The sequence below is a fragment of the Variovorax boronicumulans genome, assembly GCF_030812215.1.
Lineage (GTDB): Bacteria > Pseudomonadota > Gammaproteobacteria > Burkholderiales > Burkholderiaceae_C > Variovorax > Variovorax boronicumulans_C.
In genome coordinates this window covers 1,012,486-1,066,937 of record NZ_JAUSSG010000001.1, presented here as the reverse complement: position 1 = coordinate 1,066,937, position 54,452 = coordinate 1,012,486, and the positions used below count along the sequence as shown (strand labels likewise).

General features: G+C 67.6%; 58 protein-coding genes (2 of these 58 only partly in view). 27 read left to right on the top strand and 31 right to left on the bottom strand.

Annotated features, from left to right (window positions below):
• The 8 genes from J2W23_RS05035 to ntrC form a co-directional block, all read left to right on the top strand.
• Positions 1–746, top strand: the 3' portion of a protein-coding gene (locus tag J2W23_RS05035; protein WP_307647883.1) for a polysaccharide deacetylase family protein. It extends 61 nt beyond the left edge of the window; 746 of the gene's 807 nt are visible here — the last part of the coding sequence; the start codon falls outside the window, past its left edge; it ends in the stop codon at positions 744–746.
• Positions 747–756: 10 nt separating this feature from the next.
• A complete protein-coding gene (locus tag J2W23_RS05030; protein ID WP_176658740.1) occupies positions 757–1,731 on the top strand; it encodes a sterol desaturase family protein in 975 nt (324 codons plus the stop codon).
• A gap of 53 nt (positions 1,732–1,784) precedes the next feature.
• Positions 1,785–2,672: an EI24 domain-containing protein gene (locus tag J2W23_RS05025; protein ID WP_176658739.1), complete on the top strand. Its 888-nt coding sequence runs from the start codon at positions 1,785–1,787 to the stop codon at positions 2,670–2,672.
• Positions 2,669–3,469 carry a competence/damage-inducible protein A gene (locus J2W23_RS05020; RefSeq protein WP_176658738.1) on the top strand — a complete coding sequence of 267 codons (801 nt, stop codon included), beginning with the start codon at positions 2,669–2,671 and terminating at the stop codon, positions 3,467–3,469. Before J2W23_RS05025 ends, J2W23_RS05020 begins: the two co-directional genes overlap by 4 nt.
• A gap of 146 nt (positions 3,470–3,615) precedes the next feature.
• Positions 3,616–5,031, top strand: a complete 1,416-nt coding sequence (glnA, locus tag J2W23_RS05015) for a type I glutamate--ammonia ligase (RefSeq protein WP_042582369.1) — start codon at positions 3,616–3,618, stop codon at positions 5,029–5,031.
• Positions 5,032–5,266: 235 nt separating this feature from the next.
• A complete protein-coding gene (locus J2W23_RS05010) occupies positions 5,267–5,785 on the top strand; it encodes a hypothetical protein (protein ID WP_307647882.1) in 519 nt (172 codons plus the stop codon).
• Between the two features lie 7 nt (positions 5,786–5,792).
• Entirely contained in the window at positions 5,793–6,872 is a 1,080-nt protein-coding gene (glnL, locus tag J2W23_RS05005; RefSeq protein WP_307647881.1) for a nitrogen regulation protein NR(II), read from the top strand.
• 24 nt (positions 6,873–6,896) lie between these two features.
• Positions 6,897–8,423 (top strand): nitrogen regulation protein NR(I), encoded by a 1,527-nt coding sequence (gene ntrC, locus J2W23_RS05000; RefSeq protein WP_307647880.1) that lies wholly within the window; start codon positions 6,897–6,899, stop codon positions 8,421–8,423.
• Between the two features lie 33 nt (positions 8,424–8,456).
• Here ntrC and J2W23_RS04995 read toward each other — a convergent pair whose 3' ends face one another.
• The 10 genes from J2W23_RS04995 to deoC form a co-directional block, all read right to left on the bottom strand.
• Positions 8,457–8,987 (bottom strand): hypothetical protein, encoded by a 531-nt coding sequence (locus J2W23_RS04995; protein WP_307647879.1) that lies wholly within the window; start codon positions 8,985–8,987, stop codon positions 8,457–8,459.
• A gap of 12 nt (positions 8,988–8,999) precedes the next feature.
• On the bottom strand, positions 9,000–9,785 hold the full coding sequence (gene xth / locus J2W23_RS04990; RefSeq protein WP_307647878.1) for an exodeoxyribonuclease III: 786 nt from the start codon (positions 9,783–9,785) through the stop codon (positions 9,000–9,002).
• Between the two features lie 437 nt (positions 9,786–10,222).
• Entirely contained in the window at positions 10,223–11,275 is a 1,053-nt protein-coding gene (locus J2W23_RS04985) for an ABC transporter permease (RefSeq protein WP_307647877.1), read from the bottom strand.
• Positions 11,272–12,858, bottom strand: a complete 1,587-nt coding sequence (locus J2W23_RS04980; protein ID WP_307647876.1) for a sugar ABC transporter ATP-binding protein — start codon at positions 12,856–12,858, stop codon at positions 11,272–11,274. The genes J2W23_RS04985 and J2W23_RS04980 overlap by 4 nt, the downstream gene beginning before the upstream one ends.
• 36 nt (positions 12,859–12,894) lie before the next feature.
• A complete protein-coding gene (locus tag J2W23_RS04975) occupies positions 12,895–13,899 on the bottom strand; it encodes a substrate-binding domain-containing protein (RefSeq protein WP_307647875.1) in 1,005 nt (334 codons plus the stop codon).
• Positions 13,900–13,911: 12 nt separating this feature from the next.
• Positions 13,912–14,964, bottom strand: a complete 1,053-nt coding sequence (locus J2W23_RS04970; protein ID WP_307647874.1) for an ABC transporter permease — start codon at positions 14,962–14,964, stop codon at positions 13,912–13,914.
• An 11-nt stretch (positions 14,965–14,975) separates the two neighbouring features.
• Positions 14,976–15,929, bottom strand: a complete 954-nt coding sequence (locus tag J2W23_RS04965; RefSeq protein ID WP_307647873.1) for a ribokinase — start codon at positions 15,927–15,929, stop codon at positions 14,976–14,978.
• A 4-nt stretch (positions 15,930–15,933) separates the two neighbouring features.
• Positions 15,934–16,386 carry an RbsD/FucU family protein gene (locus J2W23_RS04960; RefSeq protein ID WP_307647872.1) on the bottom strand — a complete coding sequence of 151 codons (453 nt, stop codon included), beginning with the start codon at positions 16,384–16,386 and terminating at the stop codon, positions 15,934–15,936.
• Positions 16,387–16,508: 122 nt separating this feature from the next.
• Positions 16,509–18,911, bottom strand: coding sequence for an aldehyde dehydrogenase family protein (locus J2W23_RS04955; RefSeq protein ID WP_307648070.1), 2,403 nt, complete (start codon positions 18,909–18,911; stop codon positions 16,509–16,511).
• Between the two features lie 34 nt (positions 18,912–18,945).
• Complete coding sequence (deoC, locus tag J2W23_RS04950) at positions 18,946–20,025, bottom strand: deoxyribose-phosphate aldolase (protein ID WP_307647871.1); 1,080 nt, start codon at positions 20,023–20,025, stop codon at positions 18,946–18,948.
• A gap of 258 nt (positions 20,026–20,283) precedes the next feature.
• Between deoC and J2W23_RS04945 the strand changes: the two genes are divergently transcribed.
• A complete protein-coding gene (locus J2W23_RS04945; RefSeq protein WP_307647870.1) occupies positions 20,284–21,072 on the top strand; it encodes a DeoR/GlpR family DNA-binding transcription regulator in 789 nt (262 codons plus the stop codon).
• A gap of 117 nt (positions 21,073–21,189) precedes the next feature.
• Here J2W23_RS04945 and J2W23_RS04940 read toward each other — a convergent pair whose 3' ends face one another.
• From J2W23_RS04940 to J2W23_RS04900, 9 genes are read right to left on the bottom strand one after another with little or no spacing between them, the layout of a single operon-like run.
• A complete protein-coding gene (locus tag J2W23_RS04940) occupies positions 21,190–22,146 on the bottom strand; it encodes an SMP-30/gluconolactonase/LRE family protein (protein ID WP_307647869.1) in 957 nt (318 codons plus the stop codon).
• Positions 22,147–22,203: 57 nt separating this feature from the next.
• Positions 22,204–23,091, bottom strand: coding sequence for an amidohydrolase family protein (locus J2W23_RS04935; RefSeq protein ID WP_307648069.1), 888 nt, complete (start codon positions 23,089–23,091; stop codon positions 22,204–22,206).
• Between the two features lie 15 nt (positions 23,092–23,106).
• Positions 23,107–24,063, bottom strand: a complete 957-nt coding sequence (locus J2W23_RS04930) for a Bug family tripartite tricarboxylate transporter substrate binding protein (RefSeq protein ID WP_307647868.1) — start codon at positions 24,061–24,063, stop codon at positions 23,107–23,109.
• 17 nt (positions 24,064–24,080) lie between these two features.
• Complete coding sequence (locus tag J2W23_RS04925; protein WP_373423875.1) at positions 24,081–25,061, bottom strand: Bug family tripartite tricarboxylate transporter substrate binding protein; 981 nt, start codon at positions 25,059–25,061, stop codon at positions 24,081–24,083.
• 42 nt (positions 25,062–25,103) lie between these two features.
• A complete protein-coding gene (locus J2W23_RS04920; protein ID WP_307647867.1) occupies positions 25,104–26,030 on the bottom strand; it encodes an NAD(P)-dependent oxidoreductase in 927 nt (308 codons plus the stop codon).
• On the bottom strand, positions 26,027–26,716 hold the full coding sequence (locus tag J2W23_RS04915) for an RraA family protein (protein WP_307647866.1): 690 nt from the start codon (positions 26,714–26,716) through the stop codon (positions 26,027–26,029). Before J2W23_RS04915 ends, J2W23_RS04920 begins: the two co-directional genes overlap by 4 nt.
• 40 nt (positions 26,717–26,756) lie before the next feature.
• Positions 26,757–27,746, bottom strand: a complete 990-nt coding sequence (locus tag J2W23_RS04910; protein WP_307647865.1) for a Bug family tripartite tricarboxylate transporter substrate binding protein — start codon at positions 27,744–27,746, stop codon at positions 26,757–26,759.
• On the bottom strand, positions 27,743–28,663 hold the full coding sequence (locus J2W23_RS04905; RefSeq protein WP_307647864.1) for an amidohydrolase family protein: 921 nt from the start codon (positions 28,661–28,663) through the stop codon (positions 27,743–27,745). The genes J2W23_RS04910 and J2W23_RS04905 overlap by 4 nt, the downstream gene beginning before the upstream one ends.
• Before the next feature lie 6 nt (positions 28,664–28,669).
• Positions 28,670–29,599 (bottom strand): Bug family tripartite tricarboxylate transporter substrate binding protein, encoded by a 930-nt coding sequence (locus J2W23_RS04900; protein WP_307648067.1) that lies wholly within the window; start codon positions 29,597–29,599, stop codon positions 28,670–28,672.
• 228 nt (positions 29,600–29,827) lie between these two features.
• Here J2W23_RS04900 and J2W23_RS04895 point away from each other — a divergent pair, with 228 nt between their 5' ends.
• The 3 genes from J2W23_RS04895 (at position 29,828) to J2W23_RS04885 (ending at position 32,276) form a co-directional block, all read left to right on the top strand.
• Entirely contained in the window at positions 29,828–30,607 is a 780-nt protein-coding gene (locus tag J2W23_RS04895; RefSeq protein ID WP_373423891.1) for an IclR family transcriptional regulator, read from the top strand.
• 249 nt (positions 30,608–30,856) lie between these two features.
• Entirely contained in the window at positions 30,857–31,561 is a 705-nt protein-coding gene (locus tag J2W23_RS04890; RefSeq protein WP_176659005.1) for an AP2 domain-containing protein, read from the top strand.
• 37 nt (positions 31,562–31,598) lie between these two features.
• On the top strand, positions 31,599–32,276 hold the full coding sequence (locus J2W23_RS04885) for an alpha/beta hydrolase family protein (RefSeq protein ID WP_307647863.1): 678 nt from the start codon (positions 31,599–31,601) through the stop codon (positions 32,274–32,276).
• Between the two features lie 4 nt (positions 32,277–32,280).
• Here the strand turns inward: J2W23_RS04885 and J2W23_RS04880 are convergent, their stop codons facing one another.
• Entirely contained in the window at positions 32,281–33,447 is a 1,167-nt protein-coding gene (locus tag J2W23_RS04880) for a mandelate racemase/muconate lactonizing enzyme family protein (RefSeq protein WP_307647862.1), read from the bottom strand.
• Positions 33,448–33,583: 136 nt separating this feature from the next.
• Between J2W23_RS04880 and J2W23_RS04875 the strand changes: the two genes are divergently transcribed.
• From J2W23_RS04875 to J2W23_RS04865, 3 genes are all read left to right on the top strand, one after another.
• Complete coding sequence (locus tag J2W23_RS04875; protein ID WP_307647861.1) at positions 33,584–34,516, top strand: LysR family transcriptional regulator; 933 nt, start codon at positions 33,584–33,586, stop codon at positions 34,514–34,516.
• Between the two features lie 129 nt (positions 34,517–34,645).
• Positions 34,646–34,840, top strand: coding sequence for a hypothetical protein (locus J2W23_RS04870; protein ID WP_176658628.1), 195 nt, complete (start codon positions 34,646–34,648; stop codon positions 34,838–34,840).
• Positions 34,841–34,863: 23 nt separating this feature from the next.
• The gene (locus J2W23_RS04865) at positions 34,864–35,868 is read left to right on the top strand and encodes a lysylphosphatidylglycerol synthase domain-containing protein (RefSeq protein ID WP_307647860.1); all 1,005 of its coding nucleotides are present in this window, start codon (positions 34,864–34,866) and stop codon (positions 35,866–35,868) included.
• On the opposite strand, the gene J2W23_RS04860 is transcribed toward J2W23_RS04865, so the two are convergent.
• The 4 genes from J2W23_RS04860 to J2W23_RS04845 all read right to left on the bottom strand — a co-directional run bounded on the left by J2W23_RS04860 (position 35,855) and on the right by J2W23_RS04845 (position 38,753).
• Positions 35,855–36,094, bottom strand: coding sequence for a hypothetical protein (locus J2W23_RS04860; RefSeq protein ID WP_176658626.1), 240 nt, complete (start codon positions 36,092–36,094; stop codon positions 35,855–35,857). The two genes, J2W23_RS04865 and J2W23_RS04860, sit on opposite strands and share 14 nt — an antisense overlap.
• A gap of 160 nt (positions 36,095–36,254) precedes the next feature.
• Positions 36,255–37,379: a phosphatidate phosphatase App1 family protein gene (locus J2W23_RS04855; protein WP_307647859.1), complete on the bottom strand. Its 1,125-nt coding sequence runs from the start codon at positions 37,377–37,379 to the stop codon at positions 36,255–36,257.
• Positions 37,376–37,897 carry a dihydrofolate reductase gene (locus J2W23_RS04850; RefSeq protein ID WP_307647858.1) on the bottom strand — a complete coding sequence of 174 codons (522 nt, stop codon included), beginning with the start codon at positions 37,895–37,897 and terminating at the stop codon, positions 37,376–37,378. Before J2W23_RS04850 ends, J2W23_RS04855 begins: the two co-directional genes overlap by 4 nt.
• 13 nt (positions 37,898–37,910) lie before the next feature.
• Positions 37,911–38,753 (bottom strand): thymidylate synthase, encoded by an 843-nt coding sequence (locus tag J2W23_RS04845; RefSeq protein ID WP_013540263.1) that lies wholly within the window; start codon positions 38,751–38,753, stop codon positions 37,911–37,913.
• A gap of 63 nt (positions 38,754–38,816) precedes the next feature.
• On the opposite strand from J2W23_RS04845, the gene nthA reads away from it, so the two are divergent.
• The 3 genes from nthA to J2W23_RS04830 are packed head-to-tail and all read left to right on the top strand — an operon-like array spanning position 38,817 to position 40,518.
• Positions 38,817–39,485 carry a nitrile hydratase subunit alpha gene (gene nthA / locus J2W23_RS04840; RefSeq protein WP_307647857.1) on the top strand — a complete coding sequence of 223 codons (669 nt, stop codon included), beginning with the start codon at positions 38,817–38,819 and terminating at the stop codon, positions 39,483–39,485.
• Positions 39,482–40,147, top strand: coding sequence for a nitrile hydratase subunit beta (gene nthB / locus J2W23_RS04835; protein ID WP_307647856.1), 666 nt, complete (start codon positions 39,482–39,484; stop codon positions 40,145–40,147). The genes nthA and nthB overlap by 4 nt, the downstream gene beginning before the upstream one ends.
• Positions 40,144–40,518, top strand: a complete 375-nt coding sequence (locus J2W23_RS04830; protein WP_176658622.1) for a nitrile hydratase accessory protein — start codon at positions 40,144–40,146, stop codon at positions 40,516–40,518. Before nthB ends, J2W23_RS04830 begins: the two co-directional genes overlap by 4 nt.
• Here J2W23_RS04830 and J2W23_RS04825 read toward each other — a convergent pair.
• The gene (locus tag J2W23_RS04825; protein WP_307647855.1) at positions 40,515–41,951 is read right to left on the bottom strand and encodes an FAD-binding oxidoreductase; all 1,437 of its coding nucleotides are present in this window, start codon (positions 41,949–41,951) and stop codon (positions 40,515–40,517) included. The two genes, J2W23_RS04830 and J2W23_RS04825, sit on opposite strands and share 4 nt — an antisense overlap.
• Positions 41,948–42,367, bottom strand: a complete 420-nt coding sequence (locus J2W23_RS04820) for a DUF2069 domain-containing protein (protein ID WP_307647854.1) — start codon at positions 42,365–42,367, stop codon at positions 41,948–41,950. The genes J2W23_RS04825 and J2W23_RS04820 overlap by 4 nt, the downstream gene beginning before the upstream one ends.
• Before the next feature lie 107 nt (positions 42,368–42,474).
• On the opposite strand from J2W23_RS04820, the gene J2W23_RS04815 reads away from it, so the two are divergent.
• Positions 42,475–43,686: a YihY family inner membrane protein gene (locus J2W23_RS04815; RefSeq protein ID WP_307647853.1), complete on the top strand. Its 1,212-nt coding sequence runs from the start codon at positions 42,475–42,477 to the stop codon at positions 43,684–43,686.
• Here J2W23_RS04815 and J2W23_RS04810 read toward each other — a convergent pair.
• Positions 43,683–44,021 (bottom strand): Mpo1-like protein, encoded by a 339-nt coding sequence (locus J2W23_RS04810; RefSeq protein WP_307647852.1) that lies wholly within the window; start codon positions 44,019–44,021, stop codon positions 43,683–43,685. The two genes, J2W23_RS04815 and J2W23_RS04810, sit on opposite strands and share 4 nt — an antisense overlap.
• Positions 44,022–44,133: 112 nt before the next feature.
• Here J2W23_RS04810 and J2W23_RS04805 point away from each other — a divergent pair, with 112 nt between their 5' ends.
• The 3 genes from J2W23_RS04805 to J2W23_RS04795 are packed head-to-tail and all read left to right on the top strand — an operon-like array spanning position 44,134 to position 46,258.
• Positions 44,134–44,526, top strand: a complete 393-nt coding sequence (locus J2W23_RS04805; RefSeq protein ID WP_176658617.1) for a thioredoxin family protein — start codon at positions 44,134–44,136, stop codon at positions 44,524–44,526.
• A gap of 15 nt (positions 44,527–44,541) precedes the next feature.
• Positions 44,542–45,204, top strand: a complete 663-nt coding sequence (locus J2W23_RS04800) for an NAD-dependent epimerase/dehydratase family protein (protein WP_307647851.1) — start codon at positions 44,542–44,544, stop codon at positions 45,202–45,204.
• Between the two features lie 55 nt (positions 45,205–45,259).
• Positions 45,260–46,258, top strand: coding sequence for a Bug family tripartite tricarboxylate transporter substrate binding protein (locus J2W23_RS04795; RefSeq protein ID WP_176658615.1), 999 nt, complete (start codon positions 45,260–45,262; stop codon positions 46,256–46,258).
• A 19-nt stretch (positions 46,259–46,277) separates the two neighbouring features.
• Here J2W23_RS04795 and J2W23_RS04790 read toward each other — a convergent pair whose 3' ends face one another.
• Positions 46,278–47,093 carry an alpha/beta fold hydrolase gene (locus tag J2W23_RS04790; RefSeq protein WP_307647850.1) on the bottom strand — a complete coding sequence of 272 codons (816 nt, stop codon included), beginning with the start codon at positions 47,091–47,093 and terminating at the stop codon, positions 46,278–46,280.
• Position 47,094: 1 nt separating this feature from the next.
• Positions 47,095–48,405 carry an O-acetylhomoserine aminocarboxypropyltransferase gene (locus J2W23_RS04785; protein ID WP_307647849.1) on the bottom strand — a complete coding sequence of 437 codons (1,311 nt, stop codon included), beginning with the start codon at positions 48,403–48,405 and terminating at the stop codon, positions 47,095–47,097.
• Between the two features lie 143 nt (positions 48,406–48,548).
• Here J2W23_RS04785 and J2W23_RS04780 point away from each other — a divergent pair, with 143 nt between their 5' ends.
• Complete coding sequence (locus J2W23_RS04780; protein WP_013540276.1) at positions 48,549–49,004, top strand: CBS domain-containing protein; 456 nt, start codon at positions 48,549–48,551, stop codon at positions 49,002–49,004.
• A 135-nt stretch (positions 49,005–49,139) separates the two neighbouring features.
• Here the strand turns inward: J2W23_RS04780 and J2W23_RS04775 are convergent, their stop codons facing one another.
• Positions 49,140–50,117: a Bug family tripartite tricarboxylate transporter substrate binding protein gene (locus J2W23_RS04775; RefSeq protein ID WP_176658612.1), complete on the bottom strand. Its 978-nt coding sequence runs from the start codon at positions 50,115–50,117 to the stop codon at positions 49,140–49,142.
• 8 nt (positions 50,118–50,125) lie between these two features.
• Positions 50,126–51,226 (bottom strand): adenosine deaminase family protein, encoded by a 1,101-nt coding sequence (locus J2W23_RS04770; protein WP_307647848.1) that lies wholly within the window; start codon positions 51,224–51,226, stop codon positions 50,126–50,128.
• Positions 51,227–51,321: 95 nt separating this feature from the next.
• Here J2W23_RS04770 and J2W23_RS04765 point away from each other — a divergent pair, with 95 nt between their 5' ends.
• The 4 genes from J2W23_RS04765 to J2W23_RS04750 form a co-directional block, all read left to right on the top strand.
• A complete protein-coding gene (locus tag J2W23_RS04765; protein ID WP_307647847.1) occupies positions 51,322–52,293 on the top strand; it encodes a LysR family transcriptional regulator in 972 nt (323 codons plus the stop codon).
• Between the two features lie 12 nt (positions 52,294–52,305).
• On the top strand, positions 52,306–52,656 hold the full coding sequence (locus J2W23_RS04760) for a hypothetical protein (RefSeq protein ID WP_307647846.1): 351 nt from the start codon (positions 52,306–52,308) through the stop codon (positions 52,654–52,656).
• A 128-nt stretch (positions 52,657–52,784) separates the two neighbouring features.
• Positions 52,785–53,426: an aspartyl/asparaginyl beta-hydroxylase domain-containing protein gene (locus J2W23_RS04755; protein ID WP_307647845.1), complete on the top strand. Its 642-nt coding sequence runs from the start codon at positions 52,785–52,787 to the stop codon at positions 53,424–53,426.
• Positions 53,404–54,452 carry the 5' portion of a hypothetical protein gene (locus J2W23_RS04750; protein ID WP_176658607.1) on the top strand. 739 nt of this gene lie beyond the right edge of the window, so the window shows 1,049 of its 1,788 coding nt (coding positions 1–1,049); it begins with the start codon at positions 53,404–53,406; the stop codon falls past the right edge of the window. The genes J2W23_RS04755 and J2W23_RS04750 overlap by 23 nt, the downstream gene beginning before the upstream one ends.

Genomic DNA, 54,452 nt, shown 5'->3' with positions numbered 1-54,452 from the left:
TCCCCGCCGCCTGGGCGCAGGGCGGCGCGTGCGAAAAGCCGGTCTACCTGACCTTCGACACCGGCCACATGGGCATCGCCCCGCTGGTGGCCGAGGTGCTCAAGCGCCAGGACGTGCGCGTCACCTTCTTTGCCGCCGCCGAACGCACCGTCACCGACGGCGACAGCCTTGACAACCACTGGGCGCCGTGGTGGAAGGCGAGGGCGGCCGAGGGCAACGAGTTCGCCTCGCACACCTACGACCACACCTACTGGCGCGCCGACCTGAAGGGCACCACGCCGACCTTCCGCGTGAAGCCTTCGGCGGGTGCGTTCGCCGGCCGCGAGTTCACCTGGACCGCCGCCGAGTACTGCGCCAACATCAGCAAGGCCTCCGATCGCCTGGCGCTCATCACCGGCAAGAAGCCGCTGCCGCTGTACCGTGCGCCGGGCGGCAAGACCTCGCCCAAGCTGCTGGCTGCGGCCAAGGCCTGTGGCTACGAGCACGTGGGCTGGGCGCCCGCTGGCTTCCTCGGCGACGAGCTGCCGAGCGAGAAATTCAGCAACGAAAAACTGCTGACGCAGGCGCTGGACACCATCCGCCCTGGCGACATCCTGCTCGCGCACCTGGGCATCTGGTCGCGCAAGGACCCGTGGGCGCCGGCCAATCTCGAGCCGCTGATCGTCGGCCTGAAGGCCAAGGGCTTCTGCTTCCAGACCCTGCGCCAGCACCCGGATTACCGCGCCTGGATCGCATCCCATCCCTGAGGCGGCTCTCGTGATCGACTGGTTGACGGACCTTTTCTCCGCCCTGCAGGGCTGGTTCTTCGAGACGGCGGTGCAGCCGCTGGTGTACGCCGTCGGCCTGGGCGGCTGGACCGAGGACGCCTTCGACGCCACCGGCTGGCTGCTGGTCGGGTTCATCCAGATCGTCGTGCTGCTCGCTGTGATCGGACCGCTGCAGCGCTGGCGCGCGGTGGAGCCGGTGGTCGACCGCCACGCGATCCGCATCGACGTGCTCTACACGTTGATCCACCGGCTTGGGTTGTTCCGCCTGGCTCTGTTTTTCACACTGCAGCCCTTCTTTGACGATGCGCTGGGGAGCCTGCGCACGGCGGGTTGGGGCACCTTTCACCTCGACGAAGTCTGGCCCGGCGTGACCGACGTGCCGGTGGTGGCCTTTGCCATCTACCTCGTGGTGCTCGACTTCGTGGGCTACTGGATCCACCGCGGCCAGCACCAGTTCAACTGGTGGTGGGGCCTGCATTCGCTGCACCACTCGCAGCGCCAGATGACGATGTGGAGCGACGACCGCAACCACCTGCTCGACGACATCGTTCACGACGCGATCATCGTCGTCGTGGCGCAGCTGATCGGCGTGGCGCCGGGGCAGTTCATCGCATTCGTCGCCTTCACGCAGCTCAGCGAAAGCCTGCAGCACGCGAACCTGAAGCTCAGCTTCGGCGCCATCGGCGAGCGGCTCTGGATCAGCCCGCGCTTCCACCGGCTGCACCACAGCATCGGCCTTGGCCATGAGTCGAACGGCAAGAGCACGCTGGGTGGCCACAATTTCGGCGTGCTGCTGCCGTGGTGGGACATGCTGTTCCGCACCGCGAACTTCGAGGACCGCTACGACCCGACCGGTATCCGCGATCAGGTCGAGCCGGACGAAAGCGGCCGCACGCGCGACTACGGCCGTGGCTTCTGGGCGCAGCAGTGGCTGGGCCTCAAACGCATGGTCGGCCGCGGCTGAATCGCTGCCGGAATCGCCCCGGGCCCGATCCCAGGCGTTATCCTCGCTGCCTCATGCGCCTGCTCCTCGACTCCTTCTGGCGCGCGGTCGCCTACTGCATGCTGCCGCGCGTGATCGTGCTGTCGCTGCTGCCACTGGGCCTGATGGTGCTGCTGGCCGCGGGGCTCGGCTATTTCTATTGGGACTCGGCCGTCACCTGGACGCGCAGCGCGCTCGACGCCTGGCCGTTGCTCGCGAGTTTCTGGGCCTGGATCGGGCGGCTTTTTTCGGGCGACGTGACCTTCGTGCTGGCCTCGCTGGTGGTGGTTTTCGCCGCCACGCCGCTGATCGTGGTGGTGTCGCTCCTGATCGTGGCGGGCCTGATGTCCCCGGCGCTCACCAAGCTCGTGGGCGAGCGCCGCTTTCCGTCGCTGGAACAGAAGAAGGGCGCCTCGTTCCTCGGCAGCGTGGCCCGTTCGCTCGGCGTGACCCTCCTCGCGCTGCTGGCACTGGTGGTCTCGATGCCGCTCTGGCTCATTCCGCCGCTGGTGCTGATTCTTCCGCCGCTCATCTGGGGCTGGCTCACCTACCGCGTCATGAGCTTCGATGCGCTCGCCGAGCACGCGAGCCCCGAGGAGCGCGCCACGCTGCTGCGCGCGCATCGGCTGCCACTCCTGTGCATCGGCGTGCTGTGCGGTTACCTCGGTGCCGCACCGAGCATCGTCTGGGCTTCGGGATTGCTGTTCGCCGCCGCCTTCTTCGTGCTGGTGCCGATCGCCATCTGGATCTACACATTGGTCTTCGCCTTCTCGGCACTCTGGTTCGCACACTATTGCCTCGATGCCCTGGCCCAGCTGCGCACGCAGCGCGCCGCGGCGCTGGCCTCAGCCGGAGGCGGCACGCCCGCCCTCGAGGCGGCCGAAGCCAACCAGGCCGCTCTTTCTCAATGGGGTTCACCATGACACGCGCATTCGGTCTCATCGTCGTCGGCGACGAGATCCTCTCCGGCAAGCGCGCCGACAAGCACATGCCCAAGGTCATCGAGCTGCTTGCCGCACGCGGCCTGCAGCTGGGCTGGGCGGAATACGTGGGCGACGAGCCCACGCGCATCACCGCCGCGCTCATGCGCGCATTCGCCTCGGGCGACATCGTGTTCTCGACCGGCGGCATCGGCGCCACGCCCGACGACCACACCCGCCAGTGCGCCGCCAAGGCGCTGCGCGTGCCGCTCGCGCTGCACCCCGAAGCCGAGGTGCTGATCCGCGAACGCATGCAGGACACGGCCAAGGAGCAGGGCGTGCCCTACGAGCCCGACCGGCCCGACAACATCCACCGCCTCAACATGGGCGTATTTCCGCAGGGCGCGACGATCATCCGGAACCCCTACAACAAGATCCCGGGCTTCAGCGTCGACCATGTGCATTTCGTGCCGGGCTTCCCGGTCATGGCCTGGCCGATGATCGAATCGGTGCTCGACAGCCGTTATGCCGAGCTTTTCACCCGCAACGCCATCGCCGAGAAGTCCGTGATCGTTTTCGGTGCGATGGAAGCCACCCTCACGCCCCTGATGCAGGCCATCGAGGAGACCCACGCGGGCATCAAGGTGTTCAGCCTGCCCAGCGTCGATCACCCTCAATACGGCCGTCACATCGAGTTGGGCGTCAAAGGCGACCCCGGCCGGCTCGATGCGGCCTATACCCAGCTGATCGAAGGGTTGCACACTTTCGATGCCAAGCTTGGCCCAGAATTGGTGCGTTAAAAGTCAATGCACCATATTGGTGATTCTTCGCCCGTATTTAAGCGGTGCATCTGTTCATAAAGCCTCATTCCGTGAGGCGACAATGGCACAGAAACTGCATCCTTCGTTCCCGTATTCCTAACCACCATCCAACTCAGGAGAAACTGATGGCAAAGACCGTCGCCGATGTACTCAAGCTCGTCAAGGAAAACGAGGTCAAGTTCATCGACTTCCGCTTCACCGACACCCGTGGCAAAGAGCAGCACGTCACCGTGCCGGTCTCGGCTTTCGATGAAGACAAATTCACCTCGGGCCACGCGTTCGACGGCTCGTCCATCGCTGGTTGGAAGGGGATCGAAGCTTCGGACATGCAGCTCATGCCCGACCCGAACACCGCCAACATCGACCCCTTCTTCGAAGAAACGACGCTGATCCTGACCTGCGACGTGATCGACCCGGCAGACGGCAAGGCCTACGAGCGCGATCCGCGTTCGCTCGCCAAGCGCGCCGAGGCGTACATGAAGGCTTCGGGCCTGGGCGACACCGCCTTCTTCGGTCCGGAACCCGAATTCTTCGTGTTCGACGGCGTTCGCTGGAAGAACGACATGTCGGGCTGCTTCGTGAAGATCGACTCCGAAGAAGCCTCGTGGAACACCGACAAGGAATACGAGCACGGCAACACCGGCCACCGTCCGGCGGTCAAGGGCGGCTACTTCCCGGTTCCCCCGGTCGACAGCTTCCAGGACATGCGCTCGGAAATGTGCCTGGTGCTCGAATCGCTCGGCATCCCGGTCGAAGTGCATCACCATGAAGTGGCCAACGCCGGCCAGATGGAACTGGGTACCAAGTTCAGCACGCTCGTGCAGCGCGCCGACTGGGTCCAGCTGCAGAAGTACGTGATCCACAACGTGGCCCACGCCTACGGCAAGACCGCCACCTTCATGCCCAAGCCCATCGTCGGCGACAACGGCTCGGGCATGCACGTGCACCAGTCGGTCTGGAAGGACGGCAAGAACCTGTTCGCCGGCGACGGCTACGCAGGCCTGTCCGACTTCGCGCTGCACTACATCGGCGGCATCATCAAGCACGCCCGTGCCCTGAACGCCATCACGAACCCCGGCACCAACAGCTACAAGCGCCTGGTGCCCGGCTTCGAAGCCCCGGTGAAGCTGGCCTACTCGGCCAAGAACCGCTCGGCCTCGATCCGCATCCCGTTCGTGGCCAACCCGAAGGGCCGCCGCGTCGAAGCGCGCTTCCCCGATCCGCTGATGAACCCGTACCTGGGCTTCGCGGCGCTGCTGATGGCCGGTCTCGACGGCGTGGAAAACAAGATCCACCCGGGCGAAGCCGCCAGCAAGGACCTGTACCACCTGCCGCCGGAAGAAGACGCGCTGATCCCGACCGTGTGCCACAGCCTCGACCAGGCCCTGGAATACCTGGACAAGGACCGTGCGTTCCTGACCAAGGGCGGCGTGTTCACCGACGCGTACATCGATGCGTACATCGAGCTGAAGATGCAGGAAGTCACCCGCTTCCGCATGGCGACGCACCCGGTCGAATTCGACATGTACTACTCGCTGTAATTGGCTCGCCCCCAGGCTGCGCGCACTTCGTGTCGCTTCGCCAACCCCTACCGGGGGCGACACCGGAGGCCCGGCAAAGCCGGTTCCTCGGTGTCCCGCGAAAGGGACGGTGTAAGCCTGATGGGTTATGAAAGGACGGCCTCGGCCGTCCTTTTTCCTTGGGCCGGAACATCTTGTCACCGGTGGCCTCGAATTGCATGAAAATGCGCCTTTGTCGCGCCACCCACCGATTCACATGAAGACTGCTTCTCTCATTATCCTGGCCGGTTCATTGTTGGCCTTCGCCCTGCCAGCGTCCTCGCAGGAGCGTGTATGGCGCTGCGGCAATGAATACACCAACAACTCCACCATCGCCCAGCAAAAGGGCTGCAAGGTCATGGAGGGCGGCAACGTCACCGTCGTCCAGGGTGGTGGCGGCACGACGAAGTCGTCGGGCGGCTCGGGCAGTTCGGGTTCGTCCGCGGCGCGCGCACCGGCCGGCAGCCCGCGCGTCGAAGGCGTCGACCAGCGCGCCCGGGACGGCGAAGCCCGTTCGGTGCTCGAGTCCGAGCTCAAGAAGGCCGAGGCCCGCCAGGCCGAGCTGCAGAAGGAATACAACAACGGCGAGCCCGAAAAGCAGGGCAGCGAAGGCCGCAACTACCAGAAGTACCTCGACCGCGTGGCCGAAATGAAGGCCGAACTCGCGCGCAACGAGAGCGACATCGCAGGCATCCGCCGGGAAATCGGCCGGCTGCCCGGCAACAAGCCCCAGTAAGCAACGCATGGCATTCGGGAAGAAGGCGGTCGGCGCCAACGTGCGCTTTCAATCCTTCGACCTGCTGTCCACGCTGATCGCCGTGGTCAACAGCGACGGCTCCGTGCTGTTCGCCAATGCGGGCCTCGAAGACGCATTGGGCACCTCGCGGCGGACGCTCGAAGGCTCGCAGTTCGGCGCGTGTTTCCACGAGCCGCAGGTGCTGCGCACCGCCATCGACGGCGCCAGCAGCAACGACTTCGCCACGCTGCGCTACGAAGCGTTCCTGCGCCGCGTCAATCACGAGCTGATGCCGGTGCAGGTCACGCTGGCGCATGGCGACAAGAAGGGCGAACTCATCATCGAGATGTCGCCGCTCGAGCACCAGGTGCGGCAAGACCGAGAAGAGCGTCTCATCGACCAGGCGCAGGCGAACAAGGAGCTCATCCGCAACCTCGCGCACGAGATCAAGAACCCGCTCGGCGGCATCCGCGGCGCGGCGCAACTGCTGCAGATGGAGGTCGAGTCGCGCGACCTCATCGAATACACCCAGGTCATCATCCATGAGGCCGACCGGCTGCAGACGCTGGTCGACAGGCTGTTGGCACCGCATCGCCGTCCGCACGTGGTGGGTGACGTCAACATCCACGAAGTCTGCGAACGCGTGCGCTCGGTGATCCTTGCGGAGTTTCCGCGCGACCTGCACATCGAGCGCGACTTCGACGTGTCGATCCCCGAGTTCCGCGGCGACCGCGAGCAGCTCATCCAGGCCACCCTCAACATCGTGCACAACGCCGCGCAGGCCCTCGCGGAGCGCCGCGCGGCAGGCGATGCGCAGATCACTTTCAAGACCCGCATCGCCCGCCAGGTGATATTCAACAAGCAGTGGTATCGATTGGCATTGGAATTGCATGTCATCGACAATGGACCGGGTGTGCCGGACACGATCAAGGACCGCATCTTCTATCCGCTCGTATCGGGCAGGGAAGGCGGAACAGGGCTGGGGTTGACGCTTGCGCAAACTTTTGTGCAACAGCATCACGGCGTGATCGAGTGCGACAGCGTCCCGGGCCGGACCGATTTCAAGATACTGATACCGCTGCCCTAGCGCAGCACGGCAACAAGGAGATGCATGAAGCCGATCTGGATAGTTGATGACGACCAATCGATCCGCTTCGTGCTCGAGAAGGCCTTGCTGCGCGAAGACTTGCCCACGCGCAGTTTCACGAATACGCGCGAGGTGCTCGCGGCCCTGGAGCAAGCCGACGACGACGAACAGCAGGGCCCCCAGGTCCTGGTGAGCGACATCCGCATGCCCGGCGGCTCCGGACTCGACCTGCTCGACAAGATCAAGGCCAAGCACCCCGGCCTGCCGGTCATCATCATGACGGCGTTCTCCGACCTCGACAGCGCCGTCTCGGCCTTCCAGGGCGGCGCCTTCGAATACCTGCCCAAGCCCTTCGACCTGCCGCGCGCAGTCGAACTCATCCGCCGCGCGGTCGACGAAAGCCAGCGCGAGGAAGTCTCCGAAGAGCGCATGGTCGCCGCGCCCGAAATGCTCGGCCAAGCCCCCGCGATGCAGGACGTGTTCCGCGCCATCGGGCGGCTGTCGCAAAGCAACGTCACGGTGCTCATCACCGGTGAATCGGGTTCGGGCAAGGAATTGGTGGCGCGCGCGCTGCATAAGCACTCGCCGCGCGCCAACGGCCCTTTCGTGGCCATCAACACCGCGGCCATTCCCAAGGACTTGCTGGAGAGCGAACTCTTCGGCCACGAGCGCGGCGCCTTCACCGGTGCGCAGACCATGCGGCGCGGCCGCTTCGAGCAGGCCGAGGGCGGCACGCTCTTCCTCGACGAAATCGGCGACATGCCGTTCGACCTGCAAACGCGTCTTCTGCGCGTGCTGAGCGACGGTCATTTCTACCGCGTGGGCGGCCACAACTCGGTCAAGGCCAACGTGCGCGTGATCGCGGCGACCCACCAGGACCTGGAACAGCGCGTGAAGCTCGGCGGCTTCCGCGAAGACTTGTTCCACCGCCTCAACGTGATCCGCCTGCGCCTGCCGGCACTGCGCGAGCGCGGCGAGGATGTGCCAGCGCTCACGCGCCACTTCCTGCAGGTGAGCGCGCGTCAGCTGGGCGTGGAGCCCAAGCGCATCTCCGATGCGGCGCTGGCGAAGCTCGCGGCCTTCAGCTTCCCGGGCAACGTGCGCCAGCTCGAGAACATCTGCCATTGGCTGACCGTGATGGCGCCCGCGCAGCTGATCGAAGCGAAGGACCTGCCGCCCGAAGTGATGGCGGCTGCCGCCGAAGGGCATGTGACCGAGGCGCTGGTGCCGGCGACGACTACTGCGCATCCCCTGGCCGCGCCCTTGCCGGCCATCACCGAGCGCGAATCCGTATCGGCGACGACTGCATCCGAAGCCACGGAAGCCCCGGCCGGCGTGAGCAGCTGGGAAAGCGGCCTGGAGCTCGAAGCCCAAGCCTTGCTGGCGGCCGGCCGCACGGACGTCTGGGATGTGCTCTCGCGCCGCTTCGAGTCGCGCCTGATCCTCACGGCGCTGGGCAGCACCCGCGGCCGGCGCATCGAAGCCGCCCAGAAGCTGGGCATCGGGCGCAACACCATCACCCGGAAGATCCAGGAACTCGGCATCGAGTGAGCGCGGGCCCGAGGCATCGCGCCTCGGGGACTGCTACCGGCTTCGCTGGCCCAGCGTCAGCGAGTCGAGCTGGAACTTTCCGCTCTTGTCCCAGAGCCAGGTATCGACATAGGTATGCCCGCCCAGCTTGCCCGGCGAAGGCAGCGGGGACGTCGCCTTGATGAGCTCGGCAATCATCGGCGGCACCTCCGGCGCATGGCTCGGCACGCGGCTGAAGCTCACGTTGGTTACCTTGCCATCCGCATCGATGTCCGTCTCGACCACCACCACGGCGTAGACCAGCGGCGGAATCTTTCCCTTGTAGATCCGGTTGGCGTACGCCTTGTAGATGTGGCGCGCGCCCGTCTTGCGGTAGGTGCGCACGGCGGGTGTCTGTGCTGTGATCAGCCGCACCGTCGGCACGTCGCTCTTGCCCGGCGGCCCCGCTTCGTCTGTCGGCGTCGTGGCGCTCTTGCCGTCTTCCGTCTTCTCGGCGGGCTTGAGGATCGAGCAGGCGCCCAGCGTCAGCGCGATGGCGAAGATTCCAAGGGTGCGGCCGGTCCGCAGAAGCAGGTGCTTGGTCATTGCGGGCTGGGCTCAGGCGTCCGGGGCCAGGTCGAGCACCACGGGCGCGTGATCGCTCGGCTTCTCCCACTTGCGCGGCACGCGATCGATGACGCAGCCCTTCACGCGCGGCACCAGCGGCTCGCTCACGAGCACGTGGTCGATGCGCAGGCCCCGGTTCTTCTGGTAGCCGAGCATGCGGTAGTCCCACCACGAGTAGCTTTTCTCGGGTTGCTCGAACATGCGGAAGCTGTCGGTCAGGCCCAGGCCGAGCAGCGCCTTGAAATGGTTGCGCTCCTCGGTCGTGTGATGGATCGTTTCCTTCAGCCCCACCGGGTCGAAGCTGTCGCGGTCTTCGGGCGTGATGTTGAAGTCGCCCAGCAGCACCAGGTTCGGGTGCGCCACGAGCTCCTGGCGCAGCCATTCGCGCAGCGCGTCCAGCCACTTCAGCTTGTATTCGAACTTGTCGGTGCCCGGCGCCTGGCCGTTCACGAAGTAGCCGTTGACCACGCGCAGCGGTCCCGTCGGCGTCTCGACGGTGGCGGCGATCACGCGCGACTGGTCGTCCGTGAAACCGCCGATGTTCTTCACCACGTCGCGCACCGGCGCGAGGCTCAGGATGGCGACGCCGTTGTAGGTCTTCTGGCCGAACACTGCGGCCTCGTAGCCGGCCGACTTGAGCACCTCGAGCGGGAACTTGTCGTCGGACATCTTGAGCTCCTGCAGGCAGAGCACGTCGACCGGGTTGGCGATCAGCCAGTCGAGCACGTGCTGCAGGCGGGCCGTGAGGGAGTTGACGTTCCAGGTGGCAATTTTCATGACTTTGCTAAGTTGTTGTATTCGAACAGTTTTTTGCCTTTTCATGGCGTAATTTTGGGTCTGTGCCCGCTGGCCTACCCGTTCCATGAATCGCTGCGGCTTGGCCCCTTGGGCACCGATCGGCCAGCTTCACGGCCTTGGTACGCAGGAAGCCACGCTTCGAGCCGGCGACGTTCTCATCCTGCGCGCCACGAACCAGCCTGCGCCAATCGGTCAGACGCGGTCGCGCGCATGGCGTTCATTCTCATCGACGCGGCCTGAGACGTGGACCCGGGGAACCCTGAAGCAGTTCAGGCCGTTGAAATCGCAGCGTTGCAGCGTTGATTCCGAACGGCTGCGTTCGCATGATCGGTGGCTTCATGGGCGGTGGCACGCCACCGCGCCTGGTCGACGAACTGGCGCAGGGCCCTTTGGCACCCTGCTGGCGGGCGGGAACCTCAGCCCTGCTTGCGCATGGCGAAGCAGGCGCCGGCCACCAGGATGAACGCCCCGATGATCACCTTCTGCCAGGTACTCGGCACGCCCGCCAGGATCAGCACGTTGTTGATCAGCGTGACCAGCACCACGCCCAGCAGCGTGCCGCCGACGGTGCCGCTGCCGCCGGTGATGCGCGCGCCGCCCAGGATCACGGCGGCGATCACGTCCAGCTCGTTGCCCACCAGGTCGAAGGGATTCGCCAGGCGCGTGCTCGAGACGTGCACGATGCCCGCCAGCCCCGACAGGAAGCCCGCGTAGGCGAACACGAAGATGTGCACCGTGCGCAGGTTGTAGCCCAGCCGCTCGGCAATCGCGAGGCTGCCGCCGATGGCGTACACCGCGCGGCCGATGAGCGTGCGGTTCAGCAGCCACCACGTCAGCACTGCCGCGCCGGCCAGCACCAGCACCGTGGCGGGCAGCACCACGTGCAGGCCCTGCGCGGTGTCGAAGCGCCAGAGCGCCAGCTTGCCGAACGCGTCCATCGGCGCGGGCACGTTCATGAAGAACACCGTCCCGACGAACGTCAGCAGGATGCCGCGGTACAGGTACTGCGTGCCGATGGTCACGATCAGCGACGGCGCCTTGAGCCAATGCACCAGCAGGCCATTGAACACGCCCAGCACCGCGCCGCTCACCGCGCCTGCCGCCAGCAGCAAGGCGATGGGCGCTTCGGGAAAGTGGTTCAGCACCAGCTTCGTGATGCTGTACATCGTGAGCGCGGCAATGGCGGCGAACGACACATCGATGCCGCCGGCGGCCAGCACGATCAGCACGCCCAGCGCGAACAGCCCGAGCACCGTGCAGGCCCGCACGATGTCGAACAGCACCGGCAGCTGGAAGAAGCCCGGGTTGATGGCGCCGACCGCCAGGCACACCAGCACGATCAGCGCGAGCGTGAAGACCGAGGGGCGCTGCGCGAGCCAGCCGCGCCAGGAGGCCGGTGCCTTGGGGGCCGCTTGCGCAGCCGGGGTCGGCGCGGTCGTGGAATGCGCTTGCATGGTGGAGGCCGTCATGAGAATGCGGGGGAAGCAGAAGTGGGGGAGTCGGAAACCAGTGCGTGGTAGAGCTCGCTCTCGGCCAGGCCCTGTGCGTCGAAGTCGTTGGCGATGCGGCCCTTGCGCATCAGCAGGATGCGGTCGCAGTTCTGCAGCAGCTCCTGCAGGTCGTCGCTGACCAGGATCACGCCCAGGCCCTGCTCGGCCAGCCGCTGCACGATGCGGTAGATGGTGTCCTTGGAGCCCACGTCCACGCCCACGGTGGGGCCGTGCAGTATCAGTACGCGCGGGTCGATGGCGAGCCAGCGGCCGATGAGCACGCGCTGCTGGTTGCCGCCCGAGAGCGATTGCACCGGGCGGTCCACGTCGGGCGTGGCGATCTGCAAATCGCCCACGGTGCGTTCGGCCAGCGCCTGGCATTGCTTCGCATCGAGTGCGCCGAAGCGGCCGCGCAGGCGGCCGAGCACGGCCGTGACGATGTTGTCGCGAATCGGCTTGTCGAGAAACAGCCCCTCGCTCAGCCGGTCTTCCGGCACGTAGCCGATGCCCTGGCGGATGCCGTCGCTCGGCGTCTTCAGCGTGACCTGCCGGCCGTCGAGCGCGATGCGCCCGCGGTCGGCGGCCTGCACGCCGGCCAGGGCCAGCGCCAGCTCGTTGCGGCCCGAGTCGAGCAGCCCGGTGATGCCCAGGATCTCGCCCTTGTGCAGCGTGAAATCCACGTCGCTGAACTGCGCGCCGCGGCCGAGCGCCTCGACCTTCAGCAGCGTGTCGCCGCCGTGCGTCCGGTGGCGGTAGCGCGCGCCGTCGAGCTGCTTGCCCGTCATCCAGTGCGCGAGCTCGGCCTTGGTGAAGTCGCGGATCGGCCCCTGCGCCACCTTCGTGCCGTCGCGGAACACGATGGCCTGGCCGCCCATGGCCATGCACTCGTCCAGCTTGTGGCTCACGAACAGCACGGCCACGCCCTGCGCGCGCAGGTGCTCGACCACATGCACGAGGTTGTCGACTTCCTTCTGCGTGAGCGAGGTGGTGGGCTCGTCCATGATGACCATGCGCGCGCGCGTGGCCACGGCGCGCGCAATCGCCACCAGCTGCCGCGTGGCGATGGGCAGCTCGTCGACGCGGCGCGCAAGAAAGGCCGCGTCGGTCGGCAGCTTCACCGTTTCGAGGGCGCGCACGGCCGTGGCGGCCACCGCCTTGCGGTCGAAGCGCCGCGCGAGCTTGCCGCCGGTGGCGACCAGCTGCTCGCTGAGCGCGACGTTCTCGGCCACGCTCATGTTCGGCAGCAGCGACAGGTCTTGGTAGACCGTCTCGATGCCCAGCGTGAGCGCCTCCAGCGGCGACAGCGATTCGTGTGGATGGCCATCGATCACGATGCGCCCCTGGCTCGGCGGCTGCGCGCCCGAGATGATCTTGATGAGCGTGCTCTTGCCGCAGCCGTTCTCGCCGAGCAGGTGGTAGATCTCGCCGGCTTCGATCGTGAGGTCGATGCCGCGCAGCGCGTGCACGCCCGCGAAGCGCTTGTGCACGTCCTGCACTTCGAGGAAGACACGGCGCCCGGTGCCGGGCACCGGGCTTTGCGTGGAAGGTGCGGAAGGGGTCATGTGCTCAAGGCTTTCGCGACGATCGGAAGGCAAGGATCAGAAGGCGTACTTCTTGTAGTTCTGCTTGTCGACCTCGACCCAGGCCTGCCCCGTGACGATGATGCCCACGCCCGGACCCTTCTTGACCGCGACCTTGTTGTAGCCCTGCACGCCCATGTCGGTGCCGTCGGTGATGGTCTTGCCGTCCAGCAGCATCTTGGCCGCCTTGTTCATGACGATGCCGGCGTCCTTCGGATCCCAGAAGGCGATGCCGCCGACCGCGCCCGACTCGAGGAACTTGGCCGCCTCGCTCGGCAGACCCGTGCCGTACACGCAGACCTTGCCCTGCAGGCCGGCTTCTTCCACCGCGCGGCCGATGCCCAGCACGTCGAGCGACGACGAGCCCTGGAAGCCCTTCAGGTCGGGGTGCTTGCGCAGCATTTCCTTGGCCTTGCCGTAGGCTTTTTCCGCGTCGTTGAGCGACTCGTTCTTGGCATCGACCAGCTGCATCTTGGGGTACTTCTTCGCGTTGTTCGCGCCGCCGTCGGCCCACTGCACCTGCGACTGGCTGCCCAGCGAGCCGACCAGCGAGGTCCACTTGCCCTGCTGGCCCATGCAGGCGGCCAGGCGTTCGTTGATGCGCGCGCCATAGGCCGTGTTGTCGAAAGCCTCGATGTCGACCATGGTGTTCTTCTGGTTGTCGGCCTCGTGCGTCACCACCTTGATGCCGCGCTCCATCGCGCGCTTGAGCACCGGCTCGAGCGTGGGCGGGTCCATCGAGACCACGGCGATCGCATCGACCTTCTTGGCCACCAGGTCTTCGATCAGGCGCTGCTGCTGCGCGGCGTCCGATTGGGCCGGGCCGATCTGGCGGGTGGCGACACCCGGCGTGCTGGCGCCGAATTCCTTCACGCCCACTTCCATGCGGTTGAACCAGCTGATGCCGGTGATCTTCACCACGGTGACGATGTCCTGCGGCTTGCCCTGCGCATGCAGCGCGGAGGCGAAGGCCACGGTGCCCAGTGCCAGCACGGTGCAGGCGATCTTTGTTTTCTTCAGCATGTCTTTTGTCTCCTAGCCCTCGGTGGTTCTTCGCGTCGCGCCAGGAGGGGACTGGTGCGGCGGTGCGCTGGAGCGCGTAATCGAAACGAAGCTGCGCAGGTCGGCAAGGCTCAACCGTGCCGATGCCAGGAAGAACAGCAGCAAGAGGCCCCAGGCGCAATCGCGGAAGAAGTTGGAGATGCCCAGCAGGTTGAAGGTGCTGGACAGGAGCTGCAGCGCCACGGCCGAGAAGAACAGGCACACCATGCGCCCGTAGCCGCCCTGTGGACGCACGCCCGCCATCACCGTGATGAGGATGGCGATGAGCAGGTAGGAGTTGCCGTAGTCCGACTTCACGCTGGCCGTGCGGGCCGCGATGATCACGCCCGCCACCGCCGCGAGCACGCCGCACAGCGCGTAGGTGGCCACCAGCATGCGGTTCTGCGAAATGCCCGCGTAGCGCGCCGCCTTGGCATTGGTGCCCAGGAGGAAGAGACGGATGCCGAAGGGACTCTGCTTGAGCAGCCAGCCCACGCCCAGCAGCATCGCCACGAAGATGACGAACGGAATCGGCACGCCCAGCACCATCTCGTTGCCGATGGCCGAGAGCGGCTCGGCATCGCCCACGCGCAGGCTGGAGCCGCCGGTGAGCACCACGGCGAAGCCGGTGTAGAGCAGCTGCGTGCCCAGCGTGCAGAGAATGGGCGTGAGCCCGGCGCGCGCGATCAGCAGCCCGTTGAGCAGCCCGCCCGCCAGGCCCACCGCCAGCGCGATCACGGCGAACCATGCCGTGTAGATCCAGGGCGAGGCGTCGGGCGCCGCGAGCATCGGCGCCACCGTGGCGGCAACCACGCCGGCCAGGTTGGCCAGCGCAACGCCCGACAGGTCGATGCCGCCGTTGCCCGAGATCATCGACAGCGCCACGCCCATCGCCAGCAGGCCCAGTTCGGGCAACTGGCCGCCCATCGACTGGAAGTTGTAGACGTCGAGGAAGTCGCCCTTGGACAGCACCGTCGCGACCACGAGGATCACGACGTTGATGGCGACCAGGAAGTTGAGTTCGCGGTCTGAAAACCTGGAAGTCATGGCGGGCTCTTTCAGTGGGCGCGGTGCATCAGCGCATCGACTTCGGCGCGCGTGGGCATCGAGGGCGCGGTGCCGGCGCGCGTGACCGAGATGGCGGCCACCGCCGAGCCGAAGCGCGCGGCCTCCAGCGGCGAGGCGCCTTCGGCCAGTGCCGCCGCGAAGCCGCCGTTGAAGGCGTCGCCCGCACCGGTCGTTTCCTTCACCGCACCGGCATTGAACACGGGGATGTGCACCGAGCCGCTCGCGCTGTGCAGCAGCGCACCCTTGTCGCCGAGCGTGATGAGCGCACAGCCCACGCCCTTGGCCAGGAAGAAGTCGCCCGCGCGGCGCGCATCGTCGATGGTTTCCACCGCGATGCCGCTGAGCGCCGCGGCCTCGTGCTCGTTGGGCGTGATGTAGTCGCACAGCGCGTACAGCGCATCGTCGAAGGGCAGGGCGGGCGCGGGGTTGAACACCGTCACCGTGCCGGCGGCGCGCGCCAGTTCCAGGCCGCGCTGCGCGGCGCTGGCGGGCTGTTCGAGCTGCGTGACGAACACGCGCGCACCGCGGATGGCATCGGCCGCCGCGTCTACGTCGGCCGCGTCGATGAGCGCTGCGGCGCCCGGCACAACGATGATCGCGTTGGCGCCCGAGACCTCGTGCACGTAGATGAAGGCCGCACCGGTCGGCTGCCCCGCCACCTGCGGGGTGCGCGGCGTGATGCCTTCCTCTGCCCAGAGCGCGAGCGCGTTCGCGGCGAAGGCGTCCTGCCCGAGCTTGGAGATGAACGTGACCCCCGCGCCCGCGCGCGCTGCCGCCACGGCCTGGTTCGAGCCCTTGCCGCCGGGCCCCATGGCGAAGCCCGAGCCCGCGATGGTTTGGCCGACGCCCGGAAGCTGGGCCGCGCGGAATGCGAGGTCGGCCACGAAGATGCCGAGCACGGCGACGCCGCGCTGCTGCTGTGAAGAGACGGGGATGGCGGTCATTCGATCAGGCCTCGGGCGCGAGCACGCCTTTTTTGAAGATGAAGCAGCCGTAGAAGCGGCGCTCGCCCGTGGCGATCACGCAGTAGGCGCGGCGCGCGGCTTCGTAGAAGGCGAAGCGCTCGATGGAACCCAGCGGGCGGGCGCGTCCCTCGGCCGCATCGATCTCGCGCTGCATTTCCTGCTGCACCGGCGGGATCTCGTTCGGCGCGCCCATGATCTCCATGCGTCGCGCGGGATCGTCCACCGCGTTGTCCAGCGGCAGCACCGAAAGAATGGCGCGCGCCGCCTCGGTGGTGCCCACGCCGTCGATGCGCAGCACCCGGCCCAGGGTGGTCTGGCGTGCGACCGAATCGGCCGGGAAGTTGGCGTCGCACAGCACCAGTTCGTCGCCATGGCCCATGGCGCGCAGGGCGTAAAGCACGTCCGCATTGAGCAGCGGATGGATGGACTTCAGCATGTTTGTCTCCGTGAAGGACTTGTCGTTCTTTCGACGTATCTTAGAGAAAGAAAACGTTTGCGCAAACGTTTGCTATTTGGGGATTTCCCTTGGTTTCCTTGGCTCCGTTGGACGCCGGGCGCTCATTCGCCATAGGGAATCCAGATGTTCTTGACCTGGGTGGCGTGCCGCAGAAACAGCGCGCCCTCGGCCGAGGCGGCGTCGTGCCAGTCGGTGGCCAGGCCGTGGTCGACCAGCGTGCGCTTGAGGTTGCCCACCGACAGCCGCTCGGCGTTGCGCGAGAGCGCCTTCGCGCCGAAAACCCAGAGCGCGTCGACGTCGTCGTGCTCGGCGAGCGTCTGCACGAGGCTGGCCGCGGGGCCGGTCACCAGGTTGATCGTGCCGGCCGGCAGGTCGGAGGTTTCGAGCACCTGGTAGAAGTCGGTGGCCACCAGCGGATGCCTCTCGCTCGGCACGATCACCGTGCGGTTGCCCATGGCCATGAGCGGCGCGAACAGGCTCACGAAGGACAGCAGCGGCGCCTCGTCGGGGCACACCACGCCGACCACGCCGATGGCCTCGACGGTGGCCAGCGCCACGCCGCGCAGCGGCGGCACATGCACCGTGCCTTCGTACTTGTCGGCCCATGCGCCGTAGGCGAACAGGCGGCTCACCGAGGCATCGACCTCGGCCTGCGCCGCAGGCGCGCCCACGCCGGTCAGGCTGGCGATGCGCCCGGCGAATTCGTCGGCGCGGGCCGCGAGGTTTTCCGCGAGGTAGTAGAGCGCCTGTGCACGGCGGTGCGGCGTGGCGCTCGACCAGCTCGCGGCCGAGCGCGCGGCGGCGACGGCGTTGCGGATGTCCTTGCGGTTGCCAGTGCCGACCTCGCCGATGCGTTGCCCGTTCGCCGCGAACACCGGGTGCGAGAGCTCGCCATCCGGGCGCACCTGCTTGCCGCCGACGAACAGCTTGGCCGTGCGGTCGATGGCCGGCAGCGTGATCGAAGACTTGGGCTGCGTCTTGGGCGCCTCGTTCGCGGCTTCCAATGCGACAGCCGCAGTGCGCGGCTTGCGCTCGGCCCAGGCGCGCGGCTTCAGGTATTCGTAGCAGCCCTCGCGCCCACCTTCACGGCCGTATCCCGATTCGCGGTAGCCGCCGAAGCCCACGCCCGCATCGAACAGGTTGGTCGCGTTGACCCACACCACGCCGGCCTGCAGTTGCGGCGCGATGCCCAGTGCCAGCCCGATGGTCTCGCTCCACACGCTCGCGGCCAGGCCGTAGCGCGTGTTGTTGGCCAGCGCGACGGCTTCGTCGGGCGTGCGGAAGGTCATGGTCACCAGCACCGGGCCGAAGATCTCTTCGGTCGCCACGGTCGATGCGGGGTGCACGTTGGTCAGCAGCGTCGGCGGGAAGAAGCTGCCGCCCGGCGGCAGTGAGCCCGGTGCCTGGAAGCAGCTCGCGCCTTCGCGCACGCCGGTGGCCACCAGCGTGCGCACGCGCTCGAGCTGGGTGGGGTCGATCAGGCTGCCCATGTCGATCGTCTTGTCCAGCGGCGAGCCCACGCGCAGGCTCTGCATGCGGCGCTTGAGGCGTTCGATGAAGTCGGCCGCAATGCCTTCCTGCAGCAGCAGCCGCGAACCGGCGCAGCACACCTGGCCCTGGTTGAACCAGATGGCATCGACCACGCCTTCGACGGCCGCGTCGATGTCCGCATCGTCGAACACGATGAAGGGCGACTTGCCGCCCAGCTCCAGCGTGAGCGACTTGCCCGAGCCGGCGGTGGCCTCGCGGATCAGGCGCCCCACGTCGGTCGAGCCGGTGAAGGCGATCTTGTCGACGCCTTCGTGCGCGACCAGCGCCGCACCCGTGGCGCCGTCGCCTGTCACCACGTTCAGCACGCCCGGCGGCAGGCCGGCCTCTGCGGCCAGTTCGGCAAAGAGCAGGGCGCTCAGCGGCGTGAGCTCGGCGGGCTTGAGCACCACAGTGTTGCCCAGGGCGAGCGCAGGCGCGATCTTCCAGGCGAGCATCAGCAGCGGGAAGTTCCACGGAATGATCTGGCCGACGACGCCCAGCGGCACCTGGTCGGCGAACTCGCGCTCTTGCAGCTGCGCCCATCCGGCATGGTGATAGAAGTGGCGCGCCACCAGCGGCACGTCCAGGTCGCGCGTCTCGCGGATGGGCTTGCCGTTGTCCAGCGCCTCGACCACCGCCAAGAGGCGTGCATGGCGCTGCACCATGCGCGCCAGGGCGTAGAGGTGGCGTGCGCGGCCGTGGCCGCCGAGCGCGAGCCAGCCGGGCTGCGCGGCGCGCGCCGCAGCAACGGCCGCATCCACGTCCTGCGCGGAACCCTGCGCGATGCCGGCCAGGCGCTGGCCGGTGGCGGGTTCGGCCGTATCGAACTGCGCGCCGGCCGAGGCCTGGGTGAAGCGCCCGTCGATGAAGTGGCCGAAGCCCTCGGCATGGCGCGCGAGCCATTGGCGCGCATCGGTGTCGCTCTCTGGCGCGGGGCCGTAGTCCATGGTGTCGAAATAGCGTGCGACGCTGATGCTGCTGTTGTTGTTCTGGCTGCTGCTCATCGGGTCATCCGATCGGGTGGCGGTTGAAGGCCGAGTAGCGGCCCGTGACGTGGTGCTCCAGCTGGCGCTCGATGTCGGCCAGCAGCGTGGAGGCGCCGATGCGGAACAGGTCGGGCTCGAGCCAGGCGCGGCCCAGCTCTTCCTTCATGAGCACCTGATAGTCGAGTGCGGTCTTGGCGGTGGAGACGCCGCCGGCGGGCTTGTAGCCCACGCGAAAGCCGGTGCGGGCCTCGTACTGGCGGATCATCCGCAGCATCACCAGCGTGACCAGCGGCGTGGCATTCACGCCTTCCTTGCCGGTGGAGGTCTTGATGAAATCCGCGCCGGCCATCATGCAGACCATCGAGGCCTTGGCCACGTTGCGCAGCGTCTTGAGTTCACCCGTCGCAAGAATCGCCTTGACGTGCGCGTCGCCGGCCGCGCTGCGGAAGTCGCGCATCTCGTCGTAGAGCTTCTGCCACTGCCCGGTGAGCACGTGCTCGCGGGTGATGACGATGTCGATCTCCGAGGCGCCATCGCGCACCGAGGCTTCGATTTCCTTGAGCTTGAGCTCGTGCGGAATGAGCCCCGCCGGAAAGCCCGTAGACACCGCGGCCACCGGGATGCCGGTGCCCGCGAGCGCCTCGACCGCCGTCGACACGAAGCGGTGGTACACGCACACCGCGCCCGTGTGCAGCGTGCGGTCGGCAAAGCCCAGCGCGGCCAGCAGGTCGGGACGCACGGGCGTGACCGCCTTGGCGCAAAGCCGGCGCACGCGCTCGGCCGTGTCGTCGCCGTTGAGCGTGGTCAGGTCGATGCAGGTGATGGCCTTGAGCAGCCAGCCGGCCTGCGCGTCTTTCTTGACGGAGCGGCGTCCCGGCAGCGTGGCCACGCGGCGTTCGGCGGCCGAGAGGTTGATTCGGATGTTGTCGAACCAGCCGGTGTCGAAGGGCTGCGCGGTGTTGCGTGCGGCGGCGTGCGGCGGCGCCAGTGCTTCGGCGGATGCGGCAGGGGCCGCGGGGGCGAGCGCCGCGACGGCGCTGGCGGGCGGCGCCGGCCGCGAGCGCACGGCGCCGCTGCTGCGAACGAGGGAGGTGGATGTCATGACGTGATGGGCGCCGTGGCGCGCAGGGGCCGCAGGTGCGGCGGGCAGGCAAAGGGCATGTCTTGTGTGTCTCCGGTGCTGCGTCGCGCGGCGGCGCAGCGGTGGTGTCGTTCGTCGTGCGTGCCGTCGTGCAGGGCCGGCGGCGTGTTGACGTGAATGTTATGACAACAACATTTAATCAGGCAAGATGTTTTTCAAATAACATTTAAAAACCTGCGATGACCGATACTCCAGGGCTTGGACCAGAGGAACCCGAAGATGCGAAAGACCGCAGGAGCCGAGGCCCGGGCCGTGCGCCTGGCGAAGATGCAGGAACTCGTCGAGGCCGGCGGCCCGCTGCCCATCAAGCAGGCGGCCCAGCGGCTCGACGTGACCGAGATGACCATCCGCCGCGACCTGTCATCGGCCGACTCGCCGCTTTCGGTTCTCGGCGGTTATGTGCTGGCGACCACGCTGCCGGGCGCCGAGCGCTATTCGCTCGACGAGGCCAGCGACCAGCACGCCGCCAACAAGCGCCTGGCCTGCGAGCGCGCGGCCGAGTGGGTGCAGCCGCACGACAGCCTGTTCATCGACTGCGGGACCACGATGGTCCATTTCGCGGAAGCGCTGCCCCCTGGCATGCCGTTGAGCGTGGTGTGTTACTCCTCGAACATTGCGGCAGTGCTGAGCCGGCGGCCGAATACGCAACTGATGCTGATGGGCGGGCTGTACCACCCGTCATCGGCCACTTTCTTTTCCGACGAAGGGCTGCAGTACCTCGACAAGCTGGGCGTGAACAAGGCCTTCATCTCGGCCGGCGGACTCGACGTTGCGCGCGGCGCGAGCTGTTCCAACTTTCATGAGGTGCCGGTGAAGCAGGCGGCCATACGCAGCGCGTCGGAGAGCTTTCTCATCGTCGACGAGAGCAAGCTCGGCACGCTGAGGCCCGCGTTCTTCAGCCCGCTGCGGGCCTTCGCGCGGATCCTGGTGGGCGGCGCGCCCACTGCGGCCGTCAAGAAGCAATTCAAGGAACTGCCGGTGGAATTCGCGCGGGGTGAAGTCGCATGAAGGCGCCTCCGACATCGGCCGCTGCATCAAAAGTGGCAGACGTCGGTGGAGACAACTGGTGCGCTATCCCGCGAGCGTGAAGGTTTCCCTCGAGCGCCGTCCGCCAGCGACGTCAGTTCAATCCGGCGATCGGGATTTTTCTGCTCGCTGTCCCGTCGGCGCCCCGCGATGCAGTGCGACGCCAGGCGTATCCAGCACCAGTTTCAGTACGCTGCCGTGGGTGGAGTCGGTCACGAAGAGCGTGGCCTTGTCGGGGCCGCCGAAAGCGATGTTGGTCGTCGAAGCACCGGCCGGGCCGCGCAGCACCATCACCGGCTCCGCGCGCTGGTTGAGCACCCACACATAGCCGAGGCCGGGGTTGGCGACCAGCAGCCGCCCCAGCGCATCGACCGCGAGCCCGTCGGGACCGCTGGGGCCATACGACGTGAAGAACTGGCTCACCTTCGCCACGCTGCCGTCGGGCAGCAGCGGCACGCGCCAGACGCAGTTGCCGCGCGTCACCGCGAGGTACAGGAGCTTGCCGTCCGGCGAGAGCGCCACGCCGTTCGGGCTCGGCACGTTCGACAGCAGCAGGTCGAGCTGGCCGTTCGGCCGCAGCCGGTACAGGCGGCCCGACGGATCGTGCAGCCCGCTCTGCCCCTGGTCGGTGAAGTAGATGTTGCCCTCTGCATCGAGCACAAGGTCGTTGACGCCCTTGAAGCTCTCGCTGTTGCGCCGCTGCAGGTGCGGCGCGACCTGGCCGGTGCGTACGTCCACGCGCATCAGGCCGTTCTTGTAGTCGGTGACGAGCAGCGTGTGCGCATCGATGAACTTCATGCCGTTCGGCTCGCCGTCGTATGCGGCAACCTGCGTCCAGGTTCCCGCGGCATCGATGCGGAAGATGCGGCCGAAAGGAATGTCCGAGACATAGAGGTTGCCGGCGTCGTCGAACACAGGGCCTTCGAGAAAGGAGTCGGTGGGCTGGCCGCCGCGGTTGGCGTCGGCCCACACGCTCGGCACCCGGCGGCGCAAGGCCTCGGGCATGGTGGTGAAGGTCTCGAGCTCCAGCACCTGGGGCGGCTGCAGTAGGTACAAATCGGTCTCCTTGGGCGCTGTGGCGCGCGATTCTGAAGGGCGCAGCGACTGCGCGAGTCAGCCGGCCGCGAAGCCGTAGAGCTTCGCCGGGTTGTCGACCAGGATGCGATCGCGCACGGCCACGTTCGGGCACCAGCTCATGAGCACATCGGCCAGGTCGGCATCGTTGACGGTACCCGCGACTTCGGTCGTGTGCGGCCAGTCGCTTCCCCACACCAGCCGCTCGGGCGCCGCCTCGACGAGTGCCCGGCCCAGCGGCGCGCAGTCGCCGTAGGCCGGCGCACCGTCGCGCGAGCGCATGTACACGCCCGACAGCTTGACCCACGTGTTGCCCGCATCCAGCAGCCGCCGCATCGCACCATAGGCCTCGCCGTCGACGCCACCGGCGGGGTCGATGCGGCCGATATGGTCGATGACCAGCGGCACCGGCAGCGCCGCGAGCACGGGTTCGAGCTCGACAAGTTGCTCCGGCTGCGCGAAGACCTGGATGTGCCAGCCCAGCCGCGCGGCCTTGCGCGCGAGCGTGACGAGCATCTGCGACGTGGTCGTGCCCCAGGACTGCGGCGTGACGAAGTTGACCCGCAGGCCGCAGACGCGATGCGCGGCGAGCCGGTCGAGCTCGGCATCGGCAACGTCCTGGTCCACCACGGCAACGCCACGCGCGCGCTCGCCCAGTCGGGCCAACGCATCGAGCGTGCAGGCGTTGTCGGTGCCGTAGGTCGAGGGGTTGACGATCACCGTGCGCGCGGTGCCCAGGCGCTGCTGCAGCAGCCGATAGGCGCCCACCTCGGCCCGCGGCGGCTGGCGCTTCCAGTGCGACGATGCAGCGAACCGCGGATCGAAGATGTGCATGTGGCTGTCGCAGGCGTCTTGCGGCAGCGCGAGCGTGGGGCGGTTCAGCCCCACCGAGTGCGGAACCGGTTGCGAGAGCGGCGGGGCGGTCATCGGGGTGTTCGGCATTCAGTCGAGCTTGATATTGCCCTTGCGGATCACGTCGGCCCATTTCGCATCTTCCTTCTTCAGGAACACGGCGAACTCGGCCGGCGTCGAGCCGACCGGCTGCACGCCCACGTCGACGAAGCGCTGCCTGACCTCGTCTTCCTTCAGCACTTCGACCACGGCCTTGTGAAGCTTGTCCGCCACTGCGGCGGGCGTGCCGGCCGGCAGCAGCAGGCCGTTCCATTCGTAGGCCTCGTAGCCGGGTGCGACGGTCTCGGCGATGGTCGGCACATCGGGCAGGCGCGGCGAGCGCTGCGGCGACGACACCGCCAGCGCGCGCAGCTTGCCGCTCGCGACCAGCGGGTACGACGCGGCAATGGTGCTGAACATGAAGTCGACCTGCCCGCCCATCGTGTCGACGATGGCCGGGCCGCCGCTCTTGTAGCCTACGTGCACCATGTCCAGGCCAAGCCGCTGGCGCAGCAGTTCGGCGGCGAGCCGTTGCACGGTGCCGCTGCCGCCCGATGCGAAGTTGATCTTTCCCGGCTCGGCCTTGGCCCGGTCGGCGAGGTCCTTGATGGACTTGACCGGCGACTCCGCCCGCACGATGACGATGTTGGGCGCGAGCGAGACGAGGGCGAGCGGCTGCAGCGCATTGGCCGCAAAAGGCATGCGCGCAAAGAGGTGCGGGTTGATCGAGTACGGCGTGGCGTCGTAGAGCACCGTGTAGCCGTCGGGCGCGGCCTTGGCCGCGAAGCTCGCGCCGATGGTGCCGCTCGCGCCGGGCTTGTTGTCGACGATCACGCTGGTGCCCAGCTTCGCGCCGACGCGCACCGCCAGCACACGCGCGAGCGCATCGGCCGAGCCGCCCGGCGCATAGGGTACCACGAGGGTGATGGGACGTTCCGGAAAAGCCGCCTGTGCCGACGCGGCGACGAAAAGGCTTGCGGCGAGCAAGCGTCGAATGGAATGGATCATGGTTTTTCTGGCGGTGTTCATTCGGTCTTCAGATCGAGCGCGCGCGCGAGCTCTCCGTACAGCTTGACCTCCTGCGCCAACTGGGCGCCGAACGCCTCTGAACACGTGTTCTGCGCTTCCATGCCGAGAGAGCGCAGCTTCTCCCGCGTGGCGGGGGCCTGCGTGAACTCGGTGGCGACGCGGCGCAGCGTGGCCAGCACGGCGGGCGGCGTGCCGGCCGGTGCCAGAAGGCCATACCACGCGTCCGCCGCGTAGCCCTTGACGCCAACCTCCTCGAAGGTGGGCACGTTCGGCAGCAGCGCCGAGCGCTTGGGTGCCGCCACCGCCAGCGCGGTGAGCTTGCCCGACTGCACTTGGGGCAGCACCGAGCCCAGCGTCGCGAACGAGCTGTCGACCTGCCCGCCCATGAGGTCGGTGATCGCCTGCGCCGCGCCTTTGTACGGAATGTGGTTCATCGACGTGCGCGTGAGCTGCGTGAACTGCGCGCTCGCGAAGTGGCCCGAGCTGCCCGAGCCCGGCGTGGCATAGGTGCGCTTGCCCGGCTCGGCCTTCACCGTCTGCAGGAATGCGTCCACCGACTTGACCGGCATCGACGGACCGACGACCAGCACCGTCGGGCTCGCGGCGAGCGAGCACACCGGCGCGAACGAGCGCACCGCATCGAACTTGACCCGCTGGCTGTACAGCGCGGGGATCATCGTGTGGTTGGTCGCCCCGAGCAGCAGCGTGTAGCCGTCGGCCGGCGCGGCGACGGCCGCCTCCGCCGCGAGGATGGTGTTGGCGCCGGGTTTGTTGTCGACGACGAAGGGCTGGCCGAGCGCGCGCGAGGCGTAGTCGGCAAAGGCGCGCGCGACCACGTCCGTGGGACCGCCGGCGGAGAAGCCGACGAGCACGCGAACGGATTTCGCGGGCCACGCTGGCGCCTGCGCATGCGTGGCCAGTGCCGCCGTCAATCCTGCCGCCGCCATGGCCCAGCGAAGGGGTGTAGCGATCTTCATGAATGTCTCCTTGGTCTCTTGTACATGGCGCAAGCCGGCAACTCAGGCGGCCGCGGCCTGGCGGGCCAGCACCTGCAGCAGATTCTTCGCGGCACCGACGCCCATGTTCACATAGGCATCGCCGGTCACGCCGCCGATGTGCGGGCTCAGCACGATGTTCGGCTCGGCCTGGAACGGATGCCCGGGCGCCATCGGCTCGACCGCGAAGCTGTCCAGGCCCGCCATGGCGACCTGGCCCGAGCGCACGGCCGCGAGCAGCGCGACCTCGTCGATCAGCCCGCCGCGCGCGGTGTTGACGACGATCACGCCGCGCTTGCATTGCGCGAGCGTCTGCGCATCGAGCAGGCCGCGGTTGTCCTCCGTCAGCGGGCAGTGCAGCGAGATGGCGTCGGATTCGCGCCAGAGCGTGGCGAGGTCCACCACCTCGACATGCGCCGGCACGTCCTTGGCGAACGGATCGAAACCCAGCACGCGCATGCCCAGCGCATGCGCCATGCGCGCGAAGCGCAGGCCGATCGCGCCCAGCCCGATGAGGCCGATGGTGCGACCGCCGAGCTCCAGGCTCTTGTGCGTGGCCTTGTCCCAGTGGCCGGCGTGCATGCGCCCATCCAGCGCCACCACCGACTTGGCACAAGCGAGCAGCAGGGCGAGCGCCTGCTCGGCGACGGCTGCCGCATTGGCGCCGACGGCCGCGACGACTTCGATGCCGCGCGCGCTCGCCGCCGCCTTGTCGATGGTGTCGGTACCGCTGCCGTGCTTGGAGATCACCTTGAGCGACGGTGCCGCGTCCATCACGGCCGAGCCCACCTTGCCGTAGCGCACGATGATGGCCACCGGGTCGTGCATGCGACACAACGCGACGAGGTCGTCCTCGGTCGGCGTCTTGCCCGCGTAGACGACCTCATGCCCTTCGAGCAGCGCGAGGGCCTGCGGCGCGAGGTCCGCGCCCGTGACGAGGATTGCGCTCACAGCGTTTCTCCTTCCTTGAGAACGCCGGCCGTGCGTAGCGCCGAGACCAGCCACTTGGCTGCCGTGTCGCCCTCGTGGATGGCCGCGATGCGCGCGGCTTCGTCCTTCACCTTCCTGGCGGCCAGCGGCAGCAGCGATTCGATCTTCTCGCGCTCCACCACGACCACGCCGTCGCCGTCGCCGATGACGAAGTCGCCCGGGTTCACCGTCACGCCGCCGATCGACACCGGATGGCCGATGCGCCCGCCGATGTTCTTGGTCGGGCCGTTGGGGTTGGTGCCGACCGAGAAGACCGGGAAGTCCATCTCGTCGATCTCCAGGCTGTCGCGGCATGCGCCGTCCATCACGACGCCGGCGATGCCCAACTTCTTGCAGGCGGTCATCATGATCGCGCCCATGAGCGCTGCGCCCTGGTCGCCCTTGCCGTCGATGACGAGCACGTCGCCCGGCTGGGCCATCGCGATGGCGGCGTGGATCATCAGGTTGTCGCCGGGGCGCACTTCCACCGTGATGGCGTTGCCGGCGAGCTTCATGTGGGGGCGCAATGCCTTGATGCGGCCGTGCAAGGCGCCGCGGCGCCCGGCCACGTCGGCCAGGATCGCGGGCTGGAATTGCGCCGCCTGGGCCACGACGTGCGCGGGCACGCGTTCGAAGTTGCGGACGATGTCGGGAAGGGTCGAGGACATGGATGTGCTTTCAGGAAGTGAGGAATGAATCGGGTGGCGCTCAGTCCGGCTTGATGCCGGCGTCCTTGATGACCTTGGCCCACTTGGCCAGGTCCGCTTTCTGGGTGTCGGCGAGTTGCTGCGGCGTGCTTCCCACGAGGGTGACGCCGAGCTTGTCGGCCATTGCGACGAGCTCGGGTTCCTTCAACTGGCGCACCACTTCGTCGTGCAGGCGCTGCACCACCGGGGCGGGAGTGCCGGCCGGCGCATAGACGGCCTGCCACTGCTCCACCACGAAATCCTTGAAGCCCGCCTGCCCCATGGTCGGAACGTCGGGCAGCGACTTCAGGCGCGCTGCCGAAGTGACGGCCAGCGCCCTGAGATGGCCGCTCTGGATGTGCGGGAGCGCGGCGGCCACGGGGGCGAACATGAAGCTCGCATGACCCGCCAGAACGTCCTGGATGGCCGGCGTGTCGCCCTTGTAGGGAACATGCGTCATCCTGGCCCCGGTCTGCAGCCGCAGGAGTTCGCCCTGCATCTGCAGCACCGTGCCATTGCCACCGGAGGCGAACGACAGCGCGTCGGGCCGCGCCTTCGCCTGCGCGACGAGGTCCGCGACCGTTCGGAAGGGCTGGCCGGCACCCACGATCAGCACGTGCGGAATGGTCCCGATGAGCGACACCGGCGCGAAGGCCTTGACGGGGTCGTACTGCATCTTCGCCAGCAGGTTCGGCACGATCGCCTGCGGGCCGATCGAGGTGCCCAGCAGCGTGTAGCCGTCGGGCGCGGCGCGTGCGACAAACGCCGAGCCGATCGTTCCGGTCGCGCCTGGCTTGTTGTCGACGATCACCGTGGCGCCGAGCGAGGCGCCCAGCCGCAGCGCGATGGCGCGGCCCAGGATGTCGGTCGTGCCGCCCGGCGGATACGGCACCACCCAGGTGATGGGCTTGCCGGCCGGCCACTGGCCTTGCGCGAAAGCGGGGAATGAGGCGGCGGCGAGGGCAGCAGCCAGGCCGAGCGCGCCGAACCGGCGCCGGGGGATGCGGGTCATGGAGTCTCCGGAATCGTTGCGGGGTGTTCGAACCCATAGAGTTCGGCGGGGTTGCGGACCAGCACGCGGTGCAACACACCCGCGCTGCCGGTCCAGTCGGAGAGCAGCGCCATCTGCTGCGCGTCGTCCGGCATCGCCTGGTGGCCGGCGGTGGCTGACGCGTGAGGCCAGTCGCTGCCCCAGAGCACGCGATCCGGCGCGGCTTCCAGGAAGCTGCGTGCCAGCGCAGCCACGTCTTCGTACCGGGGGGCACCCTTTTCGCTGACGATGTAGGCGCCGGACAGCTTGACCCAGGCTCGACGCTCCGAAAGCAAGCGAAGGATCAGCGCGTGCGCCGGATGCCGGCCGGCCATGGAGGGCGCGAGCCGGCCGAAATGATCGAACACGAGCGGCACCTGCAACCTGTCGAGCACGGCGGCCAGGCCGGGCCATGTGTCGACAGGCGCGAGCAACTGCAAATGCCAGCCCAGCGGTGCGATGCGGCGTGCGAGCGGCTCGATCTGCGAGACGGAATTGACGACACCGTGCGACAGGTTCAGGCGGATGCCGCGCACGCCGCAGGCGTGCAATGCCGACAGCTGGGCATCGCTGACCTGCTCCTCGATCACGGCCACGCCGCGCGCCCGGGCGCCAAAGGCCGCAAGCGCGTCGCACAAGGTCCTGTTATCGGTGCCGTAGGTCGATGGCGTCACGAACACGACCCGCTGCGTTCCCGTGCGCCGCTGCAGTTGGCGGTAGTCCGCCGCGCTGGCGTCCGGCGGCCTCAGCGCGGCACCTGGCGCCGCGGGATATCGCGCATCGTAGAGATGCACATGGCAATCGCAGGCATCCGGCGGAACGTCGACTGCGGTGCGGCCGCGCCCAGCCGAGAACGCAGCGACGAGCGTGTCCGCGCACGAAGCGGTGGGCAGAGCCATGCCGGGTCAGTCCATCTTGACGCCGGACGACTTCACGATCGCACCCCAGCGGACGCCATCGGTGCGGATCAGCGATGCGAATTTTTCGGGCGGGCCGGTCATCACTTCCGCGCCTTGCGCGGCAAGCTTCTTTTGCACGTCGGCAGCTGCAAGGGCCTTGTTGAAGGCCGTGTTCAACCTGGCGACGACCTCCTTCGGCATTGCGGCGGGGCCGGCGACGCCGAACCACGTGACCGCCTCGAAATCCTTGTAGCCCGACTCCGCCATGGTGGGCACCTCGGGCAGGTCGCGGTTGCGTTGCAGCGAGGTCACGGCCAGCGCACGCAACTGGCCGCTCTTGATCTGCGCGATCAGCGTCGGCACCGATGAGATGTACATCTGGATCTGCCCCCCGACCAAGTCGGTCAGGCCCTGCGAGGCGCCCTTGTAGGGCACGTGCGTGAACTGCACGCCCGCGGCCTTCTGGAACTGTTCGGTCGCCAGGTGGGCGACCGTGCCGTTGCCCGAACTCGCGTAGTTGAGCGCGGTGGGCTTGGCCTTCGCCGCGGCCACCACGTCGGCGAGCTTCTTGTAGGGCGAGGCGGAGGCCACCACCAGCACCAGCGGTGCACTCGCCACAAGGCCCACCGGTGCCAGGTCCTTCACCGGGTCGTAGGGCAGCTTGGCATAGAGCGACGGGTTGATCGCGAGGTTGCTGGTCTGACCCAGCACCAGCGTGTAGCCGTCGGGATTGGCCTTGGCTGCGGCATCGACACCGATGTTGCCGCCGGAGCCGGGCTTGTTGTCGATGACGATCGACCAGCCTTCGGTGGTCGCGACCTTGTTGGCCACCTCGCGGGCAATGATGTCGGTGCCGCCGCCCGGCGGGAAAGGCACCACGAGGCGGATGGCGCGCGAGGGATAGGCCTGCGCCAGTGCCATGCCGCAGGTGAGCATGAGGACAGCGCCGAGCGCTGCACGACGGGAAAGCGAGCTGTGGCTCGAGGTGCGCATTTGTTTGTCTCCGAATCGTTCGAATGGGTCCCGAAGCGGTGCTCCAGGGCATGCAGCGACTCTAGATTTGCGTTCCACTATCTACAATGGTGGTCCACGGCACGCAACATGGACCATTGAGTGAAACAAGAAGCCAAAAAAATTCCTGCTGAGAAAGGCGCCGTCAAGGCGGTGAAGACCAAGCGATCGGCCCAGGTCGTCGAGGCGCCGCGCGAGGCTGACCTCGAAGCCACCGGAGGCGTGACCGCGGTGACCCGGGCTCTGCATCTCCTTGATGCGTTTGGGATGCAGGACGAGCGGCTTTCGCTCGCCGAATTGACGCGGCGCAGCGGCATGCACAAGACCACGGCGCTGCGGCTGCTTCGCACGCTGGCGCTGGCCGGCTATGTGGTGCAGCGCGACGACGGCGAATGGCGGCTCGGCCCTGCGGCCGGCTGGCTCGGCGCTCGCTATCAGGCCAGCTTCGACGCCAACAACGTGGTGGAGCCGATGCTCCTCGCGCTATCGCACGCCACCGGCGAAAGTGCGGCGTTCTATGTGCGCGAAGGCAATTCGCGCACATGCCTGGCGCGTGTGGAAGGGCCGCAACCCATTCGCCACCATGCGCGCATGGGCGCGATGCTCCCCTTGGAGCTCGGTTCTCCAGGGCGGGTCATTCTTGCGTTCTCGGGCGAACCCGGGAAGCTCTACGAGGACATTCGCAAGAAGGGCTATCACTTCTCCATCGGCGAACGCGAGAAAAACGTGGCGACGGTGTCCGCGCCCGTCTTCGGCCTGCGCTGGGCCCTGCTCGGCTCGGTGTGCATTTCCGGACCCGCCGACCGATTGCCCAAGGCGAAGCTCATCGGCCTGGCAAAGACGATCATGAAAGCCGCAAATGAGCTCTCGTATGCGCTCGCCGGTCGTCCTACTGCGCAAACGCCAACGGTTGTTTCCACATGGCATCCCTGAAGACACCGAACTGCGTCTCGAAGGCAACGAAGCGCGGCGAGGGCTGGCGCAGGCTGCGGGCGCTTCTTGGCGGAACTATGGGGCACTGTCCAGAACCAGAAACGTACGTCGCCACCTGGGTCGGCCCCTGCCGGATCACGGCCTGAGCCTTGCGCAAGCGCTCCCCGTTGGCGGTTATTGCGATACGTAATCCAGCACACGATTCAACGCGATCCCAGCATGCCAAAGGGTGTTCCGAATTCCGCCGACATGTACGGCATCTATAGCCGGCCTTGGGGGTTCGAGGTGTCGATCGTCAGGGCCGGCGTGCGATATCGCGAGGGGTTCGGCCAAGCCAGCTACGGCGGCAGTTCGCACGCGCTCCTGCACGCGCAGCGGTGGCGCGATGCCCTGGTGAAAAGCCTGCCGCCGGTCACGCGCCGCTCGCGGGCCGAGAAGATCCGGCCCAACAACAAGACCGGGGTGCCCGGCGTGTTCCGCCTGCTGTCGGCCCAGGGAAAGATGCTGGGGTGGCTCGCCAAGACCTACATCGCCCACGACCAGATCCTGCGGGCGCTGTTTCTTGTCAGCGACCAGGGCGGTGCCGGACGGTCGATGGCGATCCGGGAGCGCAAGCGCCAGTTGGCGCAGATGTCCGGGCTGGCGAAGGTACATCCGGCCGAAGAGGCGATCCGCAACGCGCCTGCCCACCCGATCGCGGGGCTTTCGCCGAAACGCTCGCCATCCGAGATCGTGCGAAAGAACAACCGCAGCGGCATTTCCGGCGTCACCTTCAAGGCGCCCCGGGCCCGGCATCCGGGCTACTGGATGGCCATCACCTACATCGCGGGAAAGGGCACGGTGAGCAAGGCGTTCTCGGTGGCCGAGCATGGCCACGACAAGGCCAGGACGCTCGCCGCGGAGGAACGCCAGCGCCAGTTGGAACAGAAGCGCCGCGGGAGTCGCGCTGCTTGAATCGAATGCGTCCGTGGCCGAGGATCGGGGCTTTGCCATGAAAACAATGCAGATCGCAATCTCCCTCGCATCCGGTGTCGATGTCTCGGCCCTGGCGGTGGCGTCGGCGGATGCCCAGGCCTGCCTTGTCCTGGCGCACGGTGCGGGCGCGGGGATGACGCATCCGTTCATGAATGCCGTCGCCGAGGGCCTGGCAGAGCGGCGCATCGCGACGCTGCGCTATCAGTTCCCGTACATGGAAAAAGGCCTGAAGCGCGTGGACTCGCCGGCGCTCGCCCACGCCACAGTGCGAGCGGCCGTCCGATGCGCTTCGCAGCATTTCGATGGCGTTCGGCTGTTCGCCGGCGGCAAGTCGTTCGGCGGCCGCATGACCTCGCAGGCCCAGGCGCTCGAACCGATGCCGGGCGTCGCGGGACTGGTCTTTCTCGGCTTTCCGCTCCACCCCTCGGGCGCTCCGTCCGTCGATCGCGCCGCCCATCTGTACGAGGTCGAGGTGCCGATGCTGTTCGTGCACGGCACGCGCGACAAGCTCGCGGAGCCCGCGCAGATGCGGCCCGTGCTTCGCGGCCTGGGATCACTGGCGACATCGATGGAGATCGAGGACGCCGACCACTCGTTCAGCGTGCCCAGGCGCAGTGGGCGCTCGAACCAGGACGCGCTCGACGAAGCGCTCGATGCGCTGGCCATGTGGACACAGGCCTGGCGCATCGGCTGAGCAACTAACTCGCCAGCGCCCGCATCTGGGCGATCAGATCCGCCTTCCCTTCGAAGCCGATGCCCGGCAGCGGCGGCAGCGTGACATAGCCGTCCTGCACCTTCACGCCGTCGGGGAAGCCGCCGTAGGGCTGGAACAGGTCGGGGTAGCTCTCGTTGCCGCCCAGGCCCAGGCCCGCGGCGATGGCCAGCGACATCTGATGGCCGCCGTGCGGAATGCAGCGCGAGGGCGACCAGCCGTGTGCCTTCAGCATGTCGAGCGTGCGCAGGTATTCGACGAGGCCGTAGCTCAGCGCGCAGTCGAACTGCAGCCAGTCGCGGTCGGGCCGCATGCCGCCGTGGCGGATGAGGTTGCGCGCATCCTGCATCGAGAACAGGTTCTCGCCCGTGGCCATCGGGCCGGCGTACACCTCGCCGAGCTTTGCCTGCAGTTCGTAGTCGAGCGGATCGCCGGCTTCCTCGTACCAGAAGAGCGGGTACTGCGAGAGCGCGCGGCCGTAGTCGATGGCGGTGGGCAGGTCGAAGCGGCCGTTGGCGTCCACCGCCAGTTGTTGGCCGGGGCCGAGGATCTTCAGCACCGACTCGATGCGTTCGCAGTCTTCGGCCAGCGTGGCGCCGCCGATCTTCATCTTCACGACCGAGTAGCCGCGCTCGAGGTAGCTGGTCATCTCGCGCTGCAGCCCTTCGACGCCCTTGCCGGGGTAGTAGTAGCCGCCCGCGGCGTACACGAACACGCGCGGATCGGGCGTGCCGCTGCCGTAACGCTCGGCCAGCAGCTGGTAGAGCGGCTTGCCGGCGATCTTGGCGACGGCATCCCACACGGCCATGTCGATCGTGCCCACGGCCACCGAGCGCTCGCCGTGGCCGCCGGGCTTCTCGTTGATCATCATGCGGGCCCAGATCTTGTGGGGGTCGAGGTTCTCGCCGGTCTCGTCGAGGAGCGAGGCCGGCTCGGCCTCCAGCAGCCGCGGCAGGAAGCGCCCGCGGATCAGGCCGCCCTGGCCGTAGCGGCCGTTCGAGTTGAAGCCGTAGCCGATGACCGGCCTGCCGTCGCGGATCACGTCGGTGACCACGGCCACCAGGCTCAGGGTCATCTTCGAGAAGTCGATGTAGGCGTTGCGGATGTCCGACTTGATGGGACGCGTGGACTCGAGGATGTTGACGATTTTCATGCTGAGGGGTGGGGGAGAATCCCACCGTGGTTGAAGGTGCAGTGCAGGAAGAAGGCGTGCATCTTTTTCCGGGCGGGCTTGCACCGTCCAATACTCCAATTGCATACAACTATTCAATCGCGCTGCGCATCTGCACATGGGCCCCGGCAACCGACCCCTCGATCTCGAATGGCTGGAAGATTTCCTGGCCTTGGCCGAGACCGGTAATTTCTCGCGCGCGGCCGAGGCGCGCTCCATCGCGCAACCCGCCTTCAGCCGGCACATTCGCGCGCTGGAGGAGTGGGTGGGCGTCGACCTGTTCGACCGCAGCGCGCATCCGGTCACGCTGACCGCGGCGGGCAAGCGCTTCCGGCCGCTGTTGCAGGAGGTGCTGGCCGGCCTGCAGGCGGCCCGCGTCGAAGCGCGTGACGCGCACGACCTGGACGCGGCCAGCCTGAGCTTCGCCGCCACGCACGTGCTGTCGCTCACCTTCTTCCCGCGTTGGCTGGGCAGTGTGGAGGCCCGGCTGAGCACGGGGCCGATCCAGACCATCTCCGACAGCTCGCAGGCCTGCGAAGACCTGATGCTGCAGCGCCGCGTGCAGTTCGTGCTGTGCCACGGCCATGCCGGCGCGCCCGGCCGGCTCGACGAGGCGCAGTACCCCGTGCAGCGCCTGAGCGGCGACGTGCTGGTGCCGCTCGCGGCGCCCGATGCAAACGGCGCGCCCCGGCATGCGCTCGGCGCGCAACCGCCGCCTTCGGTGCTGGCCTACAGCGAGGCCTCGGGGCTCGGGCGGATCATGCGGTCGATCCAGGACAGCGAGTTCGGCAAGGACTTCGCGCCCTCGCTGTCGGTGGTCTTCACAGCGCACCATGCCGCGCTGCTCAGGACCATGGCGCTCGAAGGCCGCGGCCTCGCGTGGCTGCCGATGAGCCTGGTGGCGGAGGACCTGCGCAGCGGCGCGCTGGTGGACGCCGGCGCGGGCGGCTGGCGCGTGCCGGTGGACATCCGGCTGTACCGTCAACTCGCCGTCATGACGCCGGTGGCCGAGGCGCTGTGGCAACTGGTCGGCGGCGGCGGCGATCCCTAGCGCGTCTTGACGGCCTGCGGCGTGCGCCGCGACACACATCGGGGCGATGTCCTGCATTCCCCGTCGTCGCCGGCTGGCGAGCCGCGCGCTGCGCCTCCGGAAACTCGGGTGTTCCACAGGAGATTTCCCATGAGTTCCAGAACCAAAGCCCCCGCCCACGAGGAGCCGGAGATCACGCAAGAGGAGTCCGTGCCCAGCGACGGACGGGACACCGAAGGCGAGGAGATGATGAAGCAGGTGGTCAACCGCAAGCTCGAGGACCCGGGCCTGGCGGAAGACAAGACGCCGCAAAAAGCGGAGAAGTCGCGAGAGCGCAAGTCCTGACGCCGCGGTCCAGGGTCGCGTCCATGAACGGCAACGCAGCCACCGCCAGCGCAGAAACTTCCCACGCGTCCGCCACATCGGCATCGCTCTGGCAGCGCAGTCGCCGCTGGGTGTTGCCGCTGGTCGGCATCGCGATCCTCGGGCTCTTGCTGTCGCATGCGCACAAGGTCGACTGGGCCGGCGCATGGCATGCATTGCAGCGTTATTCGCCTTGGCTGCTGCTCGGCGTGCTGGGCCTTGCCACCGCGAGCCACGCGCTGTATGGCTGCTTCGACCTGATCGGGCGGCGGCATACGCACCATGTGCTGCCGCGTTGGCGCACCTGGGCGATTGCGGTCACCAGCTATGCCTTCAACCTGAATCTCGGCTCGCTGGTCGGTGGCATTGCGATGCGTGCGCGCTTGTATGCGCGTGCGGGCCTCGACGAAGCGACGGTGGCGCAGATCGTCGGGCTCAGTCTTGTGACCAACTGGCTGGGGTATGGGCTGCTAGCGGGCGGCCTGTTCGCCGCCGGTGCCATCGCGCCGCCGAGCCGGGCGCCGATCGGCGCGGGCGCATTGCGCGCGATCGGCGTCGCGATGATCCTGCTGGCCGTGGCGTACGTCGTGGCCTGCGCACTCTTGCGCGGCCGCGAATGGCGCTGGAGGAAACGGCGGCTGAGGCTGCCGAGCGCGAGGCTCGCGTTGATACAGCTCGCACTGTCGGCGACCAACTGGGCGCTGATGGGCTCCGCGATGTACCTGCTGCTCGGCCAGCAGGTGCCCTACACGACCACATTGGGCGTGCTGCTGGCCGCATCGATCGTGGGGGTGATCACGCCGATTCCCGCGGGGCTCGGGGTGCTGGAAGCCGTCTATCTCGCGCTGTTGTCAGGCAGCGTGAAGCAGGGTGCATTGATGGGCGCGGTGCTCGCGTATCGCGCGCTTTACTACCTGTTGCCGTTGGCCGGCGGGATGGCGCTGTATGTCTTTCTGGAGCGCCATGCGACGAGTCATCCGCCGCAAGGCGAGGTCGTCACAACTCGATGAATGCGGAGGTGGCCTTGTTCAGGACCAGCTTGCCCTTGGCGGTGATCGATTCGACCTGCGCCAGCTGGTGTATCGCGCGCTCGTCCGGCGCGTGCTCGGACGGCGGGATGAAGGCAGTCACCAGGTCGGCCGCACGCAGCACACGCAGCCTGTCGATGTCTGCGGGCGTGTGGACGACATAGGGCAATCTCTGCTCCGAAATCACCCGAAGAAACTCCATGGACATGAGCCGTCTCCTTGTCTTGATGGCGGTCCGGACATTGTGCGCACAAACAATTAGCTGCGGCTAATCCCTGCGGTGGGCATGCCCTTTTGACGCGCGTACGGAAGTTTTCACTTTGCCTGCGCGGTGCGGGCGCAACCGTTTGCCGCTGCACTGCAGCAGGCTATCTGCTGGCTTGAAGCGGCCACGCGGTGGTGTCGGACATCAGGATGTGCCAGAGCACCGGATCGATGCCATCGAAGGTCGCGCGGTAGCGATCGGACAGCCGGCCCTCCTCGGTCACGTCGCGGATCACGATGCCGTCGATGCGCTGCGGATTCGCGCGGTACACCTGCGCGTAGATTTCCGGATCGGCCTCGCCCGAATCGCCCACGAGCAGGAAGCGACGCTGCGGAAATTCGGTGAGCAGCCGGTCGATCACGCCGAGCTTGTGCGCACGCGAATCCTCGGCGCCGGGAATCAGCGTGCGCCACGTGGTGCTCTCGCGCAGGTGCATGCTGCCGGCCGGGAAGTCGTTGTCGCGAACGAAATCCGCGAGCGCGGGATACAGCTGGATCGGGCTCGCCGAGAGGTAGTGAAAGCGCGTGTCCGGCACCTGCGCCAGCGCGCGGTAATACGCGGCCATGCGGGGTGCCGCCTCGAAGCGCCGCGCGAAGGTGTTCAGCAGCATCTCGCGCCGGTCGCGCACCTGGGTGCGCTTGATGGTGTCGTCGATGTCCGAGATGACGGACACGCCCGCCGGCGGCACGACGAGCGCCTGGCCCCTGAAGCGGTGCAGCAGTTCGCCCGGTCCGGTCACGCCGTGGAACTGCAGCCACTGCAGCGGTGCCGCGGTGCGCGGCGCGTCGACCACCACGCGCAGGTTGCTGCGTCCGTCCGCCGTCGAGGGCGGCATCTTCACGCGGACCTGCGTGCCGTCGAAGACGACATCGATCAGCTTGCCTTCTTCCGATTCCGCATGGAACAGCGCGGTGCGCTGGTTGAAGCGCAGCCGTGCCGTGGGCGAGAGTTTCTTGAGGCTCAGCCCGAGGTAGCGCGCCAGCGCGGCGTCCAGGCCCCAGCGCCGTTCGCGCTCGAAGATCCAGGCGTGGATGTCGACCTCGATCCGGCCGTCGGCGGTGGGGCGCGCCGTGCCGGGCAGGAAGAGCGCCTCTTCATCGGGTTCAAGGGGTTCGGCGGCTTGCAGCGCCTGCAGCGGCGCGAGACCCGCGAGCAAGGCCGCACCCATCACCACGGAGCGCCGCTTCAGTTGCGGCGCGGACGGGAGGGCGGGGCGCTCGTCGTTCATGCGTGCGTGGGCGCGATGCGTTCGTAGGTCACGAAGCTGAAGCCCAGGCCGTCCTTGGCCGAGACGTGCGATTCGCGCTGCGTCTCGCGCCATGCCGCGCCGTCGAGTGCGGGCGCATGCGCATCGCCTTCGTAGTCGCGAGCGATTTCGGTCACGACCGCGCGCTGTGCCAGCGGCTCGGCCTCGGCGTAGATCTGCGCGCCGCCGATCACCCACACCTCGGGCGACGCAGCTTCTGCACAAAGCGAGAGCGCGTCGCGCAGGTTGCCCACCGGCACCGCGCCCTCGGCGCGCCAATCGGCCTGCCGCGTGACCACGATGTTCCGTCGGCCCGGCAGCGGGCGAAAGCGCGGCGGCAGCGAGTCCCAGGTCTTGCGGCCCATGATCACCGGCGCGCCGGCGGTCTGCTGCTTGAAGTGCACCATGTCCTCGGGCAGGTGCCAGGGGATCGTGCCGTTGGCGCCGATGACACCGTTGGCGGCGCGGGCGTAGATGAGGTTGATGCGGGGCTCGGTCATGTCGCTCGGTCGCTCAGACTGCCACAGGCGCCTTGATCGGATCGCCGTGCTTGTAGTCGAGCACCTCGAAGTCCTCGTACTGGTAGTCGAAGATCGAGTCGGGCTTGCGCTTGATGTTGAGCGTGGGGTAGGGGTACGGGTCGCGGCTCAGCTGCAGCTTCACCTGTTCGGCGTGGTTGCTGTAGATGTGGCAGTCGCCGCCGGTCCAGATGAAGTCGCCCACGTCCAGGTCGCACTGCTGCGCCACCATGTGCGTGAGCAGCGCGTAGCTTGCGATGTTGAAGGGAACGCCGAGAAAGATGTCGGCGCTGCGCTGGTAGAGCTGGCAGCTCAGCTTGCCGCGTTCGCCCTCGGCCTGCGGCGGCGCCACGTAGAACTGGAAGAACGCATGGCAGGGCATCAGCGCCATCTTCGAGAGTTCTGCCACGTTCCAGGCGCTCACGATGATGCGGCGCGAATCGGGGTTGGTCTTCAGGGTCTTGATGACGTCGGAAATCTGGTCGATGTGCCCGCCATCGGGCGTGGGCCAGCTGCGCCATTGCACGCCGTACACGGGGCCCAGGTCGCCGTCTTCGCGGGCCCATTCGTCCCAGATGGTGACGCCGCGTTCCTTCAGCCAGTTGTTGTTGCTCGACCCGGTCAGGAACCACAGCAGTTCCTGGATGATGGATTTGAGGTGCACCTTCTTCGTGGTCACCAGCGGAAAGCCCTCGTTCAGGTCGAAGCGCATCTGGTGGCCGAACACGCTCTTGGTGCCCGTGCCGGTGCGGTCGCTCTTGAAGACGCCGTGGGTGTCCACGTGGCGCATGAAATCTTCGTACTGGGAGCGGACGGGGCGGGTGGGCGTGGAGGTCATGGCAAGAGGTGCTCTCAGAGGCGGGTTTTCGAATTTTAAGTGCCCGGGCTTAGCATGGCGGGCATGAGCCAAGACCACCCCACGAATGGCCGCGAACATGGCCACCAGCACGGCCACGATCATGCGCACGATCACAGCGAGCTCGGCGAGATGGACCTGCGGGTTCGCGCCCTCGAAAGCGTGCTCACGCAGAAGGGCTACATCGATCCCGCTGCGCTCGACGCGCTGATCGACACCTACCAGACCCGCATCGGCCCGCGCAACGGCGCGCGGGTGGTGGCGCGGGCCTGGGTCGACCAGGCGTTCCACGACTGGCTGATGGCCGATGCCACGGCGGCCATTGCCTCGCTCGGCTACACCGGCCGGCAGGGCGAGCACATGGTGGCGGTGGAGAACACGGGCGATCAGCACCACATGGTCGTCTGCACCCTCTGCAGCTGCTATCCCTGGCCCGTGCTCGGCCTGCCGCCCACCTGGTACAAGAGCGCGCCGTACCGCTCGCGCGCCGTGAAAGACCCGCGCGGCGTGCTGGCCGATTTCGGCACGACGCTGCCCGAGAGCACGCGCATCCGTGTCTGGGATTCGACCGCCGAAGTGCGCTATCTCGTGATCCCGCAGCGACCCGCGGGCACCGAGGGCTGGAGCGAGGAAGCGCTCGCCGAGTTGGTCTCGCGCGATTCGATGATCGGCACGCGGCTGGTGGACGCACTTTCGACGGGGAGCGCCGCATGAGCTACGTCACGCATGCCGACCTCGGCGGCCAGCCCGGCTTCGGGCCGGTCACGCCGGAGCCCGAAGGCGAACTGTTCCACGCCGATTGGGAGCCGCGCGCGCTGGCCCTCACGCTGGCGATGGGCGCGACCGGCTCCTGGAACATCGATGCAAGCCGCGCGGTGCGCGAGACGCTGCCCGACTACCGCGACCTGAGCTACTACCAGATCTGGCTCGGCGCCCTGGAGCAACTGATGCTGCAGCGCGCGCAGGTCTTCCCCGACGAGATCTCCTCCGGGGAGATGAAGCACCCACCTGCGCCGGTCGCCCGCGTGCTGCAGGCCGCGAACGTGCCCGCGGTGCTCGCCAAAGGCTCGCCCACCGAGCGCCCCGAGCCGGGCCCGGCGCGATTTGCCGTCGGGCAGGCCGTGCGCACGCATCGGGGCAAGGTCGACCACCACACGCGGCTGCCGGGCTATGTGCAGGGCAAGCGTGGAACGATCGAGCGCGTCCACGGCGCGCATGTGTTCGCCGATGCGCATGCGCAGGGCCTCGGCGAACAGCCGCAGTGGCTCTACACCGTGGTCTTCGACGAGGCCGAGCTCTGGGGCGCCGGGGCGGCGCGCCAGAACCTTTCGGTGTCGGTCGATGCGTGGGAAAGTTATCTGGAGCCAGCCGCATGAAGAACGACATGCCGCCGCTGGCGCTTGCGCCCGGCATGCCGCGCGATGCCGACGGGCCGGTGTTCAGGGAGCCCTGGGAAGCACAGGCCTTCGCCATGACGCTGGCGCTGCATGAACGCGGCCTGTTCACCTGGGTCGAGTGGGCCGAGGCGCTTGCCGCACAGATCGCCATCGCGCAGGCGGCCGGCGACCCCGACACTGGCGACACCTACTACCGCCACTGGCTCGCCGCACTCGAAGGCCTCGTGGCCCGCAAGGGTGCGAGCTCGGGCGACGAACTCGCGCGCTACCGCCACGCCTGGGACCACGCGGCCGACCGCACGCCGCACGGGCAGCCGATCGAGTTGCGCGGCGAAGACTTTCCCGGCTAGACCCGGATCACGCGGCCGGGGTTGAGCGTGTTCTTCGGGTCGAGCCCGCGCTTGATCGTCCGCATCATCTCCAGCGCCACCGGCGACTTGTGCTTCTCGAGCTTGTCGACCTTGAGCGAGCCCACGCCATGCTCGGCCGAGAACGAGCCACCGAACTTCTCGACCGCGTCGTACACCAGCGTGTTGATGCGGTCTTCCTCGTTCTTCAAGAACGCCTTGGTGTCGATGTTCTCCGGCGCCTGCACGTTGTAGTGCAGGTTGCCGTCGCCCAGGTGGCCGAAGTTCACGAGCCGCACGCCGGCGATCTCGCGCTGCAGCAGCGCATCGGTCTCGGCCACGAAGGCGGGAATGCGCGACACCGGAATCGAGATGTCGTGCTTGATGTTCAAGCCCTCTTCGGCCTGCGCGAGCGGAATGCTTTCGCGGATGTGCCAGAGCTGGTGCGCCTGCGTGAGGTTTTCCGCCACCACCGCGTCGGTCACGCAGCCGTCCTCGAAGGCGGTTTCGAGCAGCGCTTCGAAGCGGGCGCGTGCGTGGTCTTCGGATTCGCTGTCGGAGTTCTCCAGCAGCACGCAGTAGGGCACCGCCGCATCGTCGATGAAGGGCACGCGCAATTGCGGCATGTGCTTGTCGACCAGGCTCAGCGCGAATTTGCCCATGACTTCAAAGCCCGTGAGTCCCGAGCCGAGGTGCTTGTGCGCCAGGCCCAGCAGCGTGACCGCATGGTCGAGCGAGGGCACCGCGGCCCAGGCCGTGAGCTGCGCGGCGGGCAGCGGGTAGAGCTTCATGGTCGCGGCGGTGATGATGCCCAGCGTGCCTTCGCTGCCCACGAAGAGATCGCGAAGGTCGTAGCCGGTGTTGTCCTTGCGCAGGCCGCTCGTGCCTTCCCAGATCTCGCCCTGCGGCGTGACCACTTCCAGGCCCAGGCACAGTTCGCGCGTATTGCCGTAGCGCACGACCTGGGTGCCGCCCGCGTTGGTCGCGAGGTTGCCGCCGATGGTGCAGCTGCCCTCGGCCGCAAGGCTCAGCGGGAAGAGGTAGCCCTCTTTCTCGGCGGCTTCCTGCAGCGTCTGAAGGATGCAGCCGGCCTCGACCGTCATCGTGAGGTTGGCGGCATCGAAGGTGCGAATCGCATTCAGCCGCTGCAGGCTCAACACCACCTGGGTGCCGCTCTCGTCGGGAATCGAGCCGACAGCCAGACCCGTGTTGCCGCCCTGCGGCACGATGGCCGTGCCGGCTGCGGCGCAGGCCTTGACCACATCGGCCACCTGCTGCGCATTGGCCGGTCGCACCACGGCGAGCGACTTGCCACGCGAGCGCTTGCGCCAGTCCTGCTCGTAGGCGGTGAGGTCGCCCTCGTTGAGCACATGCGCGGCGCCGACGATGGCGCGCAGTTGGTCGATCAATGCAGCAGGGGAAGCAGAAGAAGTCATTGGGCGGAAGCCTCCAGTTGACGGGCAGCGGCAGCGGCGGTCTTGGCGTGGCGCAGGCGAAGGCGCACATGCCAGGCGCAGGCCGCGAAGAGCACCAGGCACAGCAGCACCTCGACCAGCGCGAGGATTTGCCCCACGCCGTTGGTGTCGCTCCAGGCGCGCACCACGCCCTCGGTGAAATAGAGCCAGATCATCAGGCTGACCCAGCGGTAGGTGTACATGCGGTTCTTGTAGAGCCCCGCGAGCGGAATCACGAGCGGCAGCACCTTCAGCGCCAGCAGCGAGCCGCCCGGCCGCAGCGGCGCGAGCCACAGCTCCCAGGCCAGGCCCAGCACGATCAGGCCGACGAGGCTGCCCACGGCGGCCCATCGGGTGGCGCGGACGGAAGAGGGCGGAAGCGGCGAGTTGGGTTGCATGGGCGAACACCGCGGAACCGGCTTCGCCGGGCCGCTGGTGTTGCCCCCGGAAGGGGGTTGGCGCAGCGACACGAAGTGCGCGGAGACTGGGGGAGAGTTCAACTCCTATGATACCGGCCATGAATCGCCGGCAACTCTGGAGGGATCTTTCGCGTTTTCCGTGGCGCAACACCGCTGCGGTATTGGGCGAGCGTTTCCGCGAGGATCGCCTGGGCCTCACGGCCAGCAGCCTGACCTTCACGACCACCATCGCGATGGTCCCGTTCTTCACGGTGGCGCTGGCCCTCTTCACCGTGTTCCCCATGTTCGCCAAGATGCAGGGCCGCCTGCAGCGCTGGCTCATCGAGAGCCTGATCCCCGACAACATCGCGCGCCAGGTGCTCGGCTACCTGAACCAGTTCGCCAGCAAGGCGAGCGGCCTCGGTATCGCAGGCCTGATCGTGCTGCTGATCACCGCCATCGCGCTGATTCTCACGATCGACAAGACGCTCAACAACATCTGGCGCGTGCGCACGCCCCGGCCCTTCGCACAGCGGGTGCTGATCTATTGGGCGGCCATCACGCTCGGGCCGGTCATCCTCGCGGTGAGCCTGTCGACCACCTCGTACGTGGTTTCGGCCACGAGCGACGTGGTGGGGCGCGGCATGGTCAAGCTGTTCTTCGACACCTTCGAATTCGTGCTGCTGGCGGTCGGCATGGCCTCGCTCTATCACTACGTGCCCAACACCAACGTGCGCTGGTCGCATGCCTGGGCCGGCGGCATCTTCGTGGCGGCGGCCATCGAGATCGCCAAGCGCGTGCTTGCCTACTACCTGAGCCTCGTGCCGACCTATTCGGTGCTGTACGGCGCCTTTGCCACCTTCCCGATCCTGCTGGTGTGGATCTACGTGGCGTGGGTGATCGTGCTGTTGGGGGCGGTCATCGCAGCCTACCTGCCGAGCCTGCTCACGGGCGTCGCGCGACGCGGCGGCGCGGCCGGCTGGCCGCTGCAACTGGCCATGGAAACGCTGCAGCACCTGGCGCGCGCGCAGGCCACGCCAGCCAAGGGCATGGGAGCGACCGAACTGGTGACACGCATGCGGGTCGACACCCTGCAGCTCCTTCCGGTGCTCGAGACGCTGGTGGCACTCGACTGGATCGCCCCGCTGGCCGAGGAGCCCGCCAACGAGGACCCGCGCTACGTGCTGCTGGCCGATCCATCCACGCCCATCGAGCCGCTGCTCAAGGAACTGCTGATGCCGCAGGCCGAACCGCTCGAAGACCTGTGGCAGAAGGGGCCGCTCAGGTCGCTGCGCCTGGGCGACGTGCTGCTGATCTAGATCTTGACCTTGCCCAGCCAGATGTCTCGGTACATTGCCCAATCGCCCATGAACGAATAGAGCGGGCGCTTGAAGGAGGCGGGCTTGTTCTTCTCGAAGCCGAAGTGTCCGACCCAGGCGAAGCCGTAGCCCGCCACGAGCCCGGCCAGCAGCCACCACGGGTTGAGCGTGACCACCAGCGCCACCAGGCACAGCAGCGAGAGCGTCGAGCCTGCAAAGTGCAGGCGGCGGCACGTTCGGTTGGCGTGCTCGGTCAGGTAGAACGGGTAGAACTGCGCGAAGCTCTTGAAACGGCGCGGATCGACGGCAGATTCGGGGGCAGTCGTGGTGTTCATCGTACGGGTCTCCTGGGCGCTGGTGCGCCTTTTGGATGGGCTTTGTCCATAATAGCCACGACCCCGCGGCCGCACCAGCCCGGTCCTTCTTCACACCACTGACGCATCAGCCTTGAGCGCCTTGCCCGATCCTTCTGCCACCACCGATTCCGTCGATCCGGCCAGCAATGCGCTGTGGGTCGTCTGCCTGTGCGCCGAATGGTGCGGCACCTGCCGCGACTACCGGCCGCTGTTCGAGCAGGTGGCGCGCGCGCATCCGCAGTTGCGCTTCGGCTGGGTCGACATCGAGGACCACGCCGACATCGCCGACGGCTTCGACGTGGAAACCTTCCCCACGCTGCTGGTGGCCGGCGCCGACGGCACGCGCTTCCTGGGCCCGCTGCTGCCGCACGCCGAAACGCTGTCCCGCATGCTCGGCGCGCTGCAATCGCCGCAGCCGTCGAGCCTCGATGTCGATCTGCTCCTCGCCGTGCTGAACAAGAAGCCGGCGACGTTCTCGGTCTAACCGGCCTTTCTCCTCATGAACATCCTGATCTTCGGCGCCACCGGCATGGTGGGGCAGGGCGTGCTGCGCGAGTGCCTTTTGGCTCCCGACGTGGAACGCGTCGTCACGGTCGGGCGCAATGCCACGGGGCAGCAGCATCCCAAGCTGCAGGAGCTGGTCGTGAAGGACATGTACGACTATGCCGCCGTCGAGCCGCAACTGCAGGGCTTCGACGCCTGCTTCTTTTGCCTGGGCGTGTCGTCGGTCGGCATGAAGGAAGACGACTACCGCCGCATCACCTACGACCTCACGCTGGCCGCGGCCACCGTGCTCGCGCGGCTCAACCCGGGCATGACCTTCACCTACGTGACGGGCGCCGGCACCGACAGCAGCGAGCGCGGCAGGAGCATGTGGGCCCGGGTGAAGGGCGCGACCGAAAACGCCTTGCTGCGCCTGCCGTTCAAGGCGGCCTACATGTTCCGACCCGGCGTGATCCAGCCGCTGTACGGCGCGCGCTCCAAGACGCCGCTCTACCACGGCATCTACGTGGTGATCGCGCCTCTGCTGAGCCTCGCCTACCGGCTCTGGCCGGACAAGCTGACGACCACCGAGCAGATCGGCCTGGCCATGCTGGCCGTGGCCCGCAACGGCGCGCCGAAGGTGCTGCTCGACCCGGTGGACATCAACGCCTTGCGTTGACCGGCCCTCGCGACACGCGGCTGCGGCCCTGCGTTTCCCCTTGCCTGCCCGCACGATGAAGCAGACCGCCCCCGGCATCTCGCGCCGCCTGCTTCTTTGCGGCGCCTCGGGCGCGGCGCTGGCGGCGCATCCTGCCGTGAGAGCGCAGGGCAGCGCCTGGCCGCAGAAGCCGATCCGCCTCGTCGTGCCTTTTGCGGCGGGCGGCGGCACCGACATCGTGGCGCGCATGATCGGCCAGGTCCTGTCGCAGCAACTGGGCCAGCCCGTCGTGATCGACAACAGGCCCGGCGCCTCCACGCTCATCGGCACCGAGATTGCGGCCCGCGCGAGGCCCGACGGCTACACGCTGCTGCTCGCGGGCTCCACCAGCTACAGCGTGAATCCGGCATTGCGCGCGGCACGCGCCTACAACCCGTCGCGCGATCTCGCGCCCGTCGCCATCGTCGCGCGGGTGCCGCTGGTGTTGTTCGCGGGCGGCACCACGCCGTGGCACGCGCTTTCGGAACTGGTGGGCGCGGCCAGGGCGCGTCCCGGGCAGATCCGCTACGCCACTTTCGGCAATGCCTCGGGCTCGCACCTCGCCGGAGAACTGTTCGCGCTGGCCGCGGGCATCCGGCTGCAGGACATTCCGTACCGGGGCAGCAGCCAGGCGATGGCGGCGGTGATCGGCGGGGAGATCGACCTGGGCATCGACACCGTGGCCTCGGTCGCGCCGCATGCGCGTTCCGGCAAGGTGCGCGCGCTGGGCATCGTGGGCGCTGCGCGGTCCGGCCTTCTGCCCGGTGTGCGCACGCTGGCGGAGCAGGGCTTGCCCGAGGCCAGCTTCGACGCCTGGTACGGCGTTGCCGCACCCGCTCACACACCGGCGCCCGTGCTCGCGAGGCTCACGCGCGCCATGTCCGAAACGCTGGGCAACCCCGCATTGCAGGCGCAGTTGCGCGCGCAAGGCATCGAACCGACGATGGTCGGCGCGGCCGCCTTCCGGCAGCAGGTCGAAAGAGAAATTCCGCGCTACCGCGCGCTGGCGCACCGCGCGGGCATCGCGATGGACTAGGCCTGTTCGCCCCAGGCGCTCAATCGGCCGCTGCGCTCACGAAATCGCGCAGCGCGAACAGCGTCTCGTCCGGCGCCTCGCTCATCAGCGCGTGGCCGGCACGCACGGTTACCACCTTCGCGTTGCGCGCCTTGCCGACCAGCGCCTTGGTGGCGCGCGCCGGCGTCATCTGGTCGGCATCGCCGAGCAGGAACAGCACCGGGCACTGCACCGCTTCCATCGCGGCTTCGCCGTTCGCGTAGTCGTTGCAGGCCTTGAAGCCGATGTGGAACACGTTGTGCGTGCGGTTGCTCGCCAGCACGCGGCGCATCAGTGCGCGCGAACTGCCGTAGAGCCAGGTGCCGGGGCCCAGTGACGAGGGCGGCGGTGCGAGCAGCGAATGCGAGAAGGTGTTGACCATCGCGATCGCGCGCTGCGGATCGTTCAGCGCACCGTCGAGCAGCGCGGGCGACACCACCATCGGGTAGGCGGTGCCGACCAGCGCCAGGTGCGTCACGCGATCGGGTGCGCGTGATGCCGCTTCGAGCGCGATCAGCGAGCCGAAGCTGTGGCCGACCAGCGCCGCTTTTTGCACACCTGCCGCGTCGAGCAACGCGATCACGAACTGTGCCGCCTCTTCCACGCTCGCCGGTGGCACGCCTTCGCTCTTGCAGTGCCCGGGCAGGTCGACCGCCAGCACGTTCCAGCCATGGTTGGCGAACCAGCGGCTTTGCAGGATCCACACGCTGTGGTCGTTGAGCACGCCGTGGATGAACACGACCGTGGGTTTCGCCGCATCGAAGGGCTTGCCGCCGGTGTAGCAATAGGTGGCGTGGCCGTTGACGGTGTAGTGCATGTCAGGCACCCGCCTTTTCCGCGGCCTTCAGGGCGCGCTTGAGGTCGTCGATCAGGTCGGCCGGGTCCTCCAGGCCGATCGAGAGGCGGATCGTTCCCTGCGAGATGCCCGCACCCGCCAGCGCCTCGTCGGTCATTCGGAAGTGCGTGGTGCTCGCGGGGTGGATCACCAGGCTGCGGCAGTCGCCCACGTTGGCCAGGTGGCTGAAGAGCTTGAGCGCCTCGATGAAGGCCTTGCCCTGCGCGCGGCTGCCCTTGATGTCGAAGCTGAACACCGCGCCCGCACCGCGCGCGCCGTGGCGCAGCAGCTTCTGCGCGAGCGCATGGCTCGGATGCGATTCGATCAGCGGATGACCTACGCGCGAGACGAACGGATGGCTCGCGAGGAACTCGACCACCTTCTGCGTGTTGTCGATGTGCCGTTCCATGCGCAGCGGCAGCGTCTCGATGCCCTGCAGGATCAGCCACGCCGTGTGCGGGCTCATCGACGCGCCAAAGTCGCGCAGACCCTCGCGCCGCGCGCGCAAGAGGAAGGCGCCGACGGTGCTTTCCTCGCTGAAGACCATGTTGTGGAAGCCGTCGTAGGCCTGCGTCAGTTCGGCGAATTTTCCCGACTTTTCCCAGTCGAAGCTGCCGCCGTCGACCACCACGCCGCCGATGACGGTGCCGTGGCCCGAGAGGAACTTGGTGGCCGAGTGATAGACCAGGTCGGCGCCCCAGTCGAAGGGCTTGATGAGGTAGGGCGAGGTGAGGGTGGAGTCGACCAGCAGCGGCACGCCGGCTTCGTGCGCGATGTCGCTCACGGCGGGGATGTCGAGCACGTCCAGGCCCGGATTGCCGACGGTCTCGCCGAAGAAGAGCTTGGTCTCGGGGCGCACCGCCGCGCGCCAGCCGTCCAGGTCGCCGGGTTTCACGAAGGTGGTCTCGATGCCGAAGCGGCGCATCGTGTAGTGCAGCAGGTTCTGCGAGCCGCCGTAGAGGGCGGTGCTCGCCACGATGTGCGAGCCCGCGCCCATCAGCGTGGCAATCGACAGGTGCAGCGCCGCCTGTCCGCTGGCGGTGGCAATGGCGCCGATGCCGCCTTCCAGGGCCGACACCCGCTGCTCCAGCACCGCGTTGGTCGGGTTGCTGATGCGCGAATACACATGGCCCGCGCGCTCCAGGTTGAAGAGCGCGGCCGCGTGGTCGCTGGACTCGAAGACGAAGGAGGTGGTCAGGTGGATCGGCACTGCCCGCGCGCCGGTGGCGGGGTCGGGCGAGGCGCCGGCGTGCAGCGCGAGGGTGTCGAAACCGGGGTCGGAATAACCGGGCATGGGGGCCTTTCTGTTGTCTCTCGCAAAGCCCCGTTACGTCTGCAAAGCATGCGTGGGCGACAGGGGCGTTCAGGTCGGCGTCGATTGTGGGCTATATTCAAATCAGCACACCGCCCAGTACGAGAGTTCGAGAGGAGCACACGATGAAAGTCAGCGACATCCTTCGCGTCAAGGGCAACACGCTCTTCACCATCACGCCAGACGACCTGCTGGCAGAAGCCGCCACCACGATGGCGGAAAAGGACATCGGCTCCCTCGTGGTCATGGAGCACGGCGATCTGGTCGGCATGCTCACCTTCCGCGAGGTGATCGTCGCCATCGTCAACAACGGCGGCCAGGTCGGGACCACGCTGGTGCGCAAGGCCATGGACGACGCCCCCGTCACCTGCACCCTGGAAACCGATCTCGACGAAATCCGCCGCATCATGCTGGAGCGCCATGCGCGCTACATGCCCGTGATGGACAAGCGCATGCTGATGGGCGTGATCAGCTTCTACGACGTGGCCAAGGCCGTGGTGGACAGCCAGAATTTCGAGAACAAGATGCTCAAGGCCTACATCCGCGACTGGCCGGCGGAAGACGAGAGCAAGACCGGCTGATCCGCACGCGCTGGGTGCAACGCCCGGCGCAATGCCAGAACGCCGAGGAGCCGGCTTCGCCGGGCCTCAGGTGTCGCCCCCGGCGGGGGGAAGGCGCACGCGACACGCAGTGCGCGCAGCCTGGGGCGAGCCCAGTTACTCCTTGATGTTCGCGGTCTGCACGATCTTCTGATTGCGGCTGTACTCGGCCTGCACGAACTTCCCGAACGATTCCGGCGTGCCGCTGCCCGGCAGTGCGCCTTGCTCCATCAGCTTGGAGCGCACCCCTTCCTCCTGCAGCACCGCATTGAGTTCCTGGTTGATCTGCGCGACCACGGCCGGCGGCGTTTTTGCGGGCGCGAAGATGCCGGTCCAGCTCACCATGTCGAAGCCTTTGAGGCCCGGCATTTCGTCGAAGGTGGGTACGCCGGGCAGCACCGCGAGGCGCTTGTTGCTGGTGATGCCCAGCGCCTTCAGCCGCTTGCCGTTCACATGCGGAATGGCGCTGGTGCTCACCAGCATCGCGAGGTCGACCTGGTTGCCGATCACGTCGGTGGCGATCTGCGCGCCGCCGCGATAAGGCACGTGCGTGACGAAGATGCCGCTGCGCTCCTTGAGCAATTCCATCGCCAGCTGCAGCACGGTGCCCACGCCCGAGGTCGCGTAGTTGTACTGGCCGGGCCTGGCCTTGGCGAGCTTCACGAAATCGGCGAAGGTCTGCGCCTCGAGGCCGGGCCGCGCGACCAGCACCATCGGCGCCGTGTTGAGCAGGCCGACGGGCGCGAGGTCCTTCAGCGGATCGAAGCGGAAGGCCGTCGGGTTCACCAGCTTGCCGATGGCGATCGCGCTGTCCGGCCCGACCACCAGCGTGTAGCCGTCGGGCGCCGCATTCACCGCCTTGGCCACGCCGATGGCGCCGCCCGCGCCGCTCACGTTGTCGATGACCACCGATTGCTTGAGCCGCTCGCCGAGCCGCTGGGCGACCAGGCGGGCATTGACGTCCACGCTGCCGCCGGCCGTGTACGGAACGATCAGCGTGATGGGCTTGGCGGTCGGCCAGGCCTGCGCGAGCGCGGCGGTGGGCAGGGCGGCGCAGAGCGCGGCGGCAAGGAGAAGGCGGCGGGGCGTGTTCATGGCGTGGTTCATTCGAAGGTGGGGGGCGTGGGTTCGGTGTCGAGGCGGGCGCGCAGCGTGTCGAACGCCTCGCTCCATTGCGTGCGCCATGCACGGCGTTGCGTGTCGTCGATCCAGGCGCCGTCCAGGCCGTTGTGCATGAAGCCGCGCAGGTCGGCAAGGCCGAAGCCGAAGTCGCGCACCATCATCAGCCAGGCGCCGGTGGGCGTGACCTTGTGCAGCGTCGGGTCGTCGGTGTTGGGGTGGATGCGCAGGCCCAGGCCCGGCATGCGGCGGATCGGATGGTCGATGGCCCAGCGCTCGGGCGGCAGCGTGCGCAAGTAATAGGAGTTGGTCGGCACCACGGTGAAGAGCACGCCGCGCTCGGCGCACTCGCGCGCGAAGTCGGGCTGGTCGACCACCGTGTAGCCGTGGTCGATGCGGTCCACCTGCAGCACATCGAGCGCAGTGCGCACGTTGGTCCAGGGCATGCCGAATTCGCCGGCATGCGCGGTGGTCTTGAGGCCCGCCTTCTTCGCCGCGGCATAGGCCTCCGTGAAGAGTTCCGGTGGCCGGTCGACCTCGCGGTAGTCGATGCCGATGCCGATCACTTCCTCGCAGCGGTGCGTCTTGACCCACTCGACCATTTCCACTGCCGCCCCGGGGCTGGCCTCGCGGTCGATGGCGGCGATGAGCCGGCCGGTGATGCCGAACTCCTGCTGCGCATCCTGTATCGCGCGCACGATCGCGGCCTGCGCCATCGCGTACGGAATGCCCGAGCCGTGCACCGTGCCGGTCGGGTTCCAGAAGAACTCGGCGTAACGCACGTTGTGCGAGGCCGCGTCCTGCAGGTATTCGAGCGTGAGCTGGTACAGATCACCCGGGCCGCGCACCAGCTGCGCGTCGAGCGCGCGCAGCACGCGCAGCACGCCGACCGGCTTTTCGCCGCGCGTGTAGAAGCCCTCGATCTCGTCGGCCGCCAGCGGCGCACCGGCGCGCAGGTTCAACTGCTTGAAGGTCTCGTGACGCACCGTGCCGAACAGATGGCAGTGCAGTTCGACCTTGGGGATCGCGCGAAGGAACGACTCCAGCGTGAAGGCGGGCAAATCCGATGGAGAGGGGCTGGTCATGCTGACCAGTCTAGGGAGACGAAGCCCATAAGGAAAATTTTGAATTTCTATAATTTGATTCACCGGATCAATAACCGCCGGTGACTGGAGATGCCATGGCCGCCTTGCCCCTGCGCGCGCTCACGATGCGCCAACTGCAGTTCTTCTCGGTGCTGGTGGAAGAAGGCCAGTTCGGCCGCGCGGCGCGGCGCCTGGCCATCACGCAGCCCGCGCTGAGCAACGCCATCAAGCAGATGGAAAAGCTGCTCGGCGCCGAACTGCTCACCCGCTCCACCCACCGCCTCGAACTCACGCCCGTTGGGGCCGAGGTGCTGGCGCGCACCGACTTCCTCGTCAACACCTTCGAGGTGGCGCTGCGCGACATCGAGAGCACCGTGCAGCGCGGCCGCGCCTTCGTGCGTGTGGGCGTGATCCCTTCGGCCAGCGCGCGCGTTGCGGCGGCGGTCAGCGAATTCCTCCAGCAGAACGGCCAGCGAGAGGTCGAACTGGCCTGGCGCGACGCACCCTCGACCACTTTGCTCGCAGAGCTGCGCAGCGGCCAGCTCGACATGGCGGTGGCCGCCATCACCGAGCCGCCAGGCGGGCTGACCTGCGTCGACCTCTTCCGCGATCCGCTGGTGCTGGTGGTGCGGCGCGACCATCCGCTGGCCGCGGCCGGCGATGCGAACTGGGAGGCCATCGGCAAGGAGCGCCTCGTGATGTTCGAAAGCGGCAGCATGCCGGCGCTCGGCAATCCGGCGCGCGCGCAGTTCGCGCAGGGCGCCGAGCCCTACCGCGTGAGCTATTCCGAAACGCTCTATGCGCTGGTGCGCAGCGGCCAGGCGCTGGGGCTGATGCCGCGGCTGTACACCGCGTCGCTGCGCGACCCCGAACTCGTGGTGGTGCCGCTGCAGAAGCCGCGCATCGAGCGCCGCGTGGTGCTGGCCTATGTGCCGGGACCGATGCGCAACGTGGTGGCGCAGGAACTCATCGCATTACTGCGTAACCGATTGCCCCAGGCAGAGGAGCCCAGGTCGCGTCGCGTGACGCGTGGACACCCGCTCGACGCCATCCGCAGGCGTCGCTAAGATGCGCCAGTCATGCCACGCCCGCTCGTCGCCGCTGTCTTCGCGGTCCTCCTTTGCTGCCACGGCCTCGTCGTGTTCGCGCAGGGCTTGGTCGACGCGGCGAACCAGCGCGACGAGGTGGCGCACGTGCTCTTTGCCGATGCATCCGCCGCGGCCGATTCGGTTGGCGCGGCCGGTGCCGTCCAGCCCGCGGACGATGCGGACCTGGACATTGGCCACAGCATCGAAGCCCCCTTCGTCGAGCACCTGTTCGGCTTCGCGCCGCTGTCGGCATTGCAGCCGGAATTCGCGCCGGCGTTCTTCTCGCTGACCTTCCTCGAGCGGCCCACGCGGCCGCCGCAGTCGCTCGCCTCCTTCGCGTAGGTCCGGGCCTTCGGCCTGCCGACCCCCGCGCTTGTGCGCGCAGCCTTGCCTCATCGACCGTGCAAGCGCCTGCGCGATTCACGCCATCCGTTCGCGATGGCACCCGACAAGAGGAACGAGGAGAAGACATGAAGCACTCACGAGATGTCATGTTCGCGAGGCTGGCCAATTTCCGCATCGATGCCGATGCGCTGCGGCGCCATTTCGTGGACCACGTCTGCACGCTGCCGTCGATGCCGTATCGCGACAACCGCGTCGACTACATCGGCTGGGCCGTGACCAGTCGCGACGGCACGCTGACCGACGGCATCCGCCGCATTCCCAGCAAGCAGCCTTTCGTGCCCGGCACCGCCCCGACCGACGCCTGCTCCGGCTATCTGGCCACGGTGATGGATGCCTTGCACGACGCCGGCCTCAAGCCCTTTCGCGCGCGCATCATGCAGCTGGAAAGCGAAGGCGCGGAGATGCCGCTGCACACCGATGCCCTCAAGGAAACCTGGCGCCTGCACATCCCGATCGTCACCAACCCGAACTGCTTCTTCGAATGGCAGCGCGCGGATGGCAGCATCGAGAGCGTGCACTTGCCGGCCGACGGTTCGGCCTGGCTGGTGCGGGTGGATGTGAACCACCGCGCCGTCAACCGCAGCAACGAGCCTTCCAGTCGCGCGCATTTGCTGATGGGCCTGAACCCGGGGCCCGCATTCCAGATGCTGGCCGAGCCCTGGCTGCCGGTGTTCCGGAGCGAGGGTGCCCTTGCCGTGGCGGACTGACCCGATGCCGAACGGTGAATCGAACGGTTTCGGCGCCTGGACGTCCGCGGCGGACATCGACGCCGAACTGCAGGCCTTCAGCAAATCGGACCAGCTCGAGCTCAGCCTGTACCGCTTGCGCAGCGCATTGAAGCAGGAGCCCGCGTTCAGGAAAGACATTCTTCCGAGATACCAGGACGCGCTGCTTCTGTCCGGCAATGTCAATGCCGCGCTGGAACTGAGGGGCAGCGCCCCCTGGAAGGAAGAATTCCAGAAAGATGCCAAGGGCATGGATGTCGCGTTCACCCAGTTGATCGCGGGGCAGATCGGCCAACTGGCGCGCAGGCTGGAGCAGGTGATCGACGCCTTTCCCTTCGAATTCGCCGCCTATCTGGCCGGTTTGAAAAGGCATCACCTGTCCACCTACAGAAACCTTGCCGGCATCGTCAGGCCGCTGGTCGAGGACAGGTCCTTTCCGAGCCCGCAGGACAAGGTCGCGATGACGCTCGCGATCGAGGGGTTCAGCGGCTATGGCGAGGACATCCACCAGGAAGTCCTGATCGATTTCTTCGAGAAGAACAACCACGAGGTGCTGTGCAAGTTCTTCCAGACGGTGCTTCCCGCCAATGGAAAGATATTCAGGGACTTCGTCGCCGACATCCTGCAGGCCGACAACGGGGTGCGCTGCCTGAACGAGGCCGGTGTCTGCCGCTTGCTGATACTCGGATATGCGTTGCTGGACGATGCCACCCATGACCGCATGGTCCGCCAGGTGCACGATTCCCTTGGTGCCCCGGGCACCGAGGCAAGCAGGCAGGCGCGTTCCAACGCGAGAATTTCCCGGGCCTTCTGCACCGACATCCAGCGGCCCGCGGCCAGCGCGGGGAAGGACCTGAACATCGCCGTGTGCGTCTCGGGGCAGATGCGCGGATACGTCGAGGCGTTCCAGACCTGGAAGCATCTTCACCTCGAGGGGCACCGGGTCAGGTACTTCGTTCACACGTGGGAAGACACGGGCTGGCGGTTTCCCGATCCGATATCGGGCAA

What these genes read in the sequence shown, in the direction of transcription:
- J2W23_RS04905 (WP_307647864.1), bottom strand. Translation starts at nt 28,663, where the DNA reads ATGGCTCTGCCCACCGCTTCGTGCGCGGACACGCTCGTCGCTGCGTTC.
- J2W23_RS04890 (WP_176659005.1), top strand. Translation starts at nt 30,857, where the DNA reads ATGTACGGCATCTATAGCCGGCCTTGGGGGTTCGAGGTGTCGATCGTC.
- J2W23_RS04785 (WP_307647849.1), bottom strand. Translation starts at nt 48,405, where the DNA reads ATGCCCGGTTATTCCGACCCCGGTTTCGACACCCTCGCGCTGCACGCC.
- J2W23_RS04790 (WP_307647850.1), bottom strand. Translation starts at nt 47,093, where the DNA reads ATGCACTACACCGTCAACGGCCACGCCACCTATTGCTACACCGGCGGC.
- J2W23_RS04915 (WP_307647866.1), bottom strand. Translation starts at nt 26,716, where the DNA reads ATGTCCTCGACCCTTCCCGACATCGTCCGCAACTTCGAACGCGTGCCC.
- J2W23_RS04795 (WP_176658615.1), top strand. Translation starts at nt 45,260, where the DNA reads ATGAAGCAGACCGCCCCCGGCATCTCGCGCCGCCTGCTTCTTTGCGGC.
- J2W23_RS04975 (WP_307647875.1), bottom strand. Translation starts at nt 13,899, where the DNA reads ATGCTGAAGAAAACAAAGATCGCCTGCACCGTGCTGGCACTGGGCACC.
- J2W23_RS04850 (WP_307647858.1), bottom strand. Translation starts at nt 37,897, where the DNA reads ATGACCGAGCCCCGCATCAACCTCATCTACGCCCGCGCCGCCAACGGT.
- J2W23_RS05010 (WP_307647882.1), top strand. Translation starts at nt 5,267, where the DNA reads ATGAAGACTGCTTCTCTCATTATCCTGGCCGGTTCATTGTTGGCCTTC.
- J2W23_RS04765 (WP_307647847.1), top strand. Translation starts at nt 51,322, where the DNA reads ATGGCCGCCTTGCCCCTGCGCGCGCTCACGATGCGCCAACTGCAGTTC.
- J2W23_RS04755 (WP_307647845.1), top strand. Translation starts at nt 52,785, where the DNA reads ATGAAGCACTCACGAGATGTCATGTTCGCGAGGCTGGCCAATTTCCGC.
- J2W23_RS04770 (WP_307647848.1), bottom strand. Translation starts at nt 51,226, where the DNA reads ATGACCAGCCCCTCTCCATCGGATTTGCCCGCCTTCACGCTGGAGTCG.
- J2W23_RS04970 (WP_307647874.1), bottom strand. Translation starts at nt 14,964, where the DNA reads ATGACTTCCAGGTTTTCAGACCGCGAACTCAACTTCCTGGTCGCCATC.
- J2W23_RS04875 (WP_307647861.1), top strand. Translation starts at nt 33,584, where the DNA reads ATGGGCCCCGGCAACCGACCCCTCGATCTCGAATGGCTGGAAGATTTC.
- J2W23_RS04825 (WP_307647855.1), bottom strand. Translation starts at nt 41,951, where the DNA reads ATGACTTCTTCTGCTTCCCCTGCTGCATTGATCGACCAACTGCGCGCC.
- J2W23_RS04925 (WP_373423875.1), bottom strand. Translation starts at nt 25,061, where the DNA reads ATGAAGATCGCTACACCCCTTCGCTGGGCCATGGCGGCGGCAGGATTG.
- J2W23_RS04860 (WP_176658626.1), bottom strand. Translation starts at nt 36,094, where the DNA reads ATGTCCATGGAGTTTCTTCGGGTGATTTCGGAGCAGAGATTGCCCTAT.
- J2W23_RS04965 (WP_307647873.1), bottom strand. Translation starts at nt 15,929, where the DNA reads ATGACCGCCATCCCCGTCTCTTCACAGCAGCAGCGCGGCGTCGCCGTG.
- J2W23_RS04865 (WP_307647860.1), top strand. Translation starts at nt 34,864, where the DNA reads ATGAACGGCAACGCAGCCACCGCCAGCGCAGAAACTTCCCACGCGTCC.
- J2W23_RS04870 (WP_176658628.1), top strand. Translation starts at nt 34,646, where the DNA reads ATGAGTTCCAGAACCAAAGCCCCCGCCCACGAGGAGCCGGAGATCACG.
- nthB (WP_307647856.1), top strand. Translation starts at nt 39,482, where the DNA reads ATGAGCTACGTCACGCATGCCGACCTCGGCGGCCAGCCCGGCTTCGGG.
- J2W23_RS04775 (WP_176658612.1), bottom strand. Translation starts at nt 50,117, where the DNA reads ATGAACACGCCCCGCCGCCTTCTCCTTGCCGCCGCGCTCTGCGCCGCC.
- J2W23_RS04815 (WP_307647853.1), top strand. Translation starts at nt 42,475, where the DNA reads ATGATACCGGCCATGAATCGCCGGCAACTCTGGAGGGATCTTTCGCGT.
- J2W23_RS04830 (WP_176658622.1), top strand. Translation starts at nt 40,144, where the DNA reads ATGAAGAACGACATGCCGCCGCTGGCGCTTGCGCCCGGCATGCCGCGC.
- J2W23_RS04760 (WP_307647846.1), top strand. Translation starts at nt 52,306, where the DNA reads ATGCCACGCCCGCTCGTCGCCGCTGTCTTCGCGGTCCTCCTTTGCTGC.
- J2W23_RS04910 (WP_307647865.1), bottom strand. Translation starts at nt 27,746, where the DNA reads ATGACCCGCATCCCCCGGCGCCGGTTCGGCGCGCTCGGCCTGGCTGCT.
- J2W23_RS04880 (WP_307647862.1), bottom strand. Translation starts at nt 33,447, where the DNA reads ATGAAAATCGTCAACATCCTCGAGTCCACGCGTCCCATCAAGTCGGAC.
- nthA (WP_307647857.1), top strand. Translation starts at nt 38,817, where the DNA reads ATGAGCCAAGACCACCCCACGAATGGCCGCGAACATGGCCACCAGCAC.
- J2W23_RS05025 (WP_176658739.1), top strand. Translation starts at nt 1,785, where the DNA reads ATGCGCCTGCTCCTCGACTCCTTCTGGCGCGCGGTCGCCTACTGCATG.
- J2W23_RS04960 (WP_307647872.1), bottom strand. Translation starts at nt 16,386, where the DNA reads ATGCTGAAGTCCATCCATCCGCTGCTCAATGCGGACGTGCTTTACGCC.
- J2W23_RS04820 (WP_307647854.1), bottom strand. Translation starts at nt 42,367, where the DNA reads ATGCAACCCAACTCGCCGCTTCCGCCCTCTTCCGTCCGCGCCACCCGA.
- J2W23_RS04945 (WP_307647870.1), top strand. Translation starts at nt 20,284, where the DNA reads ATGCGAAAGACCGCAGGAGCCGAGGCCCGGGCCGTGCGCCTGGCGAAG.
- J2W23_RS04885 (WP_307647863.1), top strand. Translation starts at nt 31,599, where the DNA reads ATGAAAACAATGCAGATCGCAATCTCCCTCGCATCCGGTGTCGATGTC.
- J2W23_RS04995 (WP_307647879.1), bottom strand. Translation starts at nt 8,987, where the DNA reads ATGACCAAGCACCTGCTTCTGCGGACCGGCCGCACCCTTGGAATCTTC.
- deoC (WP_307647871.1), bottom strand. Translation starts at nt 20,025, where the DNA reads ATGACATCCACCTCCCTCGTTCGCAGCAGCGGCGCCGTGCGCTCGCGG.
- J2W23_RS04980 (WP_307647876.1), bottom strand. Translation starts at nt 12,858, where the DNA reads ATGACCCCTTCCGCACCTTCCACGCAAAGCCCGGTGCCCGGCACCGGG.
- xth (WP_307647878.1), bottom strand. Translation starts at nt 9,785, where the DNA reads ATGAAAATTGCCACCTGGAACGTCAACTCCCTCACGGCCCGCCTGCAG.
- J2W23_RS04810 (WP_307647852.1), bottom strand. Translation starts at nt 44,021, where the DNA reads ATGAACACCACGACTGCCCCCGAATCTGCCGTCGATCCGCGCCGTTTC.
- J2W23_RS04985 (WP_307647877.1), bottom strand. Translation starts at nt 11,275, where the DNA reads ATGACGGCCTCCACCATGCAAGCGCATTCCACGACCGCGCCGACCCCG.
- J2W23_RS04855 (WP_307647859.1), bottom strand. Translation starts at nt 37,379, where the DNA reads ATGAACGACGAGCGCCCCGCCCTCCCGTCCGCGCCGCAACTGAAGCGG.
- J2W23_RS04780 (WP_013540276.1), top strand. Translation starts at nt 48,549, where the DNA reads ATGAAAGTCAGCGACATCCTTCGCGTCAAGGGCAACACGCTCTTCACC.
- J2W23_RS05020 (WP_176658738.1), top strand. Translation starts at nt 2,669, where the DNA reads ATGACACGCGCATTCGGTCTCATCGTCGTCGGCGACGAGATCCTCTCC.
- J2W23_RS04845 (WP_013540263.1), bottom strand. Translation starts at nt 38,753, where the DNA reads ATGACCTCCACGCCCACCCGCCCCGTCCGCTCCCAGTACGAAGATTTC.
- glnA (WP_042582369.1), top strand. Translation starts at nt 3,616, where the DNA reads ATGGCAAAGACCGTCGCCGATGTACTCAAGCTCGTCAAGGAAAACGAG.
- ntrC (WP_307647880.1), top strand. Translation starts at nt 6,897, where the DNA reads ATGAAGCCGATCTGGATAGTTGATGACGACCAATCGATCCGCTTCGTG.
- J2W23_RS04935 (WP_307648069.1), bottom strand. Translation starts at nt 23,091, where the DNA reads ATGACCGCCCCGCCGCTCTCGCAACCGGTTCCGCACTCGGTGGGGCTG.
- J2W23_RS04900 (WP_307648067.1), bottom strand. Translation starts at nt 29,599, where the DNA reads ATGCTCACCTGCGGCATGGCACTGGCGCAGGCCTATCCCTCGCGCGCC.
- J2W23_RS04800 (WP_307647851.1), top strand. Translation starts at nt 44,542, where the DNA reads ATGAACATCCTGATCTTCGGCGCCACCGGCATGGTGGGGCAGGGCGTG.
- glnL (WP_307647881.1), top strand. Translation starts at nt 5,793, where the DNA reads ATGGCATTCGGGAAGAAGGCGGTCGGCGCCAACGTGCGCTTTCAATCC.
- J2W23_RS04930 (WP_307647868.1), bottom strand. Translation starts at nt 24,063, where the DNA reads ATGATCCATTCCATTCGACGCTTGCTCGCCGCAAGCCTTTTCGTCGCC.